The sequence below is a fragment of the Terriglobus sp. TAA 43 genome, from assembly GCF_000800015.1.
In the GTDB taxonomy this organism is placed as follows: Bacteria; Acidobacteriota; Terriglobia; order Terriglobales; family Acidobacteriaceae; genus Terriglobus.
Genome location: NZ_JUGR01000004.1, coordinates 173,015 through 229,299 on the forward strand (window position 1 = coordinate 173,015; position 56,285 = coordinate 229,299).

The 56,285-nt window shown below is 58.1% G+C and carries 57 protein-coding genes (2 of these 57 running past the window's edge); 28 read left to right on the forward strand and 29 right to left on the reverse strand.

Annotated elements, in window-relative coordinates:
- The 6 genes from M504_RS20080 to ispF all read right to left on the reverse strand — a co-directional run.
- Window positions 1-94, reverse strand: the 5' portion of a protein-coding gene (locus M504_RS20080; RefSeq protein WP_052201112.1) for an HAD family phosphatase. Its footprint begins 524 nt before the window's first position; 94 of the gene's 618 nt are visible here — the first part of the coding sequence; its start codon is at window positions 92-94; its stop codon lies off the left edge, out of view.
- Between the two features lie 3 nt (window positions 95-97).
- A complete protein-coding gene (gene holA, locus M504_RS20085) occupies window positions 98-1,273 on the reverse strand; it encodes a DNA polymerase III subunit delta (protein WP_047497797.1) in 1,176 nt (391 codons plus the stop codon).
- A gap of 92 nt (window positions 1,274-1,365) precedes the next feature.
- Window positions 1,366-1,908, reverse strand: a complete 543-nt coding sequence (gene lptE, locus M504_RS20090) for an LPS assembly lipoprotein LptE (RefSeq protein ID WP_047497799.1) — start codon at window positions 1,906-1,908, stop codon at window positions 1,366-1,368.
- On the reverse strand, window positions 1,909-3,450 hold the full coding sequence (gltX, locus tag M504_RS20095) for a glutamate--tRNA ligase (RefSeq protein WP_047497802.1): 1,542 nt from the start codon (window positions 3,448-3,450) through the stop codon (window positions 1,909-1,911). It abuts the gene before it with no gap.
- Window positions 3,451-3,489: 39 nt separating this feature from the next.
- On the reverse strand, window positions 3,490-3,864 hold the full coding sequence (locus M504_RS22415; RefSeq protein ID WP_052201113.1) for a hypothetical protein: 375 nt from the start codon (window positions 3,862-3,864) through the stop codon (window positions 3,490-3,492).
- 68 nt (window positions 3,865-3,932) lie between these two features.
- On the reverse strand, window positions 3,933-4,553 hold the full coding sequence (gene ispF, locus M504_RS20105; RefSeq protein ID WP_047497805.1) for a 2-C-methyl-D-erythritol 2,4-cyclodiphosphate synthase: 621 nt from the start codon (window positions 4,551-4,553) through the stop codon (window positions 3,933-3,935).
- 435 nt (window positions 4,554-4,988) lie between these two features.
- Between ispF and ispD the strand changes: the two genes are divergently transcribed.
- Complete coding sequence (gene ispD, locus M504_RS20110; protein ID WP_047497807.1) at window positions 4,989-5,690, forward strand: 2-C-methyl-D-erythritol 4-phosphate cytidylyltransferase; 702 nt, start codon at window positions 4,989-4,991, stop codon at window positions 5,688-5,690.
- Window positions 5,691-5,785: 95 nt separating this feature from the next.
- Window positions 5,786-8,068, forward strand: a complete 2,283-nt coding sequence (locus M504_RS20115) for a hypothetical protein (RefSeq protein ID WP_052201114.1) — start codon at window positions 5,786-5,788, stop codon at window positions 8,066-8,068.
- Here the strand turns inward: M504_RS20115 and M504_RS20120 are convergent.
- Window positions 8,065-9,027, reverse strand: a complete 963-nt coding sequence (locus tag M504_RS20120) for an alpha/beta hydrolase (protein WP_047497809.1) — start codon at window positions 9,025-9,027, stop codon at window positions 8,065-8,067. The genes M504_RS20115 and M504_RS20120 overlap by 4 nt on opposite strands.
- Before the next feature lie 209 nt (window positions 9,028-9,236).
- Here M504_RS20120 and M504_RS20125 point away from each other — a divergent pair, with 209 nt between their 5' ends.
- The 4 genes from M504_RS20125 (at window position 9,237) to M504_RS20140 (ending at window position 11,428) form a co-directional block, all read left to right on the forward strand.
- Window positions 9,237-9,599: a helix-turn-helix transcriptional regulator gene (locus tag M504_RS20125; protein ID WP_047497811.1), complete on the forward strand. Its 363-nt coding sequence runs from the start codon at window positions 9,237-9,239 to the stop codon at window positions 9,597-9,599.
- 16 nt (window positions 9,600-9,615) lie between these two features.
- Window positions 9,616-10,068, forward strand: a complete 453-nt coding sequence (locus M504_RS20130) for an SRPBCC domain-containing protein (RefSeq protein ID WP_052201115.1) — start codon at window positions 9,616-9,618, stop codon at window positions 10,066-10,068.
- Window positions 10,069-10,191: 123 nt separating this feature from the next.
- Complete coding sequence (locus M504_RS20135; protein WP_047497812.1) at window positions 10,192-10,944, forward strand: DUF899 domain-containing protein; 753 nt, start codon at window positions 10,192-10,194, stop codon at window positions 10,942-10,944.
- 61 nt (window positions 10,945-11,005) lie between these two features.
- Window positions 11,006-11,428 carry a DUF1801 domain-containing protein gene (locus M504_RS20140; RefSeq protein ID WP_047497814.1) on the forward strand — a complete coding sequence of 141 codons (423 nt, stop codon included), beginning with the start codon at window positions 11,006-11,008 and terminating at the stop codon, window positions 11,426-11,428.
- A 42-nt stretch (window positions 11,429-11,470) separates the two neighbouring features.
- Here M504_RS20140 and M504_RS20145 read toward each other — a convergent pair whose 3' ends face one another.
- The 3 genes from M504_RS20145 to M504_RS20160 form a co-directional block, all read right to left on the reverse strand.
- A complete protein-coding gene (locus tag M504_RS20145; RefSeq protein ID WP_047498096.1) occupies window positions 11,471-11,926 on the reverse strand; it encodes a GNAT family N-acetyltransferase in 456 nt (151 codons plus the stop codon).
- A gap of 299 nt (window positions 11,927-12,225) precedes the next feature.
- Window positions 12,226-13,398 carry a methionine adenosyltransferase gene (gene metK / locus M504_RS20155; protein ID WP_047497820.1) on the reverse strand — a complete coding sequence of 391 codons (1,173 nt, stop codon included), beginning with the start codon at window positions 13,396-13,398 and terminating at the stop codon, window positions 12,226-12,228.
- A gap of 97 nt (window positions 13,399-13,495) precedes the next feature.
- A complete protein-coding gene (locus M504_RS20160) occupies window positions 13,496-13,957 on the reverse strand; it encodes a helix-turn-helix domain-containing protein (protein ID WP_047497823.1) in 462 nt (153 codons plus the stop codon).
- A gap of 202 nt (window positions 13,958-14,159) precedes the next feature.
- On the opposite strand from M504_RS20160, the gene M504_RS20165 reads away from it, so the two are divergent.
- Entirely contained in the window at window positions 14,160-15,272 is a 1,113-nt protein-coding gene (locus M504_RS20165; protein ID WP_047498099.1) for a cellulase family glycosylhydrolase, read from the forward strand.
- A gap of 132 nt (window positions 15,273-15,404) precedes the next feature.
- On the forward strand, window positions 15,405-16,841 hold the full coding sequence (gene ahcY / locus M504_RS20170) for an adenosylhomocysteinase (protein ID WP_052201116.1): 1,437 nt from the start codon (window positions 15,405-15,407) through the stop codon (window positions 16,839-16,841).
- Between the two features lie 244 nt (window positions 16,842-17,085).
- Here ahcY and M504_RS20175 read toward each other — a convergent pair whose 3' ends face one another.
- Window positions 17,086-17,409: a hypothetical protein gene (locus M504_RS20175; protein ID WP_156994076.1), complete on the reverse strand. Its 324-nt coding sequence runs from the start codon at window positions 17,407-17,409 to the stop codon at window positions 17,086-17,088.
- 133 nt (window positions 17,410-17,542) lie between these two features.
- On the opposite strand from M504_RS20175, the gene M504_RS20180 reads away from it, so the two are divergent.
- Window positions 17,543-17,824, forward strand: a complete 282-nt coding sequence (locus M504_RS20180; protein ID WP_047497826.1) for a hypothetical protein — start codon at window positions 17,543-17,545, stop codon at window positions 17,822-17,824.
- A gap of 66 nt (window positions 17,825-17,890) precedes the next feature.
- Here M504_RS20180 and M504_RS20185 read toward each other — a convergent pair whose 3' ends face one another.
- A complete protein-coding gene (locus M504_RS20185; RefSeq protein ID WP_047497829.1) occupies window positions 17,891-18,568 on the reverse strand; it encodes a thioredoxin domain-containing protein in 678 nt (225 codons plus the stop codon).
- Window positions 18,569-18,787: 219 nt separating this feature from the next.
- Here M504_RS20185 and M504_RS20190 point away from each other — a divergent pair, with 219 nt between their 5' ends.
- From M504_RS20190 to M504_RS20200, 3 genes are all read left to right on the forward strand, one after another.
- Complete coding sequence (locus M504_RS20190; protein WP_232296386.1) at window positions 18,788-20,317, forward strand: TolC family protein; 1,530 nt, start codon at window positions 18,788-18,790, stop codon at window positions 20,315-20,317.
- 68 nt (window positions 20,318-20,385) lie between these two features.
- Window positions 20,386-21,735 (forward strand): MFS transporter, encoded by a 1,350-nt coding sequence (locus M504_RS20195; RefSeq protein ID WP_047497831.1) that lies wholly within the window; start codon window positions 20,386-20,388, stop codon window positions 21,733-21,735.
- A 68-nt stretch (window positions 21,736-21,803) separates the two neighbouring features.
- Complete coding sequence (locus M504_RS20200; RefSeq protein ID WP_052201135.1) at window positions 21,804-22,577, forward strand: hypothetical protein; 774 nt, start codon at window positions 21,804-21,806, stop codon at window positions 22,575-22,577.
- Between the two features lie 50 nt (window positions 22,578-22,627).
- Here the strand turns inward: M504_RS20200 and bla are convergent, their stop codons facing one another.
- Entirely contained in the window at window positions 22,628-23,518 is an 891-nt protein-coding gene (bla, locus tag M504_RS20205; protein ID WP_047498111.1) for a class A beta-lactamase, read from the reverse strand.
- Between the two features lie 26 nt (window positions 23,519-23,544).
- On the opposite strand from bla, the gene M504_RS20210 reads away from it, so the two are divergent.
- The 3 genes from M504_RS20210 to M504_RS20220 all read left to right on the forward strand — a co-directional run bounded on the left by M504_RS20210 (window position 23,545) and on the right by M504_RS20220 (window position 27,157).
- Complete coding sequence (locus tag M504_RS20210) at window positions 23,545-24,642, forward strand: YihY/virulence factor BrkB family protein (RefSeq protein WP_232296387.1); 1,098 nt, start codon at window positions 23,545-23,547, stop codon at window positions 24,640-24,642.
- A 186-nt stretch (window positions 24,643-24,828) separates the two neighbouring features.
- Complete coding sequence (pyk, locus tag M504_RS20215; RefSeq protein WP_052201118.1) at window positions 24,829-26,295, forward strand: pyruvate kinase; 1,467 nt, start codon at window positions 24,829-24,831, stop codon at window positions 26,293-26,295.
- A 7-nt stretch (window positions 26,296-26,302) separates the two neighbouring features.
- Window positions 26,303-27,157: a TIGR03435 family protein gene (locus tag M504_RS20220; protein WP_047497834.1), complete on the forward strand. Its 855-nt coding sequence runs from the start codon at window positions 26,303-26,305 to the stop codon at window positions 27,155-27,157.
- Between the two features lie 3 nt (window positions 27,158-27,160).
- Here the strand turns inward: M504_RS20220 and M504_RS20225 are convergent, their stop codons facing one another.
- The 3 genes from M504_RS20225 to M504_RS20235 all read right to left on the reverse strand — a co-directional run bounded on the left by M504_RS20225 (window position 27,161) and on the right by M504_RS20235 (window position 30,648).
- A complete protein-coding gene (locus M504_RS20225) occupies window positions 27,161-27,913 on the reverse strand; it encodes a metallophosphoesterase (protein ID WP_047497837.1) in 753 nt (250 codons plus the stop codon).
- Window positions 27,914-28,241: 328 nt separating this feature from the next.
- On the reverse strand, window positions 28,242-29,645 hold the full coding sequence (locus M504_RS20230) for a hypothetical protein (RefSeq protein ID WP_156994078.1): 1,404 nt from the start codon (window positions 29,643-29,645) through the stop codon (window positions 28,242-28,244).
- Between the two features lie 199 nt (window positions 29,646-29,844).
- Window positions 29,845-30,648 (reverse strand): ABC transporter ATP-binding protein, encoded by an 804-nt coding sequence (locus M504_RS20235; protein WP_052201119.1) that lies wholly within the window; start codon window positions 30,646-30,648, stop codon window positions 29,845-29,847.
- 92 nt (window positions 30,649-30,740) lie between these two features.
- On the opposite strand from M504_RS20235, the gene M504_RS20240 reads away from it, so the two are divergent.
- The 6 genes from M504_RS20240 (at window position 30,741) to M504_RS20265 (ending at window position 35,678) form a co-directional block, all read left to right on the forward strand.
- Complete coding sequence (locus M504_RS20240; RefSeq protein WP_047497845.1) at window positions 30,741-31,901, forward strand: acyltransferase; 1,161 nt, start codon at window positions 30,741-30,743, stop codon at window positions 31,899-31,901.
- 126 nt (window positions 31,902-32,027) lie between these two features.
- A complete protein-coding gene (locus M504_RS20245; protein ID WP_232296388.1) occupies window positions 32,028-32,366 on the forward strand; it encodes a helix-turn-helix transcriptional regulator in 339 nt (112 codons plus the stop codon).
- On the forward strand, window positions 32,363-32,791 hold the full coding sequence (locus M504_RS20250) for an SRPBCC domain-containing protein (protein ID WP_047497848.1): 429 nt from the start codon (window positions 32,363-32,365) through the stop codon (window positions 32,789-32,791). The genes M504_RS20245 and M504_RS20250 overlap by 4 nt, the downstream gene beginning before the upstream one ends.
- Complete coding sequence (locus tag M504_RS20255; protein WP_047497851.1) at window positions 32,791-33,162, forward strand: DoxX family protein; 372 nt, start codon at window positions 32,791-32,793, stop codon at window positions 33,160-33,162. Before M504_RS20250 ends, M504_RS20255 begins: the two co-directional genes overlap by 1 nt.
- 78 nt (window positions 33,163-33,240) lie before the next feature.
- Window positions 33,241-34,470 carry a pyridoxal phosphate-dependent aminotransferase gene (locus M504_RS20260; protein ID WP_047497854.1) on the forward strand — a complete coding sequence of 410 codons (1,230 nt, stop codon included), beginning with the start codon at window positions 33,241-33,243 and terminating at the stop codon, window positions 34,468-34,470.
- 194 nt (window positions 34,471-34,664) lie between these two features.
- A complete protein-coding gene (locus M504_RS20265) occupies window positions 34,665-35,678 on the forward strand; it encodes a methyltransferase (RefSeq protein ID WP_047497857.1) in 1,014 nt (337 codons plus the stop codon).
- Between the two features lie 86 nt (window positions 35,679-35,764).
- Here the strand turns inward: M504_RS20265 and M504_RS20270 are convergent, their stop codons facing one another.
- From M504_RS20270 to M504_RS20285, 4 genes are all read right to left on the reverse strand, one after another.
- Window positions 35,765-36,679 (reverse strand): NAD(P)-dependent oxidoreductase, encoded by a 915-nt coding sequence (locus M504_RS20270; RefSeq protein ID WP_047497860.1) that lies wholly within the window; start codon window positions 36,677-36,679, stop codon window positions 35,765-35,767.
- 54 nt (window positions 36,680-36,733) lie between these two features.
- Entirely contained in the window at window positions 36,734-37,459 is a 726-nt protein-coding gene (locus tag M504_RS20275) for a hypothetical protein (RefSeq protein ID WP_156994080.1), read from the reverse strand.
- A gap of 80 nt (window positions 37,460-37,539) precedes the next feature.
- Window positions 37,540-38,478 carry an ACP S-malonyltransferase gene (fabD, locus tag M504_RS20280; RefSeq protein WP_047497866.1) on the reverse strand — a complete coding sequence of 313 codons (939 nt, stop codon included), beginning with the start codon at window positions 38,476-38,478 and terminating at the stop codon, window positions 37,540-37,542.
- Between the two features lie 79 nt (window positions 38,479-38,557).
- Entirely contained in the window at window positions 38,558-38,848 is a 291-nt protein-coding gene (locus tag M504_RS20285) for a hypothetical protein (RefSeq protein ID WP_232296389.1), read from the reverse strand.
- A 65-nt stretch (window positions 38,849-38,913) separates the two neighbouring features.
- Here M504_RS20285 and M504_RS22420 point away from each other — a divergent pair, with 65 nt between their 5' ends.
- Window positions 38,914-39,564: a hypothetical protein gene (locus M504_RS22420; protein WP_052201120.1), complete on the forward strand. Its 651-nt coding sequence runs from the start codon at window positions 38,914-38,916 to the stop codon at window positions 39,562-39,564.
- Window positions 39,565-39,820: 256 nt separating this feature from the next.
- On the opposite strand, the gene M504_RS20295 is transcribed toward M504_RS22420, so the two are convergent.
- The gene (locus tag M504_RS20295; RefSeq protein ID WP_232296390.1) at window positions 39,821-40,951 is read right to left on the reverse strand and encodes an SDR family oxidoreductase; all 1,131 of its coding nucleotides are present in this window, start codon (window positions 40,949-40,951) and stop codon (window positions 39,821-39,823) included.
- Window positions 40,952-41,025: 74 nt separating this feature from the next.
- Here M504_RS20295 and M504_RS20300 point away from each other — a divergent pair, with 74 nt between their 5' ends.
- Together M504_RS20300 and M504_RS20305 are read left to right on the forward strand one after the other, a co-directional pair.
- Entirely contained in the window at window positions 41,026-41,445 is a 420-nt protein-coding gene (locus M504_RS20300) for a helix-turn-helix transcriptional regulator (RefSeq protein ID WP_047497869.1), read from the forward strand.
- On the forward strand, window positions 41,442-42,668 hold the full coding sequence (locus tag M504_RS20305) for a glycosyltransferase (RefSeq protein WP_052201121.1): 1,227 nt from the start codon (window positions 41,442-41,444) through the stop codon (window positions 42,666-42,668). The genes M504_RS20300 and M504_RS20305 overlap by 4 nt, the downstream gene beginning before the upstream one ends.
- On the opposite strand, the gene M504_RS20310 is transcribed toward M504_RS20305, so the two are convergent.
- Both M504_RS20310 and M504_RS20315 read right to left on the reverse strand, forming a co-directional pair.
- Window positions 42,665-43,228, reverse strand: coding sequence for a DUF4256 domain-containing protein (locus M504_RS20310; RefSeq protein ID WP_047497872.1), 564 nt, complete (start codon window positions 43,226-43,228; stop codon window positions 42,665-42,667). The genes M504_RS20305 and M504_RS20310 overlap by 4 nt on opposite strands.
- Window positions 43,229-43,318: 90 nt before the next feature.
- Window positions 43,319-45,208, reverse strand: a complete 1,890-nt coding sequence (locus tag M504_RS20315) for a glycosyltransferase family 39 protein (RefSeq protein WP_052201122.1) — start codon at window positions 45,206-45,208, stop codon at window positions 43,319-43,321.
- 131 nt (window positions 45,209-45,339) lie between these two features.
- Here M504_RS20315 and M504_RS22595 point away from each other — a divergent pair, with 131 nt between their 5' ends.
- Window positions 45,340-47,127, forward strand: coding sequence for a glycosyltransferase family 39 protein (locus tag M504_RS22595; RefSeq protein ID WP_232296391.1), 1,788 nt, complete (start codon window positions 45,340-45,342; stop codon window positions 47,125-47,127).
- A gap of 74 nt (window positions 47,128-47,201) precedes the next feature.
- Here the strand turns inward: M504_RS22595 and M504_RS22600 are convergent, their stop codons facing one another.
- A complete protein-coding gene (locus M504_RS22600) occupies window positions 47,202-48,182 on the reverse strand; it encodes a glycosyltransferase family 2 protein (protein ID WP_047497875.1) in 981 nt (326 codons plus the stop codon).
- Window positions 48,183-48,345: 163 nt separating this feature from the next.
- Between M504_RS22600 and M504_RS20330 the strand changes: the two genes are divergently transcribed.
- Window positions 48,346-49,932 (forward strand): Ppx/GppA phosphatase family protein, encoded by a 1,587-nt coding sequence (locus M504_RS20330; protein ID WP_047497878.1) that lies wholly within the window; start codon window positions 48,346-48,348, stop codon window positions 49,930-49,932.
- Here M504_RS20330 and M504_RS20335 read toward each other — a convergent pair.
- From M504_RS20335 to M504_RS20355, 5 genes are all read right to left on the reverse strand, one after another.
- Window positions 49,884-50,432, reverse strand: a complete 549-nt coding sequence (locus tag M504_RS20335) for a histidine phosphatase family protein (protein ID WP_047497881.1) — start codon at window positions 50,430-50,432, stop codon at window positions 49,884-49,886. The genes M504_RS20330 and M504_RS20335 overlap by 49 nt on opposite strands.
- Window positions 50,429-51,118 carry a class I SAM-dependent methyltransferase gene (locus M504_RS20340; RefSeq protein WP_052201124.1) on the reverse strand — a complete coding sequence of 230 codons (690 nt, stop codon included), beginning with the start codon at window positions 51,116-51,118 and terminating at the stop codon, window positions 50,429-50,431. The genes M504_RS20335 and M504_RS20340 overlap by 4 nt, the downstream gene beginning before the upstream one ends.
- A complete protein-coding gene (locus M504_RS20345; RefSeq protein ID WP_047497884.1) occupies window positions 51,115-51,948 on the reverse strand; it encodes a hypothetical protein in 834 nt (277 codons plus the stop codon). The genes M504_RS20340 and M504_RS20345 overlap by 4 nt, the downstream gene beginning before the upstream one ends.
- Before the next feature lie 53 nt (window positions 51,949-52,001).
- The gene (locus M504_RS20350; protein WP_047497887.1) at window positions 52,002-53,672 is read right to left on the reverse strand and encodes a 1,4-alpha-glucan branching protein domain-containing protein; all 1,671 of its coding nucleotides are present in this window, start codon (window positions 53,670-53,672) and stop codon (window positions 52,002-52,004) included.
- A gap of 197 nt (window positions 53,673-53,869) precedes the next feature.
- Entirely contained in the window at window positions 53,870-54,952 is a 1,083-nt protein-coding gene (locus M504_RS20355; protein ID WP_047497890.1) for a BON domain-containing protein, read from the reverse strand.
- A 345-nt stretch (window positions 54,953-55,297) separates the two neighbouring features.
- Between M504_RS20355 and M504_RS20360 the strand changes: the two genes are divergently transcribed.
- Together M504_RS20360 and M504_RS20365 are read left to right on the forward strand one after the other, a co-directional pair.
- The gene (locus M504_RS20360; RefSeq protein ID WP_047497894.1) at window positions 55,298-55,648 is read left to right on the forward strand and encodes a YtxH domain-containing protein; all 351 of its coding nucleotides are present in this window, start codon (window positions 55,298-55,300) and stop codon (window positions 55,646-55,648) included.
- 95 nt (window positions 55,649-55,743) lie between these two features.
- On the forward strand, window positions 55,744-56,285 hold the 5' portion of the coding sequence (locus tag M504_RS20365) for a DUF948 domain-containing protein (protein WP_047497897.1). 91 nt of this gene lie beyond the right edge of the window; the window shows 542 of its 633 coding nt (coding positions 1-542); the start codon lies at window positions 55,744-55,746; its stop codon lies beyond the right edge, outside the window.

The following is a 56,285-nucleotide window of genomic DNA, read 5'->3' on the forward strand; positions in this document are numbered from 1 at the left end:
GCCATGCGGGCGCTGATTCGACGAGTGTGCCATCGCAGTCAAAGAGAATGGCGTCGAAGGTGCCTTCTACAAGATGGATCGGCTTTTCGTACACCGTTTAGATCTCCAGTGCGAACTGCGCGGACTCAGCGAAGACGCCGTTGCGTGGTTCGGTGGCGAGGTCGAGGATGAGGCGCTCGAGAACGAGTGTCTTGTCGACGGGGCCACTGCGCAGTTCGATGTCGGCGCGTGCGATGAGACGCATGGCGCGCGAAATTTCGCGCCGCGATTTGTAGCGGCGTGCCTGCTGAATCAAAACGTCTGCAGCGAAGGGCGGCATGCGGAAGCCCTGCCAGAGAACCTGCCAGATGGCGCGTGAGTCGCGCACGTTCTTCTCGTGGATGATGAGCATCTGGCGATAGGTGCGCGCGAGCATGTAGAGATGGCCGATGGCGGAGTCTTCGCCGCCGTCGCTGGCGTGCAGAAGGCCGTGCAGCAACGAGAGTGCGCGAGGGCGGTCGCGTTGCGAGAGCGCGTCGGTGAGTTCGTAGAGCGAGCGCTGCTTGGCTGCGAGCACCATGGTCTCGACGTCGCCGAGTGTGATGTGGCCGAAGTGTGTGGCGTCGAGATTGTTTTCGCGGACGGGTGCGCTGACGTAGAGCAACAGCTTTTCGAGTTCGCTGCGGATGATCATCATGTCGACGGCGAGCGCGTCGACGAGTTCGCGTGCGGCTTCGGGGTCGCATTTGACGCTGCGCTCTTCCGCAGTGCCAATGACCCAGCGTGCGGCATCGCCTTCTTCTACTTTTTGCAGTTCCACGATGCCGCAGTGGTCGCCGAGCGTTTCCTTGATGCGGTCGTAGCGGTCCTTGTCTTCGCGCTCCATGCGACGAAGGTCGGTGGGCAGTGTGAGGTGATCTGCTACGAAGAGGATGAGCGCCTGCGGGTTGGGCGACTGGAAGTAGCGATCGAGCGCGGCGAACTCTTCCTTCTTTGCGCCGCGACCGTAGAGAGTCTTCAAGCCACGCACGAAGATGACCTGGAAGGGCGCCATGAGCGATGGCGTCTGTGCGAGGTCGAGCGCTTCGAAGATGGTGGTTTCGCTGCCGAGTTCGAGATCGTGCAGGCAGAAGTCGCGAAGGTCCTGCGGGACGAGCTTTTCAAGCACGCCCTGGCGCGCGCGTTCGTAGAGGAAGGTCTCATCGCCCAGAAGGACGTAGCCCGGCCGCATCTCAGCGGTGCCGAGTTGGGCGAGGAAGCGATCAGTAGATGCAAACGAACGTAACGGCGGCACTGGTTCCTATTTTCGACGAGATGAAGGCTGTTTGTGCTGCGAATCCTGTGCAGGAATCAACTGCGCGACGCTGTGGAATACGTGGATAAAACTTAGAAGCTGTTCAGGATGTCGGCGACGATCTCACTGGCCATATCGCGCGAGAGGCGACGGACCGCGGCGCTGTCCTCCTGAATGAAGGCGCTGAGGTCCTGCGTGGACTGGTATTGTTCGCGGAAGCTGAGTTTGTCGTTCTGGTACAGGACGTGGCCGTCGCGCGCGGTGAGTACGATCTTTGCGGTGACCTGGATGAGGTAGCTGGACGTGGAGCCGGTGCTGGGATCGTAAGTGAGCGGAGCGATGGTTTCCGTGAGGATGGTGCCGGTGAGGGTGGCATCGGCTGACTCAGGATCGTCGGACGAAGTGATGCGATATTTCGTGCGGGTGTTGAGTTCGCGGATGGTCGCGTCGGTCAGGGCGACTTCCGTGCGGTATTGCAGCACGTTGGTTTTAAAGATGGGCACGGCCAGCGTGCGGACATTGGCGGGGACGTGCGTGGCCGAACCTGCGACGTGGTATCCGCAGCCGGTGAGGCTGGCGGCGCCCACAAACATTGTGAGCGCCAGTGCCGATTTGTGCAGGAAGGGTCGCAGCATTTATTTTCCGCGGTTGGCCAATGCTGCGGCCTTCTTCTGTGCTTCCATGAAGCGGCGGAAACGATCGAGCGAACGCGCCTTGCCGAAGACGACCAGCGATTCCAACAACGGCGGCGATGCCGTGCTGCCGGTGAGGATGGCGCGTAGCAGCATGAAGCCTTCCTTGACGCTCCATTCCTTTGCGGTAAGAACACCGCGGACGGCTGCGTCGATGGCTTCGGTGGTCCAGTCGCTGCCTTCGAGTGCAGTGAGCAGGTCAGCGGCGAAGGCGAGTGTGTCTTCCAGCGTGCGCTTCTTAGGAACGAACAGTTCCGGCGTGGGCATGATGTTGTCCGCGAAGAAGAAGCCGGTCATGTCGCCGAACTGGCCGAGGGTCTCGATGCGTGTCTGCACAAGCGGCGCGATGGCCTTGATGTAGTCGTCGCTGAGGATGGTCTGGCGCAGTGCGGTGAAGAAGTCATCTGGCGACAGCTTGCGGAGGTATTCGCCGTTCATCCACTTGAGCTTGACCAGATCGAAGACCGGACCGCCGAGCGAGATGCGCTGGAAGTCGAACTTCTGCTTCATGTCCTCGATGGAGAAGATGTCCGAGAGCTTCATGTCGAGGCCCTTGCTGACGATCTCCTGCTCGGTGGGCTGCGCCATGCCGCCGCCCATGAGGCCGAGGTAGTTGAGGAGCGCCTGCGGCAGGAAGCCGGCCTGGCGATAGTAGATGAGCGAGACGGGGTTCTTGCGCTTGCTGATCTTGCTCTTGTCGATGTTGCGCAGCAGCGGCATGTGCCAGAAGCGCGGCAGTTCCCAACCGAAAGCCTGGTAGAGCAGAACGTGCTTGGGCGTGGAGCTGATCCACTCTTCCGCGCGGATGACGTCGGTGATGCCCATCAGGTGGTCGTCAACAACGTTGGCGAGGTGATAGGTGGGGTAGCCGTCGGATTTGAGCAGCACCTGGTCGTCCACGTTGTGGTGGTCGAAGGTGATGTCGCCGCGCAGTTCATCGCGGAAGGTGGTCGACGAGATGCCGGGGCCCTTTTCGCCGTTGGGTACGCGGAGGCGCACGGTGTATGGCTTGCCGAGGGCAACGGCTTCTTCGGCCTGCTCCTTGGTGTAGTAGCGGCTGGGGCCGTTGTACTTGGGCGCGGTCTTGGCGGCCATCTGGGCCTTGCGCTCTTCGTCCAGCTCTTCCGGCGTTTCGAAGGCGCGGTAGGCTGCGCCACTGTCGATCAGCTTCTGGCAGAACTCGCGATAGATTTCGGTGCGTTCGCTCTGGCGATAGGGGCCGACGGGGCCGCCGACATCCGGACCCTCGTCCCACTGGAGGCCGACCCAGCGGAGAGAGTCGAAGATCATCTGCTCGCTGGTGGAGACGAAGCGTGTGCGGTCGGTGTCCTCAATGCGGAGGATGAATTTGCCGCCACGCTGCTGGGCGAAAAGGTAGTTGAGCAGGCCGATGTAAGCCGTGCCGACGTGCGGATCACCCGTGGGTGACGGTGCGATACGGACGCGAACGGGCGCCGTCGCTTTATTGATGAATTCGGAAGTCATGCCACTGTTGATTCTACCGTTTCGGCGAGATCAACCTGGTCAGGCTGTTGGGTTCGGGTCCGTCGGCGGTGGCACGTAGGGCGGTTGCTGTGGCGGATAAGCTGGCGGCGCGCCATATGCCGTCGGCGGAACATAGCCCGGCTGCGGAGGGTACGGTGGTGGATAGGGTGGATATTCCGGGCCTAATGGGATCACGTTCCAGCGTGAGAAGGCCAGCACGTACAGCATGATGAGATTCACCAGCGGCAGGATCATGAGCAACGACAGGGCGGGTGTCATGCCGGCTTTTTTGAAGATCTGCCAGTAGGGCACGACTTTGATCACGCACACAACGATCATGCCTAAGAAGATGAAAGGGATCATCGCCATCATCATGGCGTGAATCTGTGCTGGATCGGGCGGCGTGTGCTGCATGCGCGATGGGCCTCCGGGTGATGGCTGCAAGCGTACACCCGGAGCATGGATTTTTCAGCAGGAAACTCTTAGGTCAGGTCGTCGGTGTCGAAGGTGGGTTTGCGGCCCAGGCGCGCCATGTTGTGCGGCTCTTCTTCGCCCATGAGGGTGCGAACGACTACGTCGACTTCGGTGGGGTCGTCGATTTCTGCGACTAGCTTCTTTGGCTCGTCGAGGCCTGCGATGGATTCGAGCAGAACGGTGACGTGAGCGACGGCGGTGCCTTCCTGCGGCAGGCCTTCGGGGGTTTTGGCCTTGATGCTTACATCGCGTTCGGAGACGTGAAGCAGCTCGGCTACGCGGGCACGCATCTCGCCTGCGATGGGCACGAGTTTCGGGCGCATCATGATGAGTACGCAGTCAAGGTTGACGATGCGGTAGCCGGCGGTGGCGATCTCTTCGAGTGCCGTTTCGAGGAAGATGGTAGAGTCGGCGTTCTTCCAGCGCATGTCGCTGGGTGGGAAGAAGGTGCCAATGTCGCCTGCGGAGACTGCTCCGAGCAGGGCGTCGGTGATGGCATGGAGCAGCAGATCGCCGTCCGAATGGCCGGCGAGGCCCTCAGGGTGGTCAATCTTCAAGCCGCCAATCACCAACGGTACGCCTGGCTTGAACGCGTGCGAATCAAAGCCATACCCAATCCTCATGCCCATCGTGCTGCCTCATGCCCGCGGTGTGTTCACGCGGTTTCTTGCCAAGTCTGCATTTTAAGCATAAACGCCCGGCTGCTCAGACAGCCGGGCGTTAGAAGAAAGCAGATGCGCTACTTCACGTCCATTTTGGTCGGGGAGACGGCGGTGTTTTGCGCGGATGTTTCCGCGGAAGGCGAAAGGTAGGCGTGGACCACCAGCAATGCTGCAGCGGCCAGGATGCTGTTCATAGCTTCTCCAGAAAATGAATGAATTGGGGCGGAATCGCTGCTGGAGAGAAAAGGGGTCAGCGTACACGCAGATGAAAGGAGATACGGGGAGACTTCGCCCTGGTTCCATAAGAATGTTGAGTTTTCTAGATTTCAGCAGTGTTTTTGATTTGTGCGACGCAGGGCCGTTGTGCGTTGTCGCACCGTTACGGGCTATACTGCACATCCTATGGTTGTTCACGCAATTCTTCCGGCGGCGGGGTTGGGCACGCGTATGGCTGTGCCTGGTGCCAGTGCCAAGCAGTTTCTTTCGCTCGGCGGTGTGCCGATCCTGATCCACAGCGTTCGCGCGTTTGCGGACAAGGCGAATGTATCCACTGTGACGGTTGCTGTGCGGCAGACCGAGATCGATCATGTTCGTGCGCAGCTTGCGCAATACGGCTTTGGCGACAAGGTTCGTGTGGTGACCGGAGGCGAGACGCGGCAGGAGTCCGTCGCTTCTGCTCTGTGGTCGCTGGATGCGAATGATGAAGACATTGTGCTGGTGCACGATGCGGTGCGACCGCTGATTGAGCCGGCTACGATCGAGCGCACGATTGAGGCGATCGTCAAACATGGTGCAGCGATTGTGGGCATGGGTGCAATCGACACGATCAAGCTGGTGGAACGCACCGCGGATGGCGCGATCATCACCGGTACCGTGCCGCGCGAACGCGTGGTGCAGGCGCAGACGCCGCAGGGTGCTCGCTTTGTTGATCTGTCGCGCGCGTTTGATGAGGCTGAAGTGGATAGCTTCGCGGGCACCGATGAGGCGAGTCTGCTGGAGCGTGCGGGCATCACGGTGGCCGTGGTGCAGGGTTCGTCGACGAACCTGAAAATTACGCAGCCAGGCGATCTGGAACTTGCAGAGTTTTATCTGGCTCGCAGGTAAACGCATCGTCGTAATGCGGGAACGAATGTGGCGCGAATAGCCATGGATGATTTGCGTGGTGACGCGGCTGATCGCGATACCATTGCCACGACCCCATGAAGACACTTGCTCTTGCTGCTCTCCTTGTTGCCTCCGCTGCGTTTGCGCAAACCGTTCCGCAAGCGAATGATCGTTTGATCTTTCAAACGCAGAATGGCTGGTCGCCGCGTGTGAATGTGGAGGCTGGCTCGGTGATGGTCTATGGCATCAGCGAGAGCATGCCGGATCGCATCAAGTCGTGGAAGGACCATGGCTATCGCGTGACGGTGATGACCGGCGTTGCGTGGGGCACGTATGGCGACTACCTGCGTGGCGAGTTTGATGGCAAGGAACACTGGGATGAGACGCAGCAGGAATCCAGCGGCAAGCTGATTCTGCATGGTGGTAAAGAGGTGCCGTATGTGGCTCCTTCGGAGAGCTATGGCAAGTATCTGAGCCGTGGTGTGCTGCGTGCTTTGGATGCGGGTGCTGAAGCCATCTATCTTGAGGAGCCGGAGTTCTGGGCTCGCGCGGGTTGGTCGGAATCATTTAAGCGTGAGTGGGCCGCTTATTATCACGAGCCCTGGATTGCGCCGGATTCGTCGCCGGATGCGCAGTATCGTGCGAGTAAGTTGAAGTACTTCCTGTATCAGCGTGCGCTGGCGCAGGTGTTTGCTGCGGTGCGCGTGTGGGGTAAGGAGCATGGCAAGGTTGTGCCTTGCTATGTGGCGACGCATTCGCTGATCAACTATGCACAGTGGCAGATTGTTTCGCCGGAGTCGTCGCTGCTGGATGTTGGCGCGGATGGATACATTGCGCAGGTGTGGACGGGCACGAGTCGCGCGGTGAATGTGTATCAGGGCGTGAAGGCAGAGCGCACGTTTGAGACGGCATTTCTGGAGTACGGCGCGTTGCAGAACATTGCGCGTTCCAGCGGCAAACGCATCTGGTACCTGAATGATCCCATTGAAGACAATCCCAATCATTCGTGGATTGATTACAAGCGCAACTGGGAGTCGACGCTGGTGGCTTCGTTGTTGCAGCCTGAGGTGAGCAGCTACGAGATTCTGCCGTGGCCGGATCGTATCTTCGGGCCGAAGGCGTTGCGTCCTTCTACGGAGCCGACGGAGGCAAATCCGAAGCCGCAGCGCACGTTTATTCCGGCTGAGTATGAGACGGAGTTGCAGACCGTGTTTCATGCGCTGGGACAGATGCAGGGGCAGACGGCGAAGTGGCAGGTGAGTGGCACGCAAAACATTGGCGTGTTGGTGAGTGACACGTTGATGTTTCAACGTGCGAAGCCGCTGCCTTCCGATGCTGATCTGGGCAACTTCTATGGCATGGCGTTGCCGTTGGTGATGCACGGTGTTCCTGTTGAGCCGGTGCAGATTGAAAGCACGTATCGCGGTAAGGATGCCGCGGATTTTCTGAAGCAGTACAAGGTTCTGTTTCTTACCTATGAGGGACAGAAGCCGCCGTCGCCCAAGTTTCATGATGCGATTGCTGCGTGGGTGAAGGCTGGTGGTGCGCTGGTGGTGATGGATAACGATGGCGATCCTTACAACCATGCGCAGGATTGGTGGAATGACAACGGCAAGACGCAGGTGATTCCGCGTGAGTTGTTGTTCCACGCACTTGGGCTGGATGCGGCGAAGGAAGGGACACATTACGTAGGCAAGGGTGTAGTGATCTTCCGCAAGGTTTCGCCTTCTGAGGTTGCGCAGGATGTGAAGGGGCCGGATGCGGTGCTTGCTGTGGCGAAGGAGGCTGCGACGCAGGTGAAGTTGCCGTGGCGTGAGTCGTCTGCGTTGGTGTTGCGGCGTGGGCCGTTTGTGATTGCCTCTGGGTTTGATCGACCGGAAGGCACACCGGAGCGTGCGATTACGCGTGTTGCGAACAGCGCTGTTGCTTCACTCGATAAGAACAACACCAGCAATGTGACGCATGATGAGGCTGTTGTATTGCCGCACACAACACCTGCTCCTACGGTGTTGAGTGGTGAGTATGTTGATCTGTTCGACGCGCATTTGAAGCTGGTGCAGAACCCGCAGGTGGCAGAGGGAGAGCGGCGTTTGTTGCTTGACCCTTCTGTTGTTGCCAAGGGCAAGGCGCATGTTCTTGCCGCGAGTGCGAAGGTGACGGATGAGCAGGTGACTGCGAGTTCGCTGCGCTTTGCAGTGTCGAACATTGATGCTCGTGATGAGCATGATGTGACGGCTGTGCGGTTGATGTTGCCGCGTGCTGCGAAGAGTGTGACGGTGGACGGAAAGCCGCTCACACCCGGTAAGGACGAGAGCGGCACGTTGTTGCTGGAGTTTAAGGCGAGCGCAACGCCACAACAGGTTGCCGTGACGTTCTAGTTCAACATGCCGATGGTGTGCAGCCACACTTCGACGAGGTGTGGCCACGCCGTTGCGGGATACTTTGTTGGGCGCAGACCGAAGGCGTGCGCGCCTTCCGCGTAGGAATGGAACTCGACCGGCACCTTGGCTTTGATGAGCGCGGCTTCGTAGCTGAGTGCGTCCCAGATGCTGTCCACGTTGTCGTTCTCGTTTTGAAGAAGGAACGTGGGCGGTGTCTGCGCATTGATGTGGCTTGCGATGTCTGGGTTCAGCTCCAGCGTGCCTTCTTTGAAGCCGAGATGACCGGGGTATAAAGCAACGGCGAAGTCGGGGCGGCAGCTTAGGTCGTCTGCGGCGTCTACGCGTGGATAGATGCGTTTGTCGAAGTGAACGCTCATTGCCGCAACCATGTGGCCGCCTGCAGAGAAGCCGAGCACTCCGATCTTGTGTGGATTGATCTTCCATTCTGCAGCGTGTTGGCGAACGAGTCCCATGGTGCGTTGCGCATCGTCCAATGCGATGGGTGATCCGGGATAGGCACCCCAGTATGGTTTGGAGCGTGGTGCTGGCACGCGGTACTTTAACACGATGCAGGTGATGCCGCGCGTGGTGAGCCAGTCGCAGACCTCTGTACCTTCCAAGTCAATTGCGAGTTCCATGAAGCCGCCGCCAGGGAATACGACTACCGCAACGCCGGTGTTGTTTCCCTTGGGCGAGTAGACCGTCATGGTGGGTCGCGAGACGTTTTCAATGCCGCTGGATGGCTTGCCACCAATGAAGTACTTCGGGTCAGTCGTGGTCTCCATGCGCTCTGGACCCTTGGCTGGCAGGGCGTCGGGAATTTTGCCGGGCCAGATGGGAATTTGTGTGTGGCCGGGAGATGGCTGCCAGGTGTTGGCCTGCGCCCTGAGCATGGGCAGGCATGTGAAGACGACGAGGCAAAGGAGCAACAGACGCGCGGAACGCAGACGGCTCATGGGGAAACCTGATGTGTGGAGTGGTGCGGCAGCGGGATGCGCGCGGCGGCACCAGCACAGGCTACGCCCGCGGCCTGTGTATCCCTGTCGGAGGTATCCGCGTTGCTACTACGTCAGTTTCAGCATCTCGCTGGCTCGCTGGAAGCGTGCCAAAAATATTTCTGAAAAAGTCCTTGGAATATATTCCGATATAGGAATATATTCTTACCATGACACGGAGATCACATTCTGCGGATGTCTTCAGCGCCATCGCCGAGCCGCGGCGGCGAGAGGTTGTTGCGGTTCTTGCGGATGGCGAGGAGTATGCCGTCAATGAGATTGTGCTGCGGATGAAGATGGCTCAACCTGCCGTATCAAAGCACCTGAACGCCCTGCGCAAGGCTGGGGTGGTGACGGTGGTCAAACGTGGACAACATCGCATGTATCGCCTGGACGCGTTGGCGCTTAAACCGGTGCATGACTGGGTGCGGGAATTCGAACGTTACTGGACGCACCAGGTGGATCAGATCAAGCAGCGTGCCGAGCAGAAGGCGCTGGAGAGATTGATTCGTATCGACAAAGACAAGAAGTAAACCCAAAGGGGGAGCAATGGCAGCCACAGTTATGGAAGGCGTTTTGCATGCCTTCGAAATCGTTAAGGAAGAACGGATCGCCGCACCGATTGACATCGTCTTCGAGACCATTCTGGAGCAGATGGGACCACTCAATTCCACTCCGGAAAAGCCGATGCCGATGGTGTTGGAGGCGTGGCCGGGAGGGCGCTGGTATCGCGATCTGGGCAATGATTCCGGTCATTTCTGGGGAAATGTGCAGGCCATCAAGGCGCCTTCGTTGCTTGAAATTTCAGGTCCTTTGTTTATGTCGAATCCTGCTGTTTCGAATTTGCAGTATCGGCTTACAGAAGAAGATGGCGAAACTGTGATGCGCTTTCGGCATCGTGCGATGGGATGGGTCGGTGATCAGGAACGTGGTGTGGATGCTGGCTGGAGCAACATGATTGAACGGATTCGTGAGGCTGTTGCGGAACGGGCGAGGAAATAGCCATGTGTCCCTTTTGTATTTCGACTGCGGTATGGATTGCGGCGGGTGTTGCATCTGCGGGAGGAGCTTCCGCGCTGGCTGTAAAAATTTGGAACTCAAAGACGCACAAACAGGAGGTGAGCGGTGACAACGAATGAGCAGATTGCGCAGATGAAGAAGCCTGCCGTGGTTTCTGCAGATGAGTGGCAGAACGCATGGCAGGAGATGCTGGTGAAAGAGAAGGAGCACACTCGTTCGCGTGATGCTCTGGCTGCTGCACGGCGGCGGATGCCCTGGTTTGCGGTGGAGAAAGAGTACGTCTTCGAAGGGCCGCAGGGTAAGGCTTCGCTGCTGGACCTGTTCGATGGAAGACGGCAGCTTGTGTTGTATCGCGCGTTCTACGACTCGAACGTGTATGGCTGGCCGGAGCATGCTTGCGTTGGTTGTTCGATGGGCGCAGACCAGGTTTCGAACCTGTTGCACCTTCATGCACGCGACACCACACTGGTTTATGCGTCGCGTGGATCGCAGGAAAACATTGCCACGCTGAAGCAGCGCATGGGATGGAACGCGATTCCCTGGTACACCATCACCGACGACTTCGATAAGGACTTCGGCGTGGATGAGTGGCACGGGCATAACGTGTTCTTCCGCGATGAACACGACAGTATCTTCCGCACGTACTGGGTGAACAATCGTGGCGATGAAGCGATGGGCAGTGTGTGGAGCTATCTTGATCTGACACCGCTGGGGCGGCAGGAGCTTTGGGAAGATTCACCTGAAGGCTATCCGCAGACGGAACCGTACAAGTGGTGGCGTTGGCATGACGCTTACGGGAAAGAAGATGCGAAGTGGTCGAACGTTGTCGATAACGCGACCGTGCTTCTCAACCTCTAAGAGTGAACGAGATCGACGCGCTCACGAGTGGAGGTTATGTTCTAAGTCAGGGAGCGACTGCATGAACATACAGAAGCAAATTCAGGAGTATATCGCCGCGCAGCCAGAGCCCAAACGCGGCGATATACAACAACTGCATTCGATGATTCTGGCGCTGAAGCCCACCTGCAAATTGCGATTTCTGGATGGAAAGGACGAGCAGGGAAAAGTCGTCTCAAACCCAAACATTGGTTATGGTTCGCAGATCATTCCCTATGCCAATGGAAAAACCAGAGAGTTCTATCAAGTTGGACTGAGTGCGAATACGACAGGCATCTCCGTCTACATCATGGGCATAAGTGACAAAAACTATCTGGCCCAGACATTTGGTCCGGAACTTGGCAGAGCAAGCATTACGGGATATTGCATTAAGTTCAAAACACTCTCAGCTATCAATATGGATGTGCTGAAAGCCGCAATTCAATATGGCCTGGATCGTGAGTAAGCTTGCTGATCACGATCCAGACATTGCAATCATGCAACGTAATTAAAGCTTCAACATCATCTCGTTGGTTTGAGTGAAGCCTGCCTTCTCGTAGATGGGCTTGCCGAAGGGCGAGGCATGAAGCGTTATCACCATGTAACCGCGTTCACGGCATAGGTCGGTGGCTGCCTGGAGGATGCGTTTCGCGTAGCCTTTGCCGCGGGCTTTGTCTGCTGTGTAGAAGTTCAGCAGGTATGGGCGGCCTGCTTCGGTGTGCAAGTAGTGCGGCGGGAAGTCGCCGAAGAAGATGCCACCACTTGCCATTACTTCGCCTTCTTCTTCGAGGAGCAGACCCACATAGCGGCCATCGGCTAGGCGTTCACGCACCCACGGCTCGAAGTTCGCGTCCATTGTGTTCAGGCGTTCTTCGGTTGCGAACTCATTCGCGGTGAACATGGCGTGGCGATGTTCGGTAATGAGCTTTGTGTCTTCGACGGTGGCTTGGCGGATGGTGGACATCTCTGTGGTCTCCTTCAGCATTGCAATGCGTGAAAAGAAAGCAGGTCCCTTTCGCTACGCTCGAGGGCATGCTTCGGCTTCACTTCGTTTCGCTCAGGGTGACGAACTTCGTTTGTATGAGCTTCGCTGGATGACGTTGTTGCGAGAAACTTTGAGGCGTATCGGCCGGTTCGAGTGCGTGGAGATTCTTCGCTTCGCTCAGAATGACGGCTAATGGGAAAGAAGAAGGGCGGCCTGTGGGCCGCCCTTACTTGGCTTGGTGGGCGGCTTAGCTGCCGCCCTGATTGGGTGACAGCGATTTAGCGGGCGGCTCCTGCGAGCTGCTCGGCACCGGCTTTGAGAGCTGCGGCCTTGTCGGTCTTTTCCCAGGTGAAGCCTTCGCCGGTACGTCCGAAGTGGCCGTAGGCTGCGGTGGCCTGGAACTTGGGCTTGCGCAGGTCGAGGGTCTCGATGATGGCCTTCGGCGTGAGCGAAAAGTTCTCGCGGACGAGCTTGGTGATTTCGCCTTCGGAGATCTTGCCCGTGCCGAAGGTCTCGACCAGAACGCTGACCGGCTCGGCTACGCCGATGGCGTAGGCAAGCTGAACTTCAGCGCGGTCTGCGAGGCCCGCAGCAACGATGTTCTTGGCGATGTAGCGCGCCATGTAGGCAGCCGAACGGTCAACCTTGGTGCTGTCCTTGCCGGAGAAGGCACCGCCACCGTGACGGCCCATGCCGCCGTAGGTGTCCACGATGATCTTGCGGCCGGTCAGGCCGGAGTCGCCCATGGGGCCACCGACGACGAAACGGCCGGTCGGGTTGATGTGGTACTTGGTGTCTGCGTCGAGGAGCTCAGCGGGGAGGACAGCCTGGATTACGTGCTCCAGAATGTCAGCGCGGAGCTGCTCGGTGGTGACAGCTTCGTCATGCTGCGAGGAGATGACGACTGCGTCGATGCGCACGGGCTTGTGGTCAGCGGAGTATTCCACGGTGACCTGGCTCTTGCCGTCAGGACGGAGGTACCCGAGCTTGCCGTTCTTACGCACTTCGGTGAGGCGTGCGGCCAGCTTGTGCGCCAGCGAGATGGGGGTGGGCATCAGCTCCGGGGTCTCGTTGGTTGCATAGCCGAACATCATGCCCTGATCGCCCGCGCCGCCCGTGTCCACGCCCATGGCGATGTCCGGCGACTGCGAGTTGATGGAGGAGATGACGGCGCAGGTGTTGCTGTCGAAGCCGTACTCGGAGTGGGTGTAGCCAATGCCTGCAACCGTCTCGCGGACGAGCTTCTGGAAGTCGACGTAGGCCTTGGTGGTGATTTCGCCAGCAACTACGACGAGGCCGGTGCAGGTGAGGGTCTCGCACGCAACGCGGCTATACGGATCCTGAGCCAGGCAGGCATCAAGGATGGCGTCGGAGATCTGGTCGGCAATCTTGTCGGGATGGCCTTCGGTGACGGACTCAGAGGTAAAGAGGAAACGATCGCGAGTGGACAAAAACTGCTCCTTGAGGCGCTTGCAGCGAAGAATAGATATTCGATCCATTTTAACGCGTCATGGATGCAGAAAAGGCTGATTTTGGGAGGAATGAGTACTAGTGTGTCCTGTAAATGGATGGAACCCATTTCTTTTCCGGTAGATGCACGATGCCACGATGCACCAGAACCCACAGGACACCGGCCGCAAGGGCCAGGACTATGAGCAGCATGGCAGCTACACCAAGCCAGCGCAGGCGGCGAGCCGGAGCGTCGGTTATGCGGCTTCTGTGGACGGCTTCAGCGAGCTCGCGCCAGTCGTCTTCGCGCGCTTCCGTATCGATGCCTTTGGCACGCATGGCGTCCTGGAAGCGCTGCACGGTTTCATCGACGTTAAGGCCGCAGAAGTTGGCATAGGAACGGACGATGCCACGATTGAAGACTCCTCCGGGCAGGTCAGAGTAGCGGTCTCCCTCAAGCGCCTGAAGATGGCGCAAGGAGACACGCGTGGAGACTGAGACCTCGTCCAGCGAGATGCCGCGCGATTCGCGCTGCTCCCTGAGTTCCTGACCGAATGGCATGCGTTCCGATGCTCGTAATGTACTCTGCAGAGTTTGCGACTGACGCTACGCCGTCATGCTACATGTAACCCGTTAAAAACCAAAGATACTGGCAGATAAAAAGCCTATTACCGAACCCGAAACGGAACTATTGATATTGCCAGCAGGGTCAAAACGCATTGCGATATAAGGGTGAGCCAGGAAATTCTGCTTGGAGAGTGTTGTGAAAGCTTGCCGTTTGTTGTTCGTTCTTCTTGTTGCCGTGCTTGTTTCGGTGGTTTCGGTGCGCGCTCAAGAGCGCTGGTCCGCGGATAAAGCAAAGGACTGGTACGCCAAGCAGCAGTGGCTGGTGGGCGCGAATTATGTGCCTTCCGATGCCATTAACCAGCTTGAAATGTTCCAGGCCGCTACGTGGAATCCGGCGCTGAATGACAAGGAACTGGGATGGGCCGAAGGCATTGGCATGAACACCATGCGTGTGTTCCTGCATGACCAGTTGTGGGCGCAGGATCCTGAGGGATTCAAGAAGCGGTTGAATGAGTTTCTAGCCATCTGCGCGAAGCATCACATCAAGCCGATGCTGGTGCTGTTTGATTCTGTGTGGGACCCCGAGCCAAAGCTGGGACCGCAGCATCCTCCGATTCCGGGAGTGCATAACTCGGGATGGGTGCAGAGCCCGGGACGTAAAGGCCTGACTGATCCTGCGTATGAGCCGAAGCTGGAAGCGTACGTGAAGGGCGTGGTCGGCGCGTTTGCGAAGGATGATCGCATCCTGGCATGGGACGTCTGGAATGAGCCCGATAACGACACGCCGCAGTACGGTGTGATTGCAAACAAGACAGCGCGCATTGATTACTACCTGCCCAAGGCATTTGCGTGGGCGCGGAGCGAACATCCGGTACAGCCGCTGACCAGCAGTGTGTGGCATGACGATTGGAATCCAGGGAAGTTGAAGTCGACCGCGAAGATTCAGATTGAAGAGTCTGACGTGATCAGCTTCCACAACTACGGATGGCCCGAGGAGTTTGAAGCGAAGATCAAGGAACTGCAGCAGTATGGGCGGCCTATCATCTGCACGGAGTACATGGCGCGCGGTGCGGGCAGCACGTTTGATAACAGCCTGCCGATTGCGAAGCAGTATCACGTTGGCGCGATCAACTGGGGTCTGGTAGATGGCAAGACGCAGACGCGTTATCCGTGGGATTCATGGAAGAAGCCTTATGTGATGGATCAGCCTGTGCTTTGGTTCCATGACGTGTTTCATGCCGATGGCACGCCGTATCGTCAGCATGAGGCGGATTTGATTCGGCAATTGACTGGCCGGGGCATGCAGTAAAGAGCTATGCGCGAATGCCGTGGTTGCAGGGAATCCTCTGCGATCACGGCGTTTGTTGTTTACAGAACTTGTAGGGCGTCCAGTGCTAACCTTGGCAGTGACGCATTATCTTTTCACGAGGTTTCACGACACATGGCTACAGCCGTAATCGCACCCGAAGAAGTTCTCCCGTACAAGGTCGCTGACCTTTCGCTGGCCTCATGGGGCCGCAAGGAAATCGACATTGCTGAGCAGGAGATGCCCGGCCTGATGAGCATCCGCGCGAAGTATGCGGCAGGTAAGCCGCTGGCGGGTGTGCGCGTGACTGGATCGCTGCACATGACGATTCAGACGGCTGTGCTGATTGAGACGTTGAAGGATCTTGGCGCCGACGTTCGCTGGGCAAGCTGCAACATCTTCTCCACGCAGGATCATGCGGCTGCTGCCATTGCAGAGACGGGCACGCCGGTCTTTGCATGGAAGGGCGAGACGCTGGAAGAGTACTGGTGGTGCACGTACCAGGCACTGAGCTTCCCCGGTGGCCTGGGACCGCAGCTTGTTGTGGACGATGGTGGCGATGTAACGCTGCTGATTCACAAGGGCGTTGAGTTGGAAGATGGTGACCGCAGCTTTGTGGATGCGAAGACTAGCATCAGCGAAGAAGAGGCCGTGATCCAGAAGCTGTTGCTGAAGGTGTTGGCGGAAGATCCGCAGCACTGGCACAAGTTGGCGAAGGAATGGCGCGGCGTTTCGGAAGAGACCACGACCGGTGTGCATCGCCTGTACGACATGATGCGCAAGGGTTCGCTGCTGATCCCGGCTATCAACGTGAACGACTCCGTTACCAAGAGCAAGTTCGACAACCTGTATGGATGCCGCGAGTCGCTGGCTGATGGCATCAAGCGCGCCACGGACGTGATGATGGGCGGTAAGGTCGCGGTCATCTGCGGCTATGGCGATGTGGGCAAGGGCTCAGCGCATTCGCTGCGTGGCATGGGCGCTCGCGTTGTTGTTACGGAGATCGATCCCATCAATGCTCTGCAGGCTGCGATGGAAGGCTTTGAAGTGACGACGCTGGAAGACACGCTGGGTCGCGGCGATATCTACGTCACATGCACCGGCAACCTGGACATCATCACGCTGGAGCACATGCAGCAGATGAAGGATCAGGCCATCGTTTGCAACATTGGTCACTTTGATAACGAAATCCAGATGGAGCGTCTGAACAACTCTGGCGCTGAGAAGCTGGAGATTAAGCCGCAGGTACACAAGTACACGTTTGCCAATGGCAACGCGATCTTCATTCTTGCGGAAGGCCGTCTGGTGAACCTGGGTTGCGCAACGGGCCATCCTTCGTTCGTGATGTCGAACAGCTTCAGCAACCAGACGCTGGCACAGCTTGATCTGTGGAAGAACAAGGACACCTACAAGGTGGGTGTGTATGTTCTGCCGAAGCAGCTGGACGAGGAAGTAGCCCGTCTGCACCTGGAGAAGATCGGCGTGAAGCTGACGACTCTGTCGCAGAAGCAGGCTGATTACATCGGCGTAAGCGTGGACGGTCCTTATAAGGCCGAGACTTACCGCTACTAGTTCGGTTGTGTTTTGGAAGGGCGCGGCTTCGGCTGCGCCCTTTTTCGTGCCATGAATAATGGCGCATTCAGGCATACAGGGACCCGGTCGTGCGGGATGCCCTGTCCGACAGCGAGGCATCCTAGCCTGCGGTGAGGTGAACTGGTATGCGCCTAAGCATTGCGTTGTTAGCTTCAAGTCTTTTGGTGGCGGGGGCCGGCATGGCTCAAACGAGCATGACGCCACCTACTTCCACGACCCCCGGTCAACCGGTCTCTCCCGCGGCCCCTCCCAACGGGAATAGTGCTCCGACACCGGGTTCGCCTGCGTTACCGGCGGCTCCCGGAACATTGCCGGAGCAGCCCGCACCGGGAGGAGTAGCGCCGACACCGTCGCCATCCACACCGTCTACGCCTTCTACCGCGCCGGGCACGTCCCCAACCCCTGGCCTGTCACCGACTCCGGGTATGGCACCCGCGCCGATGACGCCGCCCTCTGGTGCATCCGTAAACGGAACAACACAGACGACGCCGTCCGGTAGTTCTACCCAGACGCGCGGTAGTGGACGAACCGGACGGACGGGCGCCAAATCCTCTACCTCCACCACGACGACTACACCGTCCACAACCGTTCCCAGTTCGCAGCCCGGTGCGCCGGGATCAAACGTTGCTCCTCATTAATCTCGAGGGACATTTTCTTAATCACGCAGGAGGTACAACCGAATGAAGCACACCACCATGACGACCGCTCTGCTGGCTCTTTCCCTGACATTTGCAGGCAGTCTGGCAGCACAACAGGCCAATGAGCAGGCGCGGCAGGACGCAGCGGCGCAGGCCAACGTGGATCAGCACGCCTCGAAGCAGCAGAAGAAGGCAGCCAAGGCCCAGGAAAAGGCTGACCAGAAGCGTGAGAAGGCGCTGAATACCGGCGAGGCAAAGGATGCTGCCAAGGCTCAGGACAAGGCGGATAGCCAGGCAGTGAAGGCTGGCGAAACGCCCCGGTAAATTTATTTCTTTAGAGAAAAGCCCACCCGAAATTATTTCGGGTGGGCCTTATTTTTTGCTTTTGAATTACTTATGGGCTGCAGCCTTTGCAGGAGCAGGAGCGCCCTGTGTCTGGCGGAGTGCGCCTTCCACCATGGCAAAGATGCGGTTGGGGTCGTTCGATCCGCTTTCGCTGCCGGAGACAATCTGCCACTTGTTCGCTGTGGCCACCACGATGGTGGGGGTGCGCGTGACGTTCAGCTTGAGGCCCAGGTTGTAGTCGGCCTGTACCTCCGCTGCGAACTTGGGATCCATCGAGAAGGGCATGGACTGGCCGTGTTGCTGCATCCAGCGGCGGGTGAAGTTCTGCAGATCGTCCTTGCTGTTCAGTGCGGGCTGTTGCTGGAAGACGTCGTCGCGGTACTTGTTCGCCAGATCAGGGTTGACGCGATCCTGCAGGTAGCGGGCGAAGATGGCCGCATCCTTGCTCCAGACGTGCATCTGGAGGGGGAAATCGTAGCGGACGAGCGGCACGTGATACTGGGCAGCGGCGCGTTCCACGATTGGGTTGGCAGTGCGGCAGGCCGGGCATTCCAGGTCGAAGAATTCGATAATCGCCACCTTGTGACCGGCGGGCGGCTTCAGCATGGAGGTGTCGCGGAAGGTGGAAGGATCGGGCGTTCCGGCGAACTGCGCGTGGGCAGCGGGGACAATGGCAAGGCCGATGGCAAACAGAGAAGCGGCCACGGTGCGGCGAATCGACATGGGTTTCGGGTCTCCCGGCGCGGGCTCACGGGCCACACATGCGCCATGTTCTGCATTCTATGACGTATGGCCGGGTAGAAAGTCGCTGTAAGCAAGGTGGCGCACGATAAACTTTCCGCAACCACTGAGCCCTTCCGGGAATCGAATGAAATGTCTGCCCCTTCCGGGGTTCCGAGTTAGAAAGCCTTGAGCGAAAGCGTTTATTCGAAAAGATTGCCGATGTGGGCCGCAGTAGTGCTGGCGGTGCCGATGGTTGCCTCCGCGCAGACCCAGCCGGTTACTCCCACACAGGGACCCGCCATCCAGACTGGTCCCTCATCACAGAAGCAGCCACCCGTGGCCGACGCGCTGAACCTCCCGGAGGCCCCGGCGCCGCAGGCTGTATCGCAGCCGGTGCAGGCTGCTCTGGCTGCCGCCAAGCCGCAGGATCTGGGACATGGTGTGACGACTCCGGTTTCCACGGGACAGCCGCTGGCGCTCTCGCTGGACGACGCTGTGCGTATCGCGCTGGAACACAACCTGACGATCTCGGTTGATTTGCAGAATCAGCGGCAGATCAGCGGCTTGCAGAAAACTGCGTTCAGTGCGCTGATTCCGGTGATGACCGCTGTGGGTAAGACGAATACGCAGGAAGTGAACCTGGCGGCGATGGGCTTTAAGCCGAGCTCGCTGTCTGGGTTACTGCCCCCGGGAACGACCTTCAACACGATCGTGAAATATGACACCACCGGCGCGCAGTTGAATGTTTCTCAGCAGTTGTTCAACCTGCCCGCATATGAGGTGTACAAGGCTTCGAAATCCGTGGCCGATGTGGCCAAGTGGCAGCTCTATCTTGATCGCGGCGACGTGGTGAACAAGGTGGCCTCGCAGTACATCCAGGTGCTGTCGGATATGGCTTCTATTGAGAATTCGAAGTCGCAGGTTGCCAGTGATTTAGAGCTGGAGCGTCAGTCGCAGGCGCGCAAGGATGCGGGAACGGGAACGAATCTGGATCTGCTCCGTGCACGCGTGGAGAGACAGAATCGTCAGCAGGAATTGATCGCCAATACCGCCCAGTTTGAGAAAGACAAGGTGCAGTTGAACCGGTTCATGGGACTGGCGGCCGATCAGCCGCTACAGCTGACCGACGCCGTGCCGTACCACGAACTGGAAGCACTGCCGCTGGAAACTGCGAACCAGGTGGCGTTGAAGCGTCGCAAGGATCTGCTGGCTCTGCAGGCACAGATGAAGACTGCCGAGCTGCAGCGGAAGGCTGTGAAGTATGAACGGCTGCCCGCAGTCACGCTGGGCGGTTTCTACGGTGTTCTGGGCCAGACACGCGGTTTGTATCACGGCGTGTTCTCGGCGCAGGGCGGCATCAACTTTCCCATTTTCGAAGAAGCTCGCATTCGTGGTGATCGCGAAGTGGCCGATGCGCGGTTGGTTCATCTGCGCAAGGAAGTGGACAGCCTGAAGGCCTTCATTGAGGCGCAGATTCGTTCAGCCATGCTGGACGTGAACACATCGGACGAGTTGGTGAAGGATGCCACGAGCAACGTGGGCCTGGCGTCCGAAGCCTTGGATGAGACGCGGCAACGTTATCGCGCAGGAATCGACGACAACCTGCCGGTGGTGCGTGCGCAGGCCACTTTGGCGGATGCACAGGCGCAACTCGTGAGCGCGCTCTACCAGTTCAACACGGCGAAGCTGCAACTTGCGCGTAACACTGGCGTGGTGGAGTCGCAGTACAACACTTACCTGGGTGATTAAAGTTTCTGTACTCTGCTAACGGCAGACGCAACGGGTGAGTCCTTGCTATGTCACCATAGAAGACAGGGATGCCCGACTCCGCCTATTCCAGTGAAGTGCATCACGGCAAACGTCCGTTAGATTCTGAAGGCAGGGAAGGCGCGGCGTTTTCGTCGCGCAACTTTCGTCGCTATCAGCTTGCGCGCATGCTGGCCATTATGGGTGCGGAGGCGCAGTCTGTCGCCGTTGCATGGCAGATTTATCAACTGACACATAATGCGTTTCTGCTGGGCTGCACTGGCCTGGCGCTGTTCTTGCCTGGCATCTTCTTTGTGTTGCCTGCGGGGCATGCGGCGGATCGATATGATCGCCAGCGCATCATCGTTCTCTGCTATGCGATGCAGGCCATATGTACGGCGGTGTTGTTGTACATGTCGCTGGTGGGCGTGCGGCATGTGCTGTACATCTACGTGATGTTGTTCTTCATTGGCGCTGGGCGCGCGTTCAGCGGGCCTGCGTCGTCGGCCATTCAGCCGCAGCTTGTGCCCAAGGGCGCGTTTGTAAACGCGATGACCTGGGGCTCGGCAATCTTCCAGATTGCGAACATCAGCGGACCAGCGATCGGCGGATTGCTCTTCACAATTCAATTTTCGGGTGCGATGGCCCAGTGGACGGGTGCGCCCGTTGTGTATGCGTTGACCATGTGCACCATGCTGACGTTCGTGGTGTTGGTGAGTACGCTGCGGCCGCGCAAGGAACAGGCAGAGAATCGCGCCATGTCGTTGCAGACGATGATGGAAGGCGCGCGTTATGTGCGCAAGGCGAAGTTGCTACTGGGATCGATCTCACTGGATATGTTCGCTGTGCTGCTGGGTGGCGCAGTGTCCCTGATGCCCATCTTTGCGCAGGACATTCTTCATGCCGGGCCGCGCGGCCTGGGTATTTTGCGTGCTGCACCGGCGTTGGGAGCATTGTGTACGTCAGTGACGCTGTCGCTGAGGCCCATACGGCATAGCGCCGGCAAGCTGATGCTGGTCGCGGTGGGTGTGTTTGGCATTGCGACGGTGGTGTTTGGTTTGTCGAAGTCGCTGCCGCTCTCGCTGGCTGCGCTGTTTGTGCTGGGTGCGAGCGACAACATCTCCGTCATTGTTCGGCAGACGATTCTGCAGCTTGGCACGCCACCTGCGATGCGTGGTCGCGTATCGGCCATCAATTGGCTTTTCCTTGGCGCTTCGAATGAGTTTGGCGAGTTTGAAAGCGGCTTAACGGCGCAGTGGTTTGGCGCGGTGCGGGCCGTGGTGTTTGGCGGTATCGGGTCAGTGATGGTGACGGTGTTGTGGAGCATCTTCTTTCCCAAGTTGCGGGATGTGAATTCGCTGAATTCGGAAGAGCTGTTGAAGGCGAATGCTGCTTATGCCAACAGCGAACCTGTCGATTAGAGAGCAGCTTTCTGTTGCTCACGGTGTATGTGGTCTGCAGTCTGAGTTAATCTGCTTGCGATATGGGCATGTTTGATACTCCTGCTTCCAGTGGTTCCGGGAACGATGTTCCTGAGAGCAAAGGGCCTTCCATTAAGAAACTGATTTTGTGGTTCACCCTGCTTCTGGTGGTGGTGGCCGCTGTGCGTGTATTCCTGATCTGGCGCACGCGGCATGAGGCTGCGAAGCCTGTTGCGGCGGTGGAAGAAAGCTACACCGCGGACGAGATGGTACTGCCTCGTAAGCTGCACCAGACCGATTTGAAGGATGCGCGTGAGTTGAATGGCAAGCGTATCTGGGTCTACGCAGCCGGGCAGTTGAATGCATATCCTGCCACGGCGGCGCACATGGATTACACGCATCCCGGTCCGCTGTTGTTGGGTGCGGAGCCGTTGGAAGTGGTGAATTTCATTGAGCAGAAGGCGCCTGCGTCGGTGTACAGCCGCGTGCCCAAGGGCGATGCGCAGGTGATCATGCTGTTCCATCGCAAGGATGATCCTGCGAAGCTATGGGGCACGCCGGTGGGAGATCGCGAAGGCAAGTTCTATAACTTCTTCATCGATGAATGCTTTTTCTATGACGATCCACATGAGCTGTACAAGCACTGGAAGCCTGAGGTGTGGAAGGCGGTGGACGAACACCGCGCGGAGAAGGGCATGAACGAGTTGCAGACCGATCTGGCGCTGGGGCAGGTGAGCAAGCCCGGGCCGGGGGCGGTGGGTGATCGAACCGTCTTGTTTGATAACGACGGCAAGCCGGTGAGTGTGACGTTTGTAAAGAACAAGGCAGTCAGCATCAACTAGCGACTGTGAATGGACAAAAAAGGGCAGGCTCTACGCCTGCCCTTTTGTCTTTAGCCGAAGAGGATGGCTTCTCGAACGAAGCGGCCAATTTCAGCGATCATGGCTCCGCGTTTTGTCTCCGGGCCGGGGCATTGCGTGATGTAGCAGGTGACGATGACCGGTGGCCGGCGCATGGGCCATAAGACTGCAATGTCGTTGGTCGTGTGCTCGCCGTTGGAGCCGGTTTTGTCCGCAGCGCGCCAGCCCTCCGGCATGTCCTTGCGCAGGCGCTCGAGGCCGGTGAGGCTGTTCTCCATCCACTCGGTGATCTGGCGACGTGATGCGGGCTTGAGGGCGTTTCCGAACAGCACGCGTTGCAGATTCTTCGCCATCGCAACGGGCGTGGTGGTGTCGCGTGGGTCGCCGTCGATACTGGTGTTCAAATCGGGTTCGTTGCGGTCGAGGCGTGTGGATTCGTCACCAATCGTGTGCGCAAATGCCGTGATGGCTGGGGGACCGCCGATGGCCTCTAGCAGGACGTTGGCAGCGGTGTTGTCGCTCTGATTGAGGATGGCATTGCAGAGTGCAGCGATGGGCATGGTTGCGCCTGCATGTGGTTCGGTCAGTGGCGAGTGGCCGATCAGCGGCTTGTTCGGGATGGGGAGCGGTTGATCAAGCGATTGCTTTCCGTCATCCACGAGTTTGAGAACCGCGGCGGCTAGCAGAAACTTGAATGTGGAACACATGGGGAAGCGTTCGTCTTCGCGAATGCCTGCGGATTTGCCATTGCCGGTGTCCAACGCATAAACGCCGATGCGGCCACCGTTGTCTTTTTCCAACGTGGCCACCTGTTGCGGGAGGCGCTGAAAGATGTTTCGCTTCTCGTCCGCGCGGGCTTGTGGAACGGCCAACGAAAACACCGTAAGAGTGGACGTGGAGAGAAAGCTGCGCCGGGTGAGCATGTATCTATTCATGCGGAATCGCCGATGTGGAAACAAGTCCATTTACGATTGCTTGCACCTCGTTGGTCAAGGGCGCATCCTTTAGGCATGCACCGGGTTTGTTGCATGCAGGGGAGATAAAGCTGGTTCCGACAGACTCAGAGGATATTGACCAGACGACGCGACGCACGAATCGCGCCGCGGAGGCAGTGTTGCAACGCGCGCGTTCGGCACATCGTCATGCCATGGAGATGGGCGCGGGCCTGGGCAACGAGGGCCTTCGCTTCACCGACAAGGTGCGTCTGGCGTACTGGAACGCTTTTCAGCATGACTGCCTGAACACGGCCAAGGCGACGGCGTATTCGGCCATCTTTGCGATCTTCCCCATGATTGCAGTGCTGGCCGCCATGATTGCGCTGGTGCCGTACACGGGACCGCTACGGTCGCAGATTGAAGTGTTTGCCGTACGCGTTTTGCCCGAGAGTGTGTGGCCCCTGTTTTCCGGGTTTTTCAACACAACGCATAGCAAGCCGCAGTCAACGACGGTGCTGTTGGCGGCGATTTTTGTGAGCGTTGGTGGTGCGGCCGGCGTGTTGGCTACGCTGATGGAAGGTTTTCGCCGCGCCTATGGTCTGACGGAGAACTGCTGGGGCAGTGGATGGCGTGGACTGCTGCGTCGGCAGTTGCAGTCGTACCTGATGGTGCCGATTGCAGCGTTGCCCATGGCGGTAGCCAGTCTGCTGGTGATCTTCGGGCATTACGGTTTGCTGGGGTTGATGCGGTACTCGCCTACCGGTTGGGATTCGGGGCTGTACTGGACGGCGAATGTTGTTCGCTGGGTGGCGTCGCTGAGTGCAACGGCTGCTGTGTTGGCGGTGATTTATCGATTTGGAATTCCGGTGCGTCCGGGCTGGCGCGAAGTCATGCCTGGAGCGGCGTTTGCCACGGCAACATGGTTTGTCTCCACTTTGGCATTCGGCTTCTATGTCACGAGATACACGCACTATTCGAAGGTGTATGGATCGCTGGGAACGGGCGTGGTGTTGCTGGTATGGCTCTTTCTGACGTCGTTGACGGTACTTTGCGGCGCGGAGTTGAATGCGGAGCTTGCGCGCGACGCAGGGCCAACCGTTTTCGATATTTGAGTCGGTGTGTGAATTTTTGAACAGTGCGGATATCACTCCGGAGTGAGCGATATTCGCCCGAGTTTGCCGGAATCCGTATAGTTACCGATAATGCGAGAGGCCCCATTGCACAGATTGTTTCCCTTCTTCGAGGGGAAAAATTAAGCTGTGCCGACGGGAATTTTCATACGTCCGGTCTGGAGAACGATGAGCGAAGGTAATTTTCTGCTGGGCGGCCTGGGCCGCAGCGCCAAGATTGTAGGAACGCTGGGACCGGCTTCGTCTTCGCCGGAGGTCTTTCGGCAGTTGGTGCGCGCTGGTCTGGATGTGGCGCGTCTGAACTTTTCGCACGGCTCGCATGAACAGAAGGCGGAACTGATCCGCATGGTGCGCGAGGTCAGTGCGAGCGAAGGCAAGCCGATCTGCCTGCTGGCCGACCTGCAGGGGCCGAAGATCCGTACGGGCAAGCTCGTCGACGGCAAGCCGGTGCTGCTGGAAGCTGGCAAGCAGCTCATCATTACACCGCACGAGATGAAGGGAACCGCCGAGAAGGTGAGTACCGTGTTCCCCACGCTGGCGGAGAACCTGGGACCGGGTGACACGATTCTGCTGTCCGACGGTCTGATTGAGCTGAAGGTGGCGCGCGTCGATGGTCTCGACGTAGTGTGCGACATCGTCAACGGCGGCTATCTGGGCGAGAACAAGGGCATCAACCTGCCGGGCATCCCGGTGAAGGTTCCTGCGCTGACGGAGAAGGACGAGGAAGACCTCGAATTCATCGCGAAGCAGGGCGTGCATGCGCTGGCGTTGTCGTTTGTGCGCACCGCGGAAGACATTCGTTACACGCGCCGCCGTATGAAGGAACTGAACTTCGACGCGTGGATTGTGGCGAAGCTCGAAAAGCCGCAGGCGATTGAGAACCTGGAAGAGATTCTGGAAGAGACCGACGCGCTGATGGTGGCGCGTGGTGATCTGGGCGTGGAAGTGCCGCCGGAGAAGGTGCCTGCAATTCAGAAGCACATCATCCGTCGTGCACTGGCGTATCGCAAGCCGGTGATCACGGCGACGCAGATGCTGGAGAGCATGATCGACAATCCACGTCCGACGCGTGCGGAAGCCAGCGACGTGGCGAATGCCGTGTATGACGGTACCGATGCCGTGATGCTTTCCGCAGAGTCCGCAGCGGGCAAATATCCGGTGCAGGCCGTGGCCATGATGGCGAAGATCATTGTGGAAACAGAGTCGCAGATGACGCTGGATCCCACGACGGCTCCGCAACTGCCCATGCATGCAAAGGGCGCGCAGTTGAGCGTGGCAGAGACCATCTGCGAGAGCATGGCGCATTCGGCTGAGGATCTGGATCTGAAGGCGATTGCCGTGTTTACGGAGTCGGGAACGTCGGCACGTTTGCTGTCTAAGTACCGCCCGAATGTACAGATCTATGCGCTGTCCACAGAGGACGATGTCATCGGCAAGTGCATGATGCTGTGGGGCGTGTATCCGCTACAGGTGGACCGCTTTGGCGGCGGCGATCTGCAGGTGGAGATGGCAGTGGAGAAGCTGTGCAGCCTCGGATTAGCAAAGTCGCGCGAGGTGCTGGGCATTGTGGGCGGCACGGCCAGCCGCATTGGCGGTACGAACTTCATGAAGCTGCATGAGATTCCGGATGCCTAGGCGAAGGATGTCGATCCATGTTTCAGTCCGAAGCGGAGCCAGTAGGCTCCGCTTCGTTTCTTTTGCGGCAGTACTGCTTTTTTGCGGAACAATACCTGGCCGTGCTCAGACTGCGTTTGATGTTGCGTCGGTTCGGCCAAACAACGGAGAGGGACGGTCTCTGCTTGAAGCGACACCGGGCCGGTTCGCGGCGACGAACATCTCAGTGCAGCGGCTTCTGCTGATTGCGTATGGCGTTCAGGACTTCCAGATGGTCGGTGCGCCCTCATGGACGGCTTCCGAACACTACGATGTCACCGCAAAGGCGAGCGGCGGCACAACGGTGAACCAGATGGAAGGACCGATGCTCCAGGCTCTTCTGCAGGAGCGCTTTGGATTGAAGGCGCATCGAGAAATCAGGGTCCTGCCGCGTTACGAGTTGCGGGTTATTGAGGGGACATCCAAGCTCCATCGCTCGATTGACGGAAGCTGCAGGCCATACGTGAAAGACGCGCAGCCGGACATGGCTTCCAACGGGAAGCCAGCGGTACCGTTTTGCGGTTTGCATAGGACTGAGGACGGCTCGAGTCGGAGGTTGGAAGGGAAGGGAGTCACTTTCGCGGATTTGGCTGTAAGCCTTTCCCATAGCTACAACACCGACCTGAATAGCGTGGTTGCAGACGCAACGGGTCTCTCGGGTGGGTTCGATATGAGCTTGCAATGGACGAACGATGCAGATGTGGCAGCTTCGGCGACAGGATTGTCAGCGGCCCCGTCGTTGCCAACGGCTCTGCGTGAACAGCTTGGGCTTAAGCTTGAGCGTTCCAAAGGCGAAGTTGAAGTGCTTGTGATCGATCACATCGACCGGCCAGGAGCCAACTGAGGTCTAACGGCCTATGCGGAGCCGCTTGGCGAGTTTTTCCGGCAGGCCTGCGAGCAGGATGCGGCCCTGGGCGAGGTCGATGTCGTAGGGCACACGATGGAAAGTGATGGTCTTCTCGTCGCTGTCGTAAATGGCGTATGCAGCGCGGGGGTCGAGATCGCGTGGCTGTCCTACGGAGCCGGGGTTCAACAGATAGCGACGCCCTTCTTCCATCGAGATTGTCCAACAGCAGGGACCGGAACCGCGAAGGTACTTGGGGATCACCGTGAACCAGTGGCCGTCCTGCCAGCCAAAGCCGCCCTGAATGTGGGTGTGGCCAAAGAAGGTGACCTGCTGCTGCATGACCTGCAGCGGTTGCCAGGCGTCGCGAATGTTCAGGATGTAGATGTCTTCATGTACAGGTGAGCCGTGCGCGAGGGAAACATCGGCATTGTCCGCCTTGATGGGCCCGTGCGGGAGCACCTTGAGCCACTCAATGGATTCCGAGGAAAGATGTTCCCGTGTCCACTCCACGGCTTCGCGTGCGGATGGGTTGAAGGTCTCGGCCGACTCGATGCCACTGGCGACCTTATCGTGATTGCCACGCACATTCTGTGTGGCGCGACGACTCATCTGGTCGACGACTTCGTTGGGGCTGGCGCCGTATCCGACCACGTCCCCAAGGTTCCATAGCGCATCCCATGAGCCTGCGTCTTCCAGCACAGCATTGAGTGCTTCAAGATTGCCGTGGATGTCGGAGAGAACGAGTGCGCGCATCAGGAAACAGGGTCTGCGCGGACGCGCGAACCTATCCATGCTACAGGAAGGTAGGCGCAGGACAAGGGTTCAGGGCGCTGCCTGGATTGAAGAAACGCGGCAATGCGGTGTAAGTCATAGTGGATAAGGAGCTTAACGGATTCTGTCAACGATGGCTAACCCACTCCGGCCGAATCCGTTTGTACCCGTTGTGCATTTTATTTCTGGAGCGTATGCTCTGAGAAAGTATTCGGGAGGTACCTCAAGTGCACAAAGGCGCAGACATAGTCGGTTAAGCTTTCCACTTCTTTGCCTTGCTTCTCATGCCGAGACACGCTTTGTGGTGTGTTCACTTCAGGCCCGAAGGCTGACGTAGGGCTAAAATTCTCTCCAGTTCATTCAGCATCTCTTCTGACGGCTCCGCCGGTCCAGAATCACTCCTGTCCATCTCCTTTCCACCCCTTTGAAACCATTTTTTGAGGTTTCCGAGCAGGTCGTGCCATACTCTGCGCCTGTCATCTGGAAGCTTAGCGATGTCGTCCAGCTTGGGAAGCTCTATGTATTCCACAGCCTTGGGCTTCCGATACCAATGCTCATACAGTGGTTCGTCGTATTCGTAACTGGTTGCGGCTTTCAGGATTTCCAAGGCAGATATCAGCCGATTTCGCTCGGGGCTATTCGCGGCTGGTAGTGCCCAGGCTGTAATGTCGGCATCGTTCTGGATTGCCAGGTAATCGGCAAACCGTGGCGAAGCACCCGAATAGTCAGTGTCCGGGTTCGGTGCTGAACCCTTGGTGCGCTCTACGGCCCCGTCCGAAAGCTTTCGCAGAGCGGGGCGAAATGTCTGTTCTCCCCCCAAATTGGTCCGTATCTGTTCAAAGATCAGGTCGATCGCATTCCTGTAAACCTCCTCCGCGTCCAGGTCCGTGAAGAAAACCCCGCCCTCCTTTTCCAGCAGTCGGGAGTTGTAAAGCAGCAGGCCAAGCAGGTGAAACTTCGCTCGCTCCGCTGCGGCTTCCTTCTCCGCGTCCGTTCCAGAGGCCTTGAGATTTGCGACTGCAAGCCGCGCATGACCCACGATGTGTGTGTAGTAGTTCTGGGTCATCTTCTGCATCTTGGCGAACTGGCTCCTTCGCACCTCGTTCTCTTCGGTGCGCTGGCTTGTCAGCTTGGAAGTTTTCTCTGCGCGCCGGTTTGCCATCCAGGTAAACCAGCCGCCCAATATGGCAACCAGAATGGGGACACCAAGGTCCTTCAGTGTCACTCGCATTCTGCGAGCAGCAGGCCACATCCACCCTAGTTCCGGGTAAGAGTCCTCTACGCGTAAGGGGCCGAGCGCCAAAATCGTCTGATGGAAGCCCAGGCCTGATGTTTTTTTTGAGGTCAAAGCCGTGACCGTGATGGTCATTTTCTCTGTGCCCACATCTTCTCCGGCGCTGACCGGCAAGTTGAGGGTTGAGGATACGTTTCGGGGTGTCCAATAGATGCATTTTGTCGTTTGCACTGTGTTCGGCAGTTCAGAGCAAACTTCCAGATGCATTGGCTTACGAACGTCGGACAGCATCTTAACGTGCAACAGCACGTTCTCGCGCGGCTCCATACGGTCGCTGTCCAGGCTCGCGACCAAGGTGACATTCTTCTGAGGATGTGAAATTGCGATGGGCTTTCGTTGAACTGCAATCTGCGATGGAGCCAGGCATAGGACAGCAACGAGAAACAGCAGTGTGAGCAACACGATGCTGCCAGAAATCAAAACAATATTCCGTTGAAACCAGCCGTTCTCCATATCTCCCTCGGGCGATACGTGAAGTCCTGCCGCACGGAATTCCGGGCGGTATTTGTGCGGCTAATTCTCTTACAAACAGCGCGTCTCAGCTACAACTATTGCGGACGAATTCTAATCTCCACGCTGGCAGAGCAAATCGATCTTTTGCTTCTGGGACCAGGACGACCTAGAGAGTCGCTAACGGGCGTTTACGGTCGGTGTGCATGGTGGGAACAGCAGCGAGGAGTGCGCGTGTGTAGCTGTCCTGCGGTGCGCGGAAGAGTTCGGCGGCAGTGTTGGTTTCCAGAATGTGGCCGTGGCGCATCACGGCCACGCGGTCCGCTGTCTGCGCTGTAACGGCGAGGTCGTGCGAGATGAAGAGCATGCTCAGGCCGTGGCGTTCGCGAAGGTCGCGCAGCAGGCGAAGAATCTGCGCCTGCACGGTGACGTCGAGCGCGGTGGTGGGTTCGTCCGCGATGAGCAATCGCGGCTGGTTTACGACGGCCATAGCAATCATGATGCGTTGACGCTGGCCACCGCTGAACTGGTGTGGGTAATCCTTGCTGCGGCGCGTTGGATCGGGAAGCGCAACACTATTCAGTGATTCAAGGACGCGGTCTTTTATTTCAGCCCTAGTGAGTTTTGGATGATGCACGCGGACGGCTTCGGCGATCTGTTCTCCAATGTTCATGGCGGGATTCAGTGCCGTCATGGGTTCCTGAAAGATCATGCTGATGTCGCGTCCACGACGCGCACGCATCTGCTTCTCGGAAAGATCCAGTAGGTTATGACCGTCGAAGTAGATGGTGCCGGTCATCGCCGCAGACGGAGCGAGAAGACGCAGGATCGCAAGCGAGGTAACCGATTTGCCGGAACCGGATTCACCCACCAGACCGAGCACTTCACCTTCGTTGATGGAAAACGAGATGCTATCCACGGCAGTGCTGTTGCCGAAGCGAATGTTCAGGTTTTCAACGGAGAGCAAAGCCATGGCGTTAGTGTAGCGGGACTGGAAGATAATTCGATTGCGTGACGGCTGATGGTGCGTGCTCGGCGACGGTTTGTGTATGGTGGTTGGAAGTTATGAGCCAGTCACACGCCCGCATTCAACCCAAACAGCACTTTGAAATCCTTGACGGACTGCGCGGCGTCGCGGCCATGATGGTGGTTCTGTTCCATATATGCGAAACATGGAACGGCGGCGACCACGCGAAACAGATCATCAACCACGGCTACCTGGCAGTGGACTTCTTCTTCATGCTCTCTGGCTTTGTCATCGCTTATGCGTATGACAGCCGCTGGAATCCCGCGAACGGCCAACCAGGCATGACGCTGTGGGACTTCTTCAAGCGCCGCATCATTCGCTTGCAGCCCATGCTTATCATGGGAAACGTTATTGGTGCGTTGCTGTTTTACTTCAGCGCCAGCCCGAAGATCTTTCCGATTGTCGCCACCACATCGGTGTCGCGACTGATTCTGATCGCGCTGATCGGATGCACGGTGATTCCGATTCCGATTTCCATGGACATTCGCGGCTGGCAGGAGATGCATCCGCTTGCCGGTACGGCATGGTCGCTGTTCTTTGAATACATCGCCAACATTGCTTATGCGCTTGGACTGCGCAAGGTATCCAATCGTGTGTTGATGGTGCTCACGGTACTCTCTGCGGCATTGCTTACGCACTACCTTGTGACGACACCGCGCGGCGACATTACGGGCGGCTGGTCCGTGAATGCGATGGAACTCAAGATCGGTTTTCTCCGACTGGCTTTTCCATTCCTCGCGGGCATGCTGCTGCAACGCATGCACAAGCGCATTCATGTGCGGAATGCATTTCTTTGGTGCAGTCTGTTGCTTGTGGTCACTTTCATCCTGCCGCGTTTTGGCACCACGGCCTCGCTCTGGATGAACGGTCTGTATGAGGCCATGGTCATCATCTTCGTATTCCCAATTGTCGTCGCGATGGGTGCAGGTGAGCAGATCAGCGGACGCACGGCGACTCACCTATGCCGTTTCTCAGGTGCAATTTCTTATCCGCTCTACATCACGCACTACTCACTCATTTACATCTACACAGCCAAGGTGTACGACGGAAAGCTGACACCAATGCAGGGTGTTACGTGGGGTGCGGCATTGTTCGTTACAGCCGTGGCGATTGCCTATGCCTGCCTCAAGCTTGTCGACGAGCCAGTACGTCGCTGGCTGAATCGCCGCTTCCTGGTCACTGGCACTACGTCGCTGTAGTTCCAATCACATACATCATCTGCCCACTTCGCAGACTCATGCGGAGTGGGCTTTTGACGCAGGACAAGGTTTCGCCTTGCAAAATTTTGTTTCGATTGTTGCTTGACTATCCATAACCAAGTGGTTATGGTTTTCTTCGTGCCAAACGCTAATGCCAATCTCGTGTTTCGCGCTCTTTCTGACCCCACTCGAAGAGCAATCTTCGAAGAGCTGACTCGGGAAGGGGAGCAGACAGTGCATGCGCTCACTCGCTTTGCGGGTGTTTCGCAGCCTGCTGTTTCGAAACATCTGACGGTCCTCAAACAGGCAAAGCTGGTGCGGCATCGACGAGATGGGCGCGAGACACACTATCGCTCACGCCCGGAAGCGTTGGAGCCGATTGCCGATTGGCTACGGCACTACAGCACCTTCTGGCGTGAACGCTTCGACAAGCTTGAAGAAGTTTTGGAAAGGATGGAACCATGAGCAACTCCACAGAAACATACCGTAGTGTTGTGATTGAGAGGAGCTTCGCGCATCCTCCTGAAAAACTGTGGCGAGCGCTGACGGAATCTGCGCTGTTGGCACAGTGGCTTATGAAGAATGACTTCAGTCCTGAAGTCGGCAAGTCGTTTCAGTTTCGCGCTGAACCTGTGGCGAATTGGAATGGCGTGATTGACTGCGAAGTGTTGGCGATTGAGCCTCAGCGGAAGCTTTCGTACACATGGGGTTCCATGGGGCTGGGGAGTGTGGTGCTCTTTACGTTGACACCGGAAGAGGGTGGTACGCATCTTCGGATGGAGCAGTCTGGTTTCCGCGAAGATCAGGAAGCTGCGTTCCGTGGCGCACAGTACGGATGGCAGAAGTTTATGGGCCAGTTGGAGCAGGTACTGGCTGGGAGCGCTGCGTAATGGCGTCGAAGCGATGTGCCGTGGGTTTTTGGATCACCACGGCACTTTTCGCCATCCACATGACCTTCACCGCGTATGCGCAGTTGAAGCTACCGCAAGTGGCTGCGGCATTTACGCATCTCGGATTTCCTAGCTACTTCCGTGTTGAGCTTTCATGGGCCAAGTTTGCGGGAGTGATTGCGTTGCTTGTGCCTGTAATTCCATCGTGGATCAAGGAGTGGGCCTATGCAGGCTTTGCTATTACGGTTGTTTCCGCTGTGATTGCGCATCTTGCTGTGGGCGACGGACCAGCGGCTTGGGGCTGGGCAGTGGGTGCGGGTGTTTTGCTGGGAATGTCTTACACCTTCTGGAGTTGCAGTCAAAAGGTTTAGACAGGCTGCCTTCATTCGCGGAATCGCGTATCGTTTGAGTCATGCGTATTGTGTTGCATGCGCATGACTTGAGCCCACATGAAAACGATAAGCAAATCCACCAAACTGGCACATGTTCTGTATGACATCCGCGGTCCCATCATGGAACGTGCCAAGCAGATTGAGGATGAAGGCCAGCAGTTAATCAAGTTAAACATCGGCAACCTGGCCGTGTTTGGCTTCAATGCGCCTGAAGAAGTCCAGCAGGACATGATTCGTAATCTGCCGAATTCGGCGGGTTATTCGGATAGCAAGGGCATCTTCGCCGCCCGCAAAGCCGTGATGCATTACACCCAGACGCAGGGTATTCAGGGTGTGACGCTGGAAGACGTCTACCTGGGCAACGGCGCCTCTGATCTGATTGCGATGGCTGTAAATGCGCTGCTGAACGATGGCGATGAATTGCTGGTTCCCGCACCGGATTATCCGCTGTGGACGGCAGTCACGAGTTTGTCTGGTGGCAAGCCCGTGCATTACCTGTGTGACGAAGCCAATGGTTGGATTCCCCATCTGGAGGACATTCGATCGAAGATCACGCCGCGCACCAAGGGAATTGTCGTTATCAATCCGAACAATCCGACGGGTGTGCTTTATCCCGATCACATTCTGCGCGGCATTGTTGCGATTGCTCGTGAGCATGGTCTGGTGATTCTGGCGGACGAAGTCTACGACAAAGTTTTGTATGACGGCGTGACGCACACGGCGATTGCGAGTCTGTCCACGGATGTACTCACGTTGACGTTCAACTCGCTTTCGAAGAGCTATCGTGCCTGCGGTTATCGTGCGGGATGGATGGTGGTTTCCGGCGATAAGCGTGCTGCCAGCGATTACATTGAAGGTCTGAACATGCTGGCCAACATGAAGCTGTGTGCGAATGTGCCGGGACAGTGGGCGATTCAAACAGCGCTGGGCGGCTACCAGAGCATTCATGACCTCGTGGGTGAGGGCGGACGTCTGCGCCGCCAGCGGGACCTGGCGTACGAACTGCTGACTGCGATTCCGGGCGTAACGTGTGTGCGGCCGCAGGCTGCTCTGTACATGTTTCCGCGGCTTGACCCGGAACTATATCCAATCAAGGACGATCGCCAGTTCCTGTTGCAGTTGCTGGAAGCAACACGCGTTCTGTTGGTGCAGGGTACCGGCTTTAACTGGCCGCATCCTGACCACTTCCGCATTGTGTTTCTTCCGCACGAACCGGATTTGCGCGAGGCGATTGGACGCATCGCGAAATTCCTGGAGGATTACCGCAGGAAACACGGCAAAGCATAAACGCGGAAACTTAAGATGCCCACCTTTCAAGGTGGGCATCTTGCTTTGGGTCGCGCCTTAAAAATTAAAAGTCCGGATCTCTGCCGTATGGCACAATGGCTCGTTCTCGCATATCTATCCCCATTGCTCCCAATGCGGTTTGCCGCACAGGCCCATGCACTTTCAACGCATGTTTTGCTGGAGATGATCGAACCATGAGCACGCCCACAGCACCCGTTACTCCTGAACGCATCATGCAATTTGCTTGGGGATACGCTCCCACGCTTGCCATAGAAGCGGCTTTGCAACATCGCGTCTTCGACATCCTTGATGAATCGCCCAAGACGCTGGACGAGATCGTCATGGCTTCCGGCGCGTCGGAACGCGGCCTGCGCGCGATCTTGAATGCACTTGTGGGACTCGATTTTCTACGGCGCGATGGCGATAAGTACACGCTTGCGCCGGAGAGCGAGGCGTTTCTGGTAAGCACCAAGCCGAGCTTTCAGGGCGGGATGTTCAAGCACACCAGCAAGCAGTTACTGCCGAACTGGCTTCAGCTCAATGAGATCGTTCGGACGGGTGAACCTGCGCGCTCTGTGAACGCCGAAGATGATGGTTCTGAGTTCTTCAAGGCCTTTGTACATGACATCTTTCCGTTGAGCTATCCGGCGGCGCAGGTGCTTGCGGGTCATCTTGCGCTGGGTAGTCGCGAGGGCACGGTGCGCGTGCTCGACATTGCTGCTGGTTCTGGCGTGTGGAGCATCGCGCTAACGCAGAGCGCGCCCAACGTACTGGCAACTGCATTTGATTGGGAGGGCGTGCTGCCTGCCACGCAGGCCATGGTGGGGCGTTTTGGATTGCTGGAGCGCTATACGTTTTTGCCAGGCGACCTGAATACGACTCCCTTCGGCGATGGTTATGACGTAGCGACGCTGGGCCACATCCTGCACAGTGAAGGCGCGGAGAACAGCAAGGCGCTCCTGAAGAAAACGTTTGAAGCGTTGAAGGCGGGTGGCACCATCTCTATCGCCGAATTTCTGGTGAACGAGGAACGCACCGGACCTCCGGGCAGCTTGATCTTTGCTGTGAACATGCTGGTGAACACGAAGAACGGCGATACGTTCTCGTTCGAGGAGATCGCCGCGTGGCTTACGGCTGCTGGATTTGTTGACGTTCGCACACTGGATGCGCCGGGACCGTCGCCATTGGTATTAGCAACGAAGCCCTGAGTCTTAAAGGGCAACGTGGACGATGGCGATATTCCAGATTCGCTTTTAACGAGCGTCTATAACGCGAAAGGTTAGTGGAGCAGGCGTTATCCAGCCTGCAGCCACTCCAACCGTCGTGGCTGCCAGCCGAGAACGCGCTTTGCCTTGGCATTGGAGGCGCCGACCAATTTGGTTGCGTAATACACCGCATCTTCGCCGGCGGTCGCCCTTGCGTCGGCCTCGGTCATGTGTGGGGGCGGGGGGGCTCCCAGAAACTTTGCGAAGGCAGGAAACCACACACTCTGTGGCGAAGGGTTGTCGTCCACAACGTTATAGACACCTGCATCCGCTGTCAGCGCTGCGACGGTCGCAATGGCGGCATCTTGAATATGTACGAACGAAGACACACCCTGTCCGTCGCCAATAACCGGAGTGACCTGACGCATCACCATGTCGGCGGCTGATCCTCCCGGGTAATACCAGGTCTTCGGCCCGTAAAAAAAGCCATACCGGAGGGACACGCCTTCGATTGCGTCTGACTGGAACAGCCGGTGTTCCAGGGCTTCGTACATCCGCGCGCTTCCGGCGATACCCGGACTTGCATTCACATCGAGAGGTGAGTCCTCATCGGCAAGAGCCCCCTTTGCTGCTTTCAAGAAGAAGCCGCTTGATTGCTGAACGTAACGTCGTACGCCAACGGCAATTGCTGCACGGAACAGATTGCCTCCGCCCTCAATCCTGAGCTTTGTGTCTCCTGCGGCATATTGGGGCATCTCTGTCTGATCTTTGGGCAGTGACGTCAATTCGTCGATCACCGCTTCTGCCTTCGACTGTTTTAGCGCGGTTGCCACAGCCTCCGCATCGAATGCATTCACAACGATGCTGGATGCGCCCTGGTTTTCCAGAACCTTCGCCCGTTTCTCGCTTGTGGTCATGCCGACTACCGAGTGTCCCTGCTTCAGCAACTCCGCGATCAGCGGTTCGCCAATCGCTCCACTCGCTCCTGCGACGAATACTCGCATCAGTTACTCCTTTCAATGTGGTCAGAGAATGCACTCATCAGAACCTAACCAACGCTACTGGCCTGAGGTTGGCGCGGCAGTGCTGTCGACCATCCTGCGTTCCGAAAAACCCGCTGGTGGGCGAAAGAGGGCTGCGTCGGGTTCCATGCGGTTGATGGAGATTACCGTTGTCGTCGTTGTGCCGGATCGAGGATCTGTGACGTGCCCACTGAGTTCCAGTCCAAGTTCCTGGGACATACAGTGTTCAGAAACCACCGTGACAGGGCGATCATTGCCAATCATGCCGACGGGAAAGATGGTCGTTATACGAGTCGCTTTGCAGGAGATACCCTGGACATCCTGCATTCCCAGCGGTTCCTGCGTTTGTTGTGGACGCTGGTTTTGCTGTGATGATGCAGGGACTGATTGTCGGGGGATGCCGTCCGATGGTGTTGCGACCAGTATCTTGCCGACGGTGTACACGGATTCCATGTGGTCCCCCACCATCCAGCTCATCGTTTGGCCCGCGGCCAGATCGGTGATGTTGACGTTGGTTCGTGGCGATTGACCTACATCGGAGTTGAGGTAGAACTCCATACGGATGCGACCCTGACTATCGCGATAACGCTTTTGGCGCGTTACCTGCACAATGTGGGTGCCGTCTGCGAGCGTCTGTTCGCGTTTCGTCTCCAGTTCCACAAAATAGGGCCTGTTGAGAGTCGAAGGTGGTCGAAATGGAGCGGACTGCGCGGGCGCGAGAGGTGCCACGATAACGAGAAAAGCAGGCAGAAAAAACCGCATGGGCATTTCCACGTCTCCGATAAGACGAGGAAATTGTAGCGTCTGCTCGACGCGCCCATGCGTGTAATTTTAGGCCGTGATTAACCGTTCAGCGCCGCGAGTGTCTTCTGCAGGCTGTCGCCGTCTTCCACGTTCAGCATCTTCTGTGCGCGATCGATTTGGCGCATCAGACCGCTGAGGACCTTGCCGGGGCCTACTTCGATGAAGGTGGTGGCACCGCTGGTCTTCAACAGTTCTATGCACTCCACCCAGCGGACTGCGCCGGTCACCTGGCGGATGAGGCAGTCGCGGACGTCGGCACGGCGGCTGATCATGCGGGCGTCGACGTTGCTGGCGACGGGAATCTGCGGATCGAGAATGACGACGCGTTCCAGCTCTGCGGCGAGGCGTTCGGCGGCGGGTTCCATCATCTTGCAGTGGAAGGGAGCGGAGACGGGCAGCGGCACTACGCGCTTGGCTCCAGCTTCCTTGCAAAGCTCGCCTGCGCGGGTGACGGCGGAGGCTTCGCCGGAAATGACGGTCTGCTCGGGCGCGTTCATGTTTGCCGGAGCAACGATGCAGTTGTGCTCGTCGCTGGCCTGCTGGCAGAGTTCGCCGATGCGTCCGGCGTCGAGCCCCAGGATGGCGGACATGCCTCCCTTGCCCGGCGGCACGGCTTCCTGCATGAACTGGCCACGCAGGCGGACGGTGCGGACGGCATCAGCAAAGGTGAGGGTGCCTGCGGCGACGTGAGCGCTGTATTCACCCAGCGAATGGCCAGCAGCCATGGTCGCGGTGACGCCGTGGTCGGCAAGGACGCGCGCGGCGGCCACGGAGACGGTCAGGATTGCGGGTTGGGTGTATTCCGTGAGCTTGAGCTGGTCTTCGGGGCCTTCAAAGCAGAGCTGGGACAAGCTATAGCCCAGGGCGTCATCAGCTTCTTCAAAGACGGCTTTTGCGGCGGGGAATTTTTCTACCAGATCGCGGCCCATGCCGACGCTTTGCGAACCCTGTCCAGGGAAGAGAAATGCGATGCTCATCGTTCGTATGTCCTTGCGTTTCAAAGAGGAAACCCCACGCTCGCGGTGGAACGTGGGGCCTCGGTGGATCGTTAACCTGCTAAATGCCGACGCCGAACTCCAAATCTGGCGTCTGATCGCCCGCGTGGGCGTAGTAGTCGTAGGGAGTGCGACGGTTCAACTTATAACGCACGCGTAGTTCGCGGCCTGCGAGGAGGCCCAGCGTCAAAACGCCCACGCCACCGGCCACCCATGCGGCCGTGACGGCCAGTTTGTGCGACTTGGACCGGGGCAACGCAGCCTCAACAGCGGCAGGAATCTGGGAGAGAGTTTCCTGGATACGCGCTTCAATTTCTTCCAGTTTTTTGCGGCGACTGCGAGACAGCTTCATGCCGAACATCATAACGCACCCCCGTATTCGATGGCAGTGGGTGAGACGCAGGAAAGACAACAGGGTTGGCTGTCGCATATCTGCGCGGCTTTTCTCTGTTCGATATGCGACTCGATCAGGGAAAGCGGGTCTCACTGGATATGGGTTTCGTCCGTTCGCTTTCGACCTTTACCGCCGCTGCCATTGTGGCTGCGGGAGTTGTTTGCCAGACCCCGCCTCCCCCACCTGTGGCTGCTCCGCCGCCTGGCGGCTGGGTTCCGAATTTTGGCGAGGTTATCAGCAGCAATGCATCGCAAACATCGTTCACCTTTGATCGGAACATGCTGTCGGCGGCGGACCAGTTCTTTGCCAACAGCGATCCGGAAACGCGTCGTGTGGTGGCCGGGTTGAACAGCATTACCGTGCGGACGTTTCACGCGAAGGATTTTGCGCGATACGATCCCGGCGCGCTGGGCATGATTGACGCGCAGTATCGCGCTGCGGGATGGAAGCATCTGGTAAATGCCAATGGTGCGGCTTCCGTGAACATGACGGATATGTGGCTGCATTTCCAGGGGACGAACATCACCGGCGTGACCGTGCTGACGCGCGGCGACCGGAACATGAGTGTGGTCAGTGTGGATTGCATGCTGCGGCCGCTGGATCTGCTGCACCTGAGCGGACACTTCGGGATTCCGAAGGTAGACGAGAACGCCGTCATGGTGCCGGCACACTAGGCGGTTCTCAGTGTTGAACAAGTAAGGCAGGGTTCAAAAGGTAGGAGTTGCCGGATTTGCGGGTGTCGAAATGCTTATATGGACTCCGACATAGGGCAGGCCGCGGGAGAGAGGGAGTGGAGGTACTTCCCGGTTCTCGCGGCCTGTCTGACCCTGGAACGGGTCTAGGAGTACTTTTAGGCTACTCCCGTCTACGACGTTTGGCACATAAATCTTTTCCACGAGTGGCCGTTTGACGCCATTTGTAACAGGATTTTCACGCCTCGGCCGGTGAGAACGGCGCGCGCGTATCTCCGTTGTTTCTGACTGCTTTTTGACCCTTTCGTTGTGCTTCGATCTCAGACCCCTTTATCGGCTGCCGATTGCCGTTGGCGGCGGGTAGGGCCAGGTGGCTGGCCGCTGCTGCGAAGCGGGCGGAGGATTCTGGCGCCACACCAACCAGCCTTGCCGCGAGCCATGCCTGCGGCGTGATGGTGATTTCTGCCCGGCGTTCCACCGTAGCGCGGAAAATGGTGCGGGCTGCGGCGCGAGCGGCAACGGAGATACCCGGCATCGTAGCTCCGAGTTTGAACCAGCGGTATTCCTTTTCCGCGTTGCCAACCAGATCCACCTGCACCTGCGAGCCGGTACGCATCAGGCCGGGGCAGACCGTGAGCACGTGGACGCCCTTGTGCCGCAGTTCAGCGTGCAGACCCTCGCTGAGACCCACCAAGGCAAACTTGCTGGCGACGTAAGGCAGCAGGTGCGGTACGGCAATCTTGCCGCCGACGCTGGCAATATTGACGATTTGTCCTGCTTTTCGGGCCAGCATCTGCGGCAGAACTGCCTGTATGGCGTAAAGCTGGCCGAAGAAGTTGATGTTCATGGCGTCACGGAAGGCTTCGGTGGGCTGGTCTTCAAACGATCCTACGGTGATGATCCCCGCGCAATTGATGAGGATGTCCACTCGGCCGTAGCGTTCGGTGGCGTCGGCGATCATCCGTTCGCAATCTTCTTTCAGGCTGATGTCGGCGGTGATGGTGTGGGCTGTGCCGCCGTTCGGGATGGCCCCTCCGCGCATTAATGTGCCTAGGGCTTCGCGAAGTTCCTCATCCTTCCGTGCGACGAGTACGAGGTGCGCACCGCCGAGACCGAATTGGCGAGCAATTTCCAGCCCCAGACCGCGGCTACCGCCCGTGATCAGGACGACCTTGCCCCGCACCGCCGCGTCGCGCTGGTGTGCTTTCCACGCTTCACAGGCGGCAACGCCCGCGCCGAGCAGCCCAAGGGCCAGGTTGATCTTCATGCCATGTTTACGCGCCTGTCGCTTTGCAAGCCAAATGCCCGCTTTGCCACCGAGTTTTAACGCTTTGCCGACCATGATCGGTTCAGACGCCGAAGGGTTCATTTGCCGTTGCGTGCGGCGTGGGAATATCTATGTGTGGAAACGGCATCCAAATCAGTAAAATAGGGGCAACCGTCATGGCTACCAAGCGACGTTCCAAAGGCGCCTACATGATCTCCGCAGTCTCGGAGATGTATGCCATCCATCCTCAGACGTTGCGCTTGTATGAGCGCGAAGGCCTGTTACGCCCCTCGCGTTCGGAGGGAAACACCCGCCTGTACACGGACGAGGATCTGGAGCGGCTGGAGTTCATCCTGAACCTGGCGCGGGATCTGGGTGTGAACATCGCAGGCATTGCCATCATTCTGCAGATGCGTGAACGCATGGAGCAGATGAACAAAGACATGCAGAATTTCGTGAGCTACATGCGTGACGAGATGCTGAGCCGCATGCAGCAGCCACGCAGCAATGAAGCTGGGCTGGTGCCACTGCGTCGTCCCGTGCTGGTGGGTAAGCCGGTGGTGATGAAGTCTACTTCGACAAAGAAGCGGGGATGAGCTTCGTTTCGCTGTCGCAGCTTGCTGGCACTGGTCTTGTTTCGCGCATCTTGTTCTGGATGGCTGCGCTGGGTTCGCTAACAGCGTTGATCTTCTGCGGCATGGCAGTTGTAGCTGCTCTGCAGTTTGCTGCAAGGCGCAAGCGTGTTCTGCAACGGAAAGAATTATTCACACCTCCGCTGAGCGTATTGAAGCCCCTGCACGGCGCGGAGCCGGGGTTGGAACGAAACATTGAAAGCTTCTTTCAGCAGAATTATCCCGTTCCGTACGAGATCCTTTTCTGTGCTCGTCAGCAGGATGACGCGGGTCTCCAGATTGCGCGCAAGGTAGCTCAGCGTTATCCCGACCGTCCCGTGCGCTTCATTGCGTGCGGTGAACCGCTGTATCCAAATCCGAAGATGTTTTCGTTGGGTGTGATGAGTGATGCGGCAACGTATCCGCACCTGATTACCTCGGATGCAGATGCGCGTGTGTCGCCCGACGCGTTGTTGCGTTGTGTTCAATCTCTTGCGCCCGGACACAACGTGAAAGGCAAGCAGGTGGTTCTGGGGTCGTGCTTGTACACGGGCTATGTGGATCGCGGCAGCTTGTTTACGTGGCTGGACGCCGTGGGTAAGAGCGTGGAGATGAGCGCGGGCGTGCTGATTGCAGACATGCTCAGCGGTACCGACTTTGCGTTGGGGCCGTTACAGATCCTTGAGAAGAAAACATTCCTTGACGCTGGCGGCTACGAAGACCTGGGCCACTATTGGGCGGAGGATTTTGTGCTTGGCCATCGACTCGCCGAACAGGGCAAGGGCGTGGAGATGAGTACGCATGTGATCAAGCTGATGGTGGCGGACCAGGGTGTGGCCCGCTCGTTTCGTGATCAGCTTCGATGGATGCAGAGTACGCGCAGGTCGCGTCCAGCAGGGCATTTTGGAACGGGTCTCACGTTTGCCATGCCGTTTGGATTGCTTGGGTTTGCATTGGAAGCAGCGCTCGGTAACTGGTGTGCGGCATGGGTGTTTCTCGGCATTGCGCTGGTGAACCGCTGGCTGCAGGCATTCACGATGCTTAGCGTGTTGGGTGCGGAGCGCATCGTGTTTCAGACGCTGATCTATCCGCTGCGCGATCTGCTTGGTTTTGTTGTGTGGTGCTGCAGTTATCTGCCCGCGGATACGCGTTATCACGGCACGCAGTTTCGCATCATGCCGGACGGTCGTTTGAAGGCAGAAGGCTAAACGCGAAGCAGGCCGCGGAATCCTCTTGCACGATAAAACGATGGCGGCGTGTTGTGATACACGAAGACGCGGCCAAAGCGACGGTCACCGAATAATCCTCCGCCAAGTTTCACAAACTCCGCAGGCGCTTTGATCCAGCTTTGTGACTTCAGATCGAATTCGCCAAGCTTCTGCAGCGCGAAGTACTGTTCCTCATCCAGCGGTTCAATGCCCATATCGGCTGCCATGTCCAGGACGCATCCGATCGGCTGCAATCCTTCTTTCAAGCGCTTCTCGTAGCCTTTGCGGTCGTAGCAGGTGTTGCGACGGCCTTCGGGGCTTTCGGCAGAACAGTCGCAGAAGATAATCTCGCCCGTTTTTTCATCGCGTCCAATCACGTCAGGCTCGCCGCCGCTTTCTTCCATTGCGAAGAGGGAACGCACGGCAGTGTTCTTTTCGAGTTTTGCGGTCACATCACGCCACGCGATTTTTGCATGGCGCTTGGTGTTCTTTTCAAACCGCTCTTGCAGCGTGGAGAGCAGTTGTGTGCGTTGCTGCTTGGAGAGTGCTGCAGGTGCCATGAATGTGATCTCGCAGGAATATCGCGGCTCGGATGCATTCGAACACGGCCACACGCTTCCGCATGGAATGGTATCGCAGTGGCTTGTTCGTTAACGATTCGTGAGGATCATCTTGCCGCCGGATGTGGCGAAAAGATGGACTGCGCCAAAGTGTTGCAAGTCTGCGACGCGTGATTGTTGATAGGTCAGCAAGTACACGCGCTGTGTTCCGCTCCAGGTTTTGTGCAGGGTGTTCTCGTCCTCAAAGATGGGCGGAGCGTCGGGCCAGAACGAACCGAACCACGGCCCGTTGACGCGGCCATTTACAAGTTGCAACGGATGCCGCGTGTAGAAAAGCAACGTGGAACCGCTGGTGAGTTCACCGTCAAGCATCACTGCGTCCTGCGGCTGCACCACCGTCTCAAGTTGCATGGCGAGACCCTTGGATCCAATGATGGGATAGAAGCGGTCGAGACCACCGTGTACCGCAAGCAACACACCGCACATGCTGACCGCGAGTACCGCGTTGGCAGCGCGTTCGCGATTGGCAATGCGACGATTGCCATGCCGCCGTATCCACCATGCGATGGGACCGACGCCGAACATGGACACCGCCATGATGGCCAGCGGCGCGCGGAAGAAGCCCATGGCGCGTGTCGTCAGGTCATGCAGATGACCGAGTGCCAGGTTGTACTGATCCGGGTTGCTGGTGAGCAGTTCGCTGATGTCCGCGCCCGGGCGTGCCGCGGGTGAGATTGCCGCAAGCGTGCCGCAGATGCCTGCGATGAGCATGCCCAACGGCAACAGGAACCATGTGTGTGCACGCAGAATGTTGCGTCGCAGATGTGGATCGCCGTGCTCAGCTCCGGCAACAACACCGCCAGCCATCAACGCGAGTGCCGGCAGTGCTGGCAACGAGTAATACTCCTGTCGCGAGCTGAGCGTGAAGAAGCCAAGCACCATGCCGCTCCACAACAGCACCGTCAACGCGGCCTGCTTGCGCTTGGAGCTTTCCAGCGGGCGATCGCGCCACATGCGCGCGTACTGTGTCCACGCAGCGGGCAGGAAAGCTACCCAGGGCATCAGCCACAGGAAGAACATCAGCCAGAAGAGTGGGATTGGAACCTGGCCGTAGTCATGCGGGATGCGCAGTCCGCGGAAGCGCATGAAGTGTTCGTTGATGATGTAGAACCAGAACCATCCAGCGCGCGCGGGGAGCCCTGTGCCTGCTGGCATTGGGATGGCGGGATTCCGTAACGCTGCAAGGATGTGCCACGGCAACGCGACTACTGCAAAGAGCAGCAACGAAGTGAACAGTGGCAGTGTCAGAAGTCGTTTGAACTGCTTTGTCAGTAACGCGTAGATCACAACAAAGCCGATGGGGAAGACGATGCCGATGAGTCCCTTGGTCAGTAGATTCAGTCCCATCACGATGCCGAAAGCCCACGTGGCCATGCGTGCGGAACGCATCTGGCCGTTTCGGCTGCTGTCCAGTGCAATCAGAAACAGATGCACGCCCAACGTCATCCACAATGCATTCATGATGTCGGGAATGTAGAAGCGTGTGAAAAGGTAGGGGCCCAGGCTTGTAGCCATCGCAAGCGCTGCATAAAAGCCGCCGCGTTCTCCGAAAAGCTTGCGACCCAGCGCGTACACGGAGAGGAAAAGTCCCAACACCATCAACGACAGTGGCAGTCGTGCGGCCCAGTCATGCGGTCCGAAAAGTTTCATGCCACCAGCGGCCATCCAGTACATGAGCGGCGGTTTGTCGAAGAAACGGACACCGTCGACGTACGGCGTGACATAGTCATGGCGCTGCAACATCTCGCGCGCGGCTTCGATGTAAATCGAGTCCACATCGTCCAGTAGTCCGGGCGTGAACAGGCAGCCTAAGTGCAGCACCAGCCAGATGGCTACCAGTACAGCAACGGAACGGCGCTTGAGCGCACCGGAAAATGCTTGCGAATCCGCGGACAGTGAAGACGGCAGTGGTTCAGACAACGTCACCGCTTCATCTTATGGGTAACGAGCACCTTATGCCGCAGAAAGGCAAAGGATGCCGCGTTTCGTACGTGTTCGGCGATAATATGAACGGCTATAGTTCGGTCGGATTTTTTGCAAAAAAGGCGTTCATGCAGGCACAGCAACGTAGTACTTTGCGGACGGGGCACATTGCTTTTCTCGCAATCCTTTGGTTTCTGACACAGTTCGCTGGCATCTTCGGGCCGCCGCTGCTGGATGATGTGGATTCCATCCACACGGAAGCCGCGCGCGAGATGATTACGCGCCATGACTACGTGACTCTTTACGTGGACGGTATCCGCTATCTGGATAAGCCGCCGCTGCCGTACTGGTTGGCTGCAGGTGGCGCACAGATCTTCGGCATGCATGACTGGGCGTTCCGGTTGCCGTTGGCGCTGTCGGTGCTGGTGCTGATTCTTTACGTGTATAGCTTTGGCACGCGGCTGTTTGGCGAGCGCTCAGGTTTCTACGCAGGCCTGGCAATGGCTACTTGTATCGGGCCTTACATCTTCACTCGATTCTTCATCCCCGATGTGATGGTGGCGTTGTGGATGACCATGTGCGCAGACCTGATTCTGCGCATGGTGGATTCCATTCGCGCAGAGGGAAGAGCGAAGGCGTGGCACGCGGTGTTGTTTGCGCTGGTGTGTACGGCGGGAATGCTGACCAAGGGGCTGATCGGCATCGTGTTCCCACTGGGTTTGCTAGTGCTGTATCTGCTGGTAATTGGCGAACTGAAGATGCTGTTGAAGATGCGTTCAGGCATCTTCACGGCGGTGTTTCTCGTGACCATGTTGCCGTGGCACATTCTTGCCTGGCAGCAGAATGCTCCCAGCGGCGGAGCGAAGGGGTGGTTCTGGTTTTACATCGTCAACGATCAGATCAATCGTTATCTGAACACGCGCATTCCTCGCGATTATGACAAGGTTCCACTGCTGACCTTCTGGGCGTTGCTGGTGGTTTGGTTGATGCCATGGGGCGTGTTCCTGTTTGGTGCGGCGCGGCGTTGGTGGCAAAGGAGAGCAGCATGGCGCAATGGCGGACCCACGACGATGTTGTTGCTGTGGGCGGCGATGATCCTGTTGTTCTTTAGCTTTTCCACGCGGCAGGAGTACTACACGCTGCCCGCTGTGCCTGCGCTGGCGCTGCTGGCGGGGCATTATCTTTCCGACGCGGAGTCGCGGGAGTCGAAGCGTTCGCGATGGTTTTATGCCGCGCTGTTCTCAGTTGCTGCGATTGCCGCTATCGTCTGCATTGCGCTTGCGGTGGTGGCAAAGGCTCCTATGCCGGGCGCGGATTTGTTTGAAGCATTGCAGCAGCATCCCGATGACTACCGGCTTTCGTTCGGTCATCTGTTTGATTTCACAACGAATGCTTTCGGGTTCTTCCGTGTGCCCCTAATCACGATGGCTGCCAGCCTGCTGCTGGCAACCGGTGTACCGCTGTTCCTGAAATTGCGTGGCAAGACGTTTGCGGCGAATGTCGTGCTGGCGTTGGGCATGTGTGGCGTGTTGGGCAGCGTGCATGAAGGGTTGCGGATCTTCTATCCCATCCTTGGATCGGAGCCGTTGGCGCGCGTGATTCAGCAGCACTGGGATCCTGCAGCGCGCATCGTGATTGACGGCGAATATTCCAATGGCGATTCGATCAACTTCTACACCGGACAGCCTGTGTACATGCTGAACGGACGGGTGAATAACCTCTGGTATGGCTCGCTGTATGCGGATGCGCCGCATCGCTTTGAGGATGATGCTTCGTTCCTGGCGTTGTGGAATGGCGGGTCGCCGGTGTTCTTCGTAACGCATGATGCGAAGCGCACGCACGAGTGGCAGGCCGCACATGGCGGCACCTTGATCGGATCGTCTGGTGGGAAGTACGTTCTGCTGAACCGCAGCTAACTGCGTCTTGGTGGTAATAACAAGCGGGCGACCGCTCTCCGCAGTCGCCCGTTTGTACTTGGTGGTGTTTTTGCCTAAGAGGTAAGGCTCGTTTCGCGATCGTGTCCGCTGATCATGTGGGCAATGCTGTAATCGCTCTTCTGGCCGCGCTTGTTCAGCCAAAGCAACATTTCGCCGATGAGACCGCCCATGAAGCACTGAATGCCCGCCACGATGAGCAGCGCGGCTGCGAGCATCAAGGGGCCATGATGCAGCATGACGTGGCGGTCACGGAAGAGCCATTCATAGATCAGGCCCACTGACATGATGCCTCCGCTGCCGATCAGCGCAAGTCCCCACGATCCAAAGAAGCGCAGCGGCTGCTGCAGATAGTTCAACAGAAAGTGAATGCGCAGCAGGTCAAAGAACACGGGAATGACGCGCCCAATTCCGTAGCGCGACTTGCCGTAACGACGCGGAATGTTGCGAATCGCGAGCTGGCATACGCGTGCGCCCTGCAGCGATGCAAGAGCGGGGATGAAGCGTTGCATGCCGCCGTACAGTGGGACTTCGCGTAGGAGTGACGTGCGGTACGCCTTGTAGCCACCGCCAAAATCATCAATCTCTACGCGCGAGAGTTTTCGCATGAAGTAGTTGGCGATCTTAGAGGGAATGCGCCGAACCCAAAGGTTATCCACGCGCTTCTCGCGCCATCCACACACAATGTCGTAGCCCTCTTCCACGCGTTTGATGAAACGTGGCAGGTCGGAGGGGTCATGCTGTAGATCGCCATCCATGGTGATGGTGATCTCGCCGATGGCCATCTCAAAACCCGCGGCCAGACCGGCTGTTTTGCCATAGGTACGGCGGAACTGGATCACGTTGACCGTTGAATCCATGGAGGCCAGTTCGGTCAGCAGGCGAAAGGTTCGATCGCGGCTGCCATCATCTACGAAGATGATCTCGTAGCTCTTGCCGGTCGAGGCGATCTGTTCCAACTCGCTTTTCAGGCGCGTATACAACTCGGAAATTGCGTCTTCTTCGTTCAGTAGTGGAATGACGATTGAATAGTCCATGTCGATCGGGCGTCCTGCAAGGGCAATGGATTCGTATTGCGCTTAAGACGGTAAAGATATCCGCAGTGATTCAGACTTGGCCTGCAATGGCGCAGATCGGCAGGGCAGCAACAAACGATGTATGGTGCATAGGGAAGTCTTACCTCGCTCCTGAAGGACGCCAATGCCAACGTTCGCCGCTATCGACATCGGCTCCAATTCCTGCCGTCTCGCCATTGCCAATGTGGAACAGCACCGGATCAAGGTATTTCACGAGGATCGCGAAGTCGTGCGTCTGGGCGAGAGCGTATTTGAAACCGGCGAGATATCACCGGATGCGATGGCGAACACCATCCGTGCGCTGAAGCGATTTCAGAAGGCGGTGCAGGCACAGGTAGTGGACCGGGTGCGCGTGGTGGCGACGTCGGCCATGCGCGATGCGCGCAATGCCGCTGCGTTCACAGCATGGGTGAAGTCGGCCACCGGATGGACCGTCGAAGTGGTCTCCGGTCTGGAAGAAGGAAGACTCATCCATCTTGGCGTTGTCTCTGGCGAGCCGGATGCGCGCGGCAAATGCGTGATGATCGACCTGGGCGGCGGCTCGTGCGAGGTGACCTTCAGCGACAACGGACGCATTCAACAGATGGTGTCGTTGCCGCTTGGTTCGGTGCGTTTGCAGCAGGAGTTTCTGCACAGCGACCCTCCAACCGCAGATGAGTTGCGTCAACTGCACATCTACATCGAACGCGAAATGCGCAAGCTGGAACGCAAGCTGGGTAAGCCGAATGCAGATGCGGTGATTGCTACGTCTGGCGCGGCTGCGGCGTTGGCAGAGGCGAGTCAAAGCACATTCTTAACCAAGGCCAAAGCGAAGGTTGTGCGCGTTGGGAAGAAGTCTGCTGCGGTGAAGCGCGTGGTCAGGAAGCTGTCGCTGCTGGAAGCGGATGCGGCATCGGTAAGGAAGTTAGCCAACCGTCTGGTGAAGATGAAGAACAGCGAGCGCATGGTGGTTCCCGGCATTGGACCGAAGCGCAGCGAGATCATCATTGGCGGCGCGTTTGTCTATGCATCCATTCTGGAACGGCTGGAGCTAAGCGGGTTTCGCTATTCGCCACTGGGACTGCGCGACGGCATTCTGGCGCAGATGCTTTCGGACTCTGATGAGCGCGCGTCCGTCCATAAAGCTGTTGAGCAAGAGCGTTGGGAAGGCGTGCTGCAGGTCTGTCGCCGTTACAACATCGATCTGAAGCGTGCGGACGCGGTGCGTGCGGATGCGGTGAAGTTGTTCGACGCGCTGGAGCGTGTGCATGGCATGTCGCCGGACCTGCGTGAGTTGCTGGCTGCTGCGGCAATGATGAACGAAGTGGGTAAGTTCATGAACCATCAGGGGCATCACCGGCACGCGCAGTACATCATTGAGAACTCGGAAATCTTCGGCTTCTCACCCACGGAACGCACCATCATGAGTGCGATTGCGCGCTACCTGGGCAAGAGCCGTCCGGATGGCATGGATCGTCCGCTACGCGCGGTTCCGGTGGAGATCCAGGCAGATGTGGTGCGTTGTGTTGTGCTGTTGCGACTTGCGATTGGGCTGAATCAGAACCGCGCCACGCAGCCGGTGCATGTGAACGTGCGCGTATACCCCAAGCGTGTGTTGCTGGAGTTGAGTGCAGCGAAGGGTGGAGCAGAACTGGAGCAGTGGTCGCTGAAGAAGGAAGCGCCTTACTTCCGCGAAATCTTCCGTCGCGATCTGGTGGTAGAGCTGGCGTAAAGCGTACGGATGACGCGTGGGTCCAGCATCCATTGCAGCGTGGCTGCGCCGCGTTCCAGATTCAGTTTGGCAATCGCACCTTTGCGCAGGCGAATGGATGCAGGTGGACGGCTGGCGCGTGTCTGCTGTGCGGGCTGCATCAGCGTACCCAGGAACTCGACGAGATTGGGGCTGTGGCCCACCACCAGAAGTGATTCCACGCCACTGCATTCCATCAGCAGTTTTTCAAACTGCGCATAGGTGGCAGAGGGTGCAAGCGCGTCGCTCAGAACGATCTTCTGCTCGTAACCTGTTTCCGTGCCCACGAGCGATGCCGTCTGCAGGCTGCGCTTCAGCGGACTTGAGACAACGAGATCAAAAGTCACGTTCATGGTGGTGAGAGTGTTGCCCAATAGAAGGCAATCGCGCTTGCCCGCTTTATCCAGCGGGCGCTTCACATCGAGTACCGGGTTTGATCGGCGTTGACCGGCCGACGCATGTCGCAGCATGTACAGGTTCATTGCAGCTCTGATTTTATGCTTTTGACTGCGTTTGCGTTGTTAACGCGTTGCCACAGCTCGCTGACGAGAAGACCACCAAGCCTGGTTTGTTGTTGCTGCATGTGCCATCCATTGCGTTGAAGGATCACTCCATACGCGGGCAGTTGCTGCGCACGCAGGCCGGTGAGGACGCGGAAAGCAACGTAGAGCATCCGCACAATAAGGCGCGACGGAAGCCGCATCACACCATGATTCGGGACGCGAAACTCTGAGATGACCCATCGTGCATCCGGAGTGGTGCATGTCGCTGCGTCGTGCGCGATGCTTTCCACTTCCGCATCGTTCAGACAGTCGAGAAAGAAGTGCGTGGCGATGAGGTCGAACCGTTTGTCCGCGACGGCTTCGGGAAGCCCGCGGTTCAGGGGCGTGCGGAGCGTTTGCAGACGAAGTTCTGCACCGACGGCATCGCAACGCTTTCGCAGCGTGTGCAGCATGGCTTCGCTGGCGTCGATGGCAAAGGCGTCCGCTGCTTTCGCTTCCTGCAGCAGGGCAGCGGTGAAGCGGCCATCGCCATCGCCTAGTAGAAGCGCGTGTTGGGTGTTGCGAAGTTGTGGAAGGAAGTGGAAGCGGCAATGTTCAAGAGCCGTGCCGAAACTGAGATATTCCATCCAGCGATAGGGTTTCGCCAGACGATCAAAGCCGCTCATGCTAGGTATCGCAACAGCGGCCACAGCAACAGAGGCGTGAGCAGTGCGGCATCGGTAAGTGCGCGCATGCGGACTGCGGAGACGCGCGGCTCCAGCCGATCAAGCCCGCGAAGCAACAACGCGGCGGCCATAAGGGCGAGTGCTACACCGCGTGCCTGCGGCAGAAACAGTGCGATGGCGGCATTGGCAAGTGCGAACGCCAGCGTGATGCCGCGGAAATGCTCCACAGCCCAAGTCGTCGCAGGATCAGTGGTCGCGGATTCAGCGCGCGCGATGCGCACGCAGTTGAGCCAGCAGAGGATGCCGAACGCTGCTGCGCACAACCATTCCGCCACATGATCTTTATGCAGAAGACAAGGTGCGGCAATGGCGATGGCGAAAAACAATCCCACCATCCATTCTTTCGGGACTCGGACCTTCAGCCAGTGAACCGCAGCGGCGTATGCGATCAAAGGAATGACAAGCAGCAGCCAGGCAATCCGAACGGTATGCGGAAGCTCTACCAGCAAGACCAGGACGGTAGGCAGGGCGAAGCCGATGGCAACAAAAAATCCCCAGGCGTGTTCCGCGTGGAAACGATGGCGGTCTTCCAGTGAGGATGCTTCATGTTGAGCATCACCGAGACGGTCTGCCGCATAGAAAATCCAGACGGCGAGTGCGAGCGCCAGGGGAGCCGTCCACGGCAACACGACATGGAAGGACGCGGCAAAGAACGCAGCCCATACCGCAGCTACTGTGGGTGCATCCAGACTTAGAAGATGCCAAATCTCCAGAGGAGCCCGGCGCGCATGGCGTTCCGTGCTTGGTGCGACGATGGCGGTGGTGGCCACACCTATAGTTTATCGAGTCTGGAGGGCGGGGTGTGGGAAAGCCCCCCGCCATTTCAGGATTTCCAGTCAGCTGGATTCAGGTCCGGAAACAGGTCGTCCACGCGCTCCAGTTCGGCCAGGGTGGCCTCTTCTTCCTCTGTGAGCGCGCGATTGTCGGTGATGGTCAGCCACATGGAGCGTAATTGGGAGAAGGCATCGGCGTGTTCCCCGAAGCGCTTTTCGGCGTAGTCGCGAGCTGCTCCTGTAGTAATGAGCGTGGGCCAGTCGCTTGATTCCATGAGCAGAAGTTCGCGGCACATCTGTCGTGCCACCCGCCCGGCCTGCCCCCCAGCCGTCCATTGCAGAGACTGTGCAGCGTCGCGCACGGCGAGCTGCGCGGCATAGACCTTGCTGAGCAGTGACGAAGTTTCGCTGTTTAGCCAGACGCTGTTGTCGCCGTTTGCGCCCCAGGAGCCTTCCGACATCCGAACACGGCCCGCAGTACCGTGTTGGGCAAGATATTCCTCAGTGGTGGTGGCGTGGACACCATGCGTACCGTTATGCAGGATGCGGAAGACGTTCTCCAGAAACTGCACACCTTCATGCCACCAGTGGCCAAAGAGCTCCAGATCAAACGGAGCCGAGAGGAGCAGCGGTGCATTGTCTGGACTGGGTTGCGAGCGCAAGGTCTCGGCCACCAGCGAAATGAAGTGTTCCGCGTGGACGCGAGACCGCTCCCGCGCGGCATCAGGGTGATACGGTTCCTTGGCCTCCATGCCAAGGTTGGCACCCGTTACGCGCCAGTAACGATGTCCTCCAGGCCAGCGCTTCTTGTGGAAGTCCAGATAGTCGAAGTCGCCGGGATATCCACCTTCGGGACTCCATACCTGGGCGGCCGTGCGGGGATCGCGCGCAAGCACGGCAACGTTGCTGTCACCGATGCGATAAGGACGATAGAACGAGGGGGATGCGCCGGAAGAATGCAGCCCGTCGTCAATTCGTTCCGCATTTTGAACCAGATGCGCGTCGACGAAGGTGAAGCCGATGCCGGTCTCGGCGAGAGCTGTTTCAGCGCCAATACGCTGCGCCGCCTGCCAGGCATCGTCACGGCCTTCCGGTGCTACGGGGAAATGCCATTTGCCTTCAGGCCGGTATCCAAATTCCGGCAACCACGCACCGGTGGTATCTGTGCCGATGAGTTTGCGGTGCGCCTGCACTGCTGTCCGAAAATGCGCCAGCACGCTCTCATCCGTTCCCAGCAGGGGGACGTAGCCGTGTGTGGCTGCGGAAGTCAGCAGGGAGAGAGAACCGTTTTGTTGGGCGTTGCGGAATCCAGCGATCAGGTCGCCGTTCAGCAATTGCAGTTCTTCCAGCGACTGCGTAAAAAAACGCTCCCAGTGGCGTGCCAGACCAAGAAGGTGAGTTTCATTTGCAAGTTCGAAAAATCCGGCATCTTCGCGGGCGGCAGCAATCTTGCGTTCCAGGTAAGCCGGTAACTCGTCGCGGAAATCCTGATGTGCCAACTGCTGCAGCAGAACCGGGGACAGGCTCACATTCATGTGAACCGGGATGCCATCCTCCTGCAGGGTCCGCAAGGTGCGCAGAAGCGGGAGATAGGTCTCGGCAGCAGCTTCCAGCAGCCACTCCAGCCCGTGGGGCCAAGTGCCGTGATGCAGTACGTACGGAAGATGGGCGTGCAGGACAAAACTGACATAGCCAGCTGTGCCGGAGGAATGTTTTTTCATGCAGTCTGTGTTCTCGCGCCGATCGTGTAGGGGCAGTACGGCTTCCTAAGAGCCACGGAAAGTGATTCACGGACGTTCGCCAGCATAGTAGCATCGGCCTTCGCTAGTTGGCTGGCAAGGGTCATGCCCGTGTAGATGCAAAAGGCCGGCGAAATGGTTCGCCGGCCTTGGGTTGCCTACGCTACTTGTACGTGCGATTAACGGTTCTGCATTCCGCTTCCGTCTCCACCGCCCGCGTGTGTGGAGGTGCGAACCGCCACGGCGTTCGTCAGGCTGAAGCGGACGACGCTCTCACTGGGGATCTGGACCTGTTCACCGCGTGTCACCGCGTTGATACCAGCACCGGTACCGCCGCCAGCGGCAGCGCCGATTGCAGCGCCCTTGCCGCCACCAAAGATGCCGCCAAGGACAGCGCCAGCCGCGGCGCCTACGCCCGTCTTGATGGCGGTGTTCTTGCCACGGCCTTTGCCTTCAACGCTATAGGGCGTAACGGCTAGCGGGATGTTCTGTCCGCGCACCGTCACACCGCTGAGTTCCACGGTAAGGAGCGAAGACCCTTTAAAGTGAGCGGCTTCGTGGACTTCCGTCACCGTTCCGGAGACGACCGAACCACGCGGAATGACCAGCATGCCGTCCTGCACAATGTCGGTTGCCACGGCGCCGGAGAATCGTTCGCCCTGCTGCGTGCTGGCGCTATCCAGCGTCTGGGTGACGCGTACGGGGATCGTGGTGCCGGAGGGAATCGTAATGGTACGGACCACCGGCTGGGGTGGCGGCGGTGGCGGAGCAGGCTGCTGCACCGGCGCAGGGATCGGTGCGGGAGCGGCTGCCCGTTCAATTGGAGCTGGCGCCGGTGCCGGAGTGTTGCGCACGGGGGGCGGCGGTGGGGTCTTCTTCGCCACCATGACCGGTACCCGTGGTGCGGGAACGGTTTGAGTCGGGACTTCGGGTTGAGGTGTGATGGCGGCAGCGCTTACGGGCGGTGTTGCGGGATTGACGGTGATGTTGTTCACCACCTGGCGGACACCTGTGACGCCTGCTGCGTCATTTGCTGCAAGGGTGCGTGCAGCCGCGTTGCTGACGGCACCGCTCAGGGTGACCGCACCATTCGTCGTTGAGACCTGGACGGGTTCGTTGGCCAGACCGCTTTCAGCAGCAATCTTCTGCTGCACCTGCGAGGTCAGTGTGGCGTCGTCAACAGGGGCTGCCTGTTTGCAGCCTGATACGCCAACCAGCAATACGGCGGCGAGCGCAATGTGATTCGTAAACCGGATGCTCATACTCGTCAGAACTCTCCTGGGATCTCTGCACGATCTTCGCCTGTTTAAAGGCTGCGTGCCAGATTTCCGTGTATATAGGGAACGCTGTCCCTGTTTAAGCAATAGGACGCTTCCCGATTTGTTTCGGCTTCCGTTTTATATTGGTTTTCGAATTCCGTACAGGTTTCTTCAGTGGGCAGAGCAGTCGGCAACCCGACTGCTCTGTCACGCATCCGTGAGAACTGGGATAGGCGCATCAGGTCCGCGGGCGCAGAAGCATGTAGGCTCAAACCCAGGATCAATGTGCACGATCCCGTGCCGCACGAATCCCGGCAGTGTTAGATATTGATTTCAGGAGAAGACGAGATGGCAGACGATAACATGAGCGGTCTGGGATGGTTCCTTGCGGGACTTGGTATCGGTGCGTTGGTGGGTGTTCTGTACGCACCAAAGAGTGGCCGTGAAACTCGCGAAGACCTTGCCGCGCAGGCGCGTGACGCAAAGGAAAAGGCCAACCAATATGTGGAGCAGGGCCGCGATCAAATGAACGATTACGTTGACAAGGGCCGCGAGTATTATGACAAGGGCCGCACACAGTGGAGCCAGTACGTCGACAAGGGCAAGGATTTCCTCGCCCAGCAGCAGGACAAGGTCGCCTCTGCCGTGGATACCGGCAAACAGATCTATCAAGAGAAAGTCGAAAGCCAGACTTACTAAAGACCTACTAGAATCAAAACGCAATCAATCGGAGCCCGCGACCCGCACGTTCGCGGGCTCCTACTCTTTACGCCAATTCTGTAAGTGAGTCACCCATGACCGAGTCGCAAGCGCATTACATAGTCATTTTTTCCGGCATTAGCGCCGTTGGCGTTCTGCTTGGTGCCATTGCCTTCAGTATCTTTGCTCTTTCCTGCGCCCATCTCCTGAAAGAACTGCGAGGCCTGATGTCAGAGGCCCAGGGCAAGGTGTATCCCATCCTTGAAAATGTGCAGGAGATTTCGGAGAAGGTTGCCGACATTTCGACCACGGTGCGCGAAACCACCGCGGACGTCGCTCCGAAGATACGCCGCGTAACGCAGAACCTGGCCGACACCAGCGACCGTTATCATGCACGACTCGCGGAAGTGGATGAGCTTGTTGGCGACACCACGCGTCGGGTGCGGAACCAAACAGAGCGCGCCGATGCGTTCGTGACGAACAGCCTCGATCGCACGCACGAAGTGGTGAACACCACCATTGGTCGCGTGCAGCATCTGCTGGATTCACTGCACAACGCAATTTATGCGCCGGTGCGGCAGATTTCCGGCCTTGCGAGCGGCGCACGCGCCAGCATCGAATCGCTGATATCGAGCTT

Excerpts from the sequence above, each read along its gene's own strand:
- lptE (WP_047497799.1), bottom strand. The coding sequence starts at position 1,908 with ATGCTGCGACCCTTCCTGCACAAATCGGCACTGGCGCTCACAATGTTT.
- gltX (WP_047497802.1), bottom strand. The coding sequence starts at position 3,450 with ATGACTTCCGAATTCATCAATAAAGCGACGGCGCCCGTTCGCGTCCGT.
- M504_RS22415 (WP_052201113.1), bottom strand. The coding sequence starts at position 3,864 with ATGCAGCACACGCCGCCCGATCCAGCACAGATTCACGCCATGATGATG.
- ispF (WP_047497805.1), bottom strand. The coding sequence starts at position 4,553 with ATGGGCATGAGGATTGGGTATGGCTTTGATTCGCACGCGTTCAAGCCA.
- ispD (WP_047497807.1), top strand. The coding sequence starts at position 4,989 with ATGGTTGTTCACGCAATTCTTCCGGCGGCGGGGTTGGGCACGCGTATG.
- M504_RS20115 (WP_052201114.1), top strand. The coding sequence starts at position 5,786 with ATGAAGACACTTGCTCTTGCTGCTCTCCTTGTTGCCTCCGCTGCGTTT.
- M504_RS20120 (WP_047497809.1), bottom strand. The coding sequence starts at position 9,027 with ATGAGCCGTCTGCGTTCCGCGCGTCTGTTGCTCCTTTGCCTCGTCGTC.
- M504_RS20125 (WP_047497811.1), top strand. The coding sequence starts at position 9,237 with ATGACACGGAGATCACATTCTGCGGATGTCTTCAGCGCCATCGCCGAG.
- M504_RS20130 (WP_052201115.1), top strand. The coding sequence starts at position 9,616 with ATGGCAGCCACAGTTATGGAAGGCGTTTTGCATGCCTTCGAAATCGTT.
- M504_RS20140 (WP_047497814.1), top strand. The coding sequence starts at position 11,006 with ATGAACATACAGAAGCAAATTCAGGAGTATATCGCCGCGCAGCCAGAG.
- M504_RS20145 (WP_047498096.1), bottom strand. The coding sequence starts at position 11,926 with ATGTCCACCATCCGCCAAGCCACCGTCGAAGACACAAAGCTCATTACC.
- M504_RS20160 (WP_047497823.1), bottom strand. The coding sequence starts at position 13,957 with ATGCCATTCGGTCAGGAACTCAGGGAGCAGCGCGAATCGCGCGGCATC.
- ahcY (WP_052201116.1), top strand. The coding sequence starts at position 15,405 with ATGGCTACAGCCGTAATCGCACCCGAAGAAGTTCTCCCGTACAAGGTC.
- M504_RS20180 (WP_047497826.1), top strand. The coding sequence starts at position 17,543 with ATGAAGCACACCACCATGACGACCGCTCTGCTGGCTCTTTCCCTGACA.
- M504_RS20185 (WP_047497829.1), bottom strand. The coding sequence starts at position 18,568 with ATGTCGATTCGCCGCACCGTGGCCGCTTCTCTGTTTGCCATCGGCCTT.
- M504_RS20190 (WP_232296386.1), top strand. The coding sequence starts at position 18,788 with ATGTGGGCCGCAGTAGTGCTGGCGGTGCCGATGGTTGCCTCCGCGCAG.
- M504_RS20195 (WP_047497831.1), top strand. The coding sequence starts at position 20,386 with ATGCCCGACTCCGCCTATTCCAGTGAAGTGCATCACGGCAAACGTCCG.
- M504_RS20200 (WP_052201135.1), top strand. The coding sequence starts at position 21,804 with ATGTTTGATACTCCTGCTTCCAGTGGTTCCGGGAACGATGTTCCTGAG.
- bla (WP_047498111.1), bottom strand. The coding sequence starts at position 23,518 with ATGCTCACCCGGCGCAGCTTTCTCTCCACGTCCACTCTTACGGTGTTT.
- pyk (WP_052201118.1), top strand. The coding sequence starts at position 24,829 with ATGAGCGAAGGTAATTTTCTGCTGGGCGGCCTGGGCCGCAGCGCCAAG.
- M504_RS20220 (WP_047497834.1), top strand. The coding sequence starts at position 26,303 with ATGTCGATCCATGTTTCAGTCCGAAGCGGAGCCAGTAGGCTCCGCTTC.
- M504_RS20225 (WP_047497837.1), bottom strand. The coding sequence starts at position 27,913 with ATGCGCGCACTCGTTCTCTCCGACATCCACGGCAATCTTGAAGCACTC.
- M504_RS20235 (WP_052201119.1), bottom strand. The coding sequence starts at position 30,648 with ATGGCTTTGCTCTCCGTTGAAAACCTGAACATTCGCTTCGGCAACAGC.
- M504_RS20240 (WP_047497845.1), top strand. The coding sequence starts at position 30,741 with ATGAGCCAGTCACACGCCCGCATTCAACCCAAACAGCACTTTGAAATC.
- M504_RS20245 (WP_232296388.1), top strand. The coding sequence starts at position 32,028 with ATGGTTTTCTTCGTGCCAAACGCTAATGCCAATCTCGTGTTTCGCGCT.
- M504_RS20250 (WP_047497848.1), top strand. The coding sequence starts at position 32,363 with ATGAGCAACTCCACAGAAACATACCGTAGTGTTGTGATTGAGAGGAGC.
- M504_RS20255 (WP_047497851.1), top strand. The coding sequence starts at position 32,791 with ATGGCGTCGAAGCGATGTGCCGTGGGTTTTTGGATCACCACGGCACTT.
- M504_RS20260 (WP_047497854.1), top strand. The coding sequence starts at position 33,241 with ATGAAAACGATAAGCAAATCCACCAAACTGGCACATGTTCTGTATGAC.
- M504_RS20265 (WP_047497857.1), top strand. The coding sequence starts at position 34,665 with ATGAGCACGCCCACAGCACCCGTTACTCCTGAACGCATCATGCAATTT.
- M504_RS20270 (WP_047497860.1), bottom strand. The coding sequence starts at position 36,679 with ATGCGAGTATTCGTCGCAGGAGCGAGTGGAGCGATTGGCGAACCGCTG.
- M504_RS20275 (WP_156994080.1), bottom strand. The coding sequence starts at position 37,459 with ATGCGGTTTTTTCTGCCTGCTTTTCTCGTTATCGTGGCACCTCTCGCG.
- fabD (WP_047497866.1), bottom strand. The coding sequence starts at position 38,478 with ATGAGCATCGCATTTCTCTTCCCTGGACAGGGTTCGCAAAGCGTCGGC.
- M504_RS20285 (WP_232296389.1), bottom strand. The coding sequence starts at position 38,848 with ATGAAGCTGTCTCGCAGTCGCCGCAAAAAACTGGAAGAAATTGAAGCG.
- M504_RS20295 (WP_232296390.1), bottom strand. The coding sequence starts at position 40,951 with ATGAACCCTTCGGCGTCTGAACCGATCATGGTCGGCAAAGCGTTAAAA.
- M504_RS20300 (WP_047497869.1), top strand. The coding sequence starts at position 41,026 with ATGGCTACCAAGCGACGTTCCAAAGGCGCCTACATGATCTCCGCAGTC.
- M504_RS20305 (WP_052201121.1), top strand. The coding sequence starts at position 41,442 with ATGAGCTTCGTTTCGCTGTCGCAGCTTGCTGGCACTGGTCTTGTTTCG.
- M504_RS20310 (WP_047497872.1), bottom strand. The coding sequence starts at position 43,228 with ATGGCACCTGCAGCACTCTCCAAGCAGCAACGCACACAACTGCTCTCC.
- M504_RS22595 (WP_232296391.1), top strand. The coding sequence starts at position 45,340 with ATGCAGGCACAGCAACGTAGTACTTTGCGGACGGGGCACATTGCTTTT.
- M504_RS22600 (WP_047497875.1), bottom strand. The coding sequence starts at position 48,182 with ATGGACTATTCAATCGTCATTCCACTACTGAACGAAGAAGACGCAATT.
- M504_RS20330 (WP_047497878.1), top strand. The coding sequence starts at position 48,346 with ATGCCAACGTTCGCCGCTATCGACATCGGCTCCAATTCCTGCCGTCTC.
- M504_RS20335 (WP_047497881.1), bottom strand. The coding sequence starts at position 50,432 with ATGAACCTGTACATGCTGCGACATGCGTCGGCCGGTCAACGCCGATCA.
- M504_RS20340 (WP_052201124.1), bottom strand. The coding sequence starts at position 51,118 with ATGAGCGGCTTTGATCGTCTGGCGAAACCCTATCGCTGGATGGAATAT.
- M504_RS20350 (WP_047497887.1), bottom strand. The coding sequence starts at position 53,672 with ATGAAAAAACATTCCTCCGGCACAGCTGGCTATGTCAGTTTTGTCCTG.
- M504_RS20355 (WP_047497890.1), bottom strand. The coding sequence starts at position 54,952 with ATGAGCATCCGGTTTACGAATCACATTGCGCTCGCCGCCGTATTGCTG.
- M504_RS20360 (WP_047497894.1), top strand. The coding sequence starts at position 55,298 with ATGGCAGACGATAACATGAGCGGTCTGGGATGGTTCCTTGCGGGACTT.